The organism is Amnibacterium setariae (genome assembly GCF_003581425.1).
Taxonomy (GTDB): Bacteria; Actinomycetota; Actinomycetes; order Actinomycetales; family Microbacteriaceae; genus Amnibacterium; species Amnibacterium setariae.
Map to the genome: position 1 here is coordinate 1 of NZ_QXTG01000002.1, position 55095 is coordinate 55095.

A 55095-nucleotide genomic window follows, 5' to 3' on the forward strand; every position below is an offset into this window, starting at 1 on the left:
GCCGTCTTCAAGATGAGACTTCCATGCCCCTTGAGGGTGAGAGGCTCCCAGTAGACGACTGGGTTGATAGGCCGGATGTGGAAGCAGGGACGAGAGACCTGTGCAGCTGACCGGTACTAATAAGCCGACGACTTGACAACACCCCAACCCCCAGGGTTGGAGCATGAGTGCTGTTGCTCGCGTCCACTATGTGGTTCCCGATGGACGGTCGGGACCCCGCCACCGAGCACTCGGTGGCCAGGGGATCGACGGAACATCCATAGTGTTTCGGCGGCCATAGCGAGAGGGAAACGCCCGGTCACATTCCGAACCCGGAAGCTAAGACTCTCAGCGCCGATGGTACTGCGAGGGGGACCTCGTGGGAGAGTAGGACACCGCCGGACTTCTTCAACCGAAGAGGGGGAGGCCAGCCCGCAAGCGATTGCGGGCAGGCCTCCCCCTCTTCGCATTTGTACGAGCATCCGCACGAGCAGGAGCGACGTGAGCGACCAGGACGGCCCGACGGACGACCGACCGAGCCGGCCCGCTCGGAACGATCGCGGCGACTCCGGCGAGCGGCGCCCCCGGCGCGGCGACGCGGGGGACCAGCGGCCGCGGCGCGACGGCGGCGGCGACGAACGCCCGCGCCGCTTCGACTCGAACGACCGCGCTCCGCGCCGCGGGGGCGACGGCGAGGGCCGTCCGCGCTCGGGGGGCGGCGCGGACCGGCCCCGGCGGACCGGCGACGACGCCGGACGTCCCCGGCGGGACGAGGGTGCCCGCGACGGCCGCCCGCGCCGCGACGAGGGCGGGTTCCGGCCTCGACGGGACGGCGACGCGCCGTTCCGTCCGCGGCGCGAGGACGGCGGCGCTCGGCCCCGGCGTGATGACGGCGACTCCCGTCCGCGTCGTGACGACAGCGGCGGCTTCCGCCCCCGCCGCGACGAGGGCGGCTTCCGGCCCCAGCGGGACGACGCGGCCGGTTCCCGTCCCCGTCGTGACGACGCCGGCGGCTCCCGACCCGCGCGCGACGGCGGCGCCGGGTTCCGTCCGCGCCGCGACGACGGCGCGTTCAAGCCGCGTCGCGACGGCGACGGCGCGTTCCGTCCGCGTCGCGAGGGCGGCGACGGTGCGTTCCGCCCGCGGCGCGACGGCGACGGGGAGTTCCGTCCGCGCCGCGACAGCGGCGATTCCCGCCCCCGGCGCGAGGGCGACCGGCCCGCGCGGTCCGGCGATCAGCGCGGCGGGCGTCGGTCGACCGAGCGCGCCGGTCGCACCCCGTTCTCGGACCGACCCGCTCGGGACGCTGGCCGGCGCGACGCCCGCTCCTCCGACGCGGACGGCGGCCATCGCGGCGGACGGCACGTGGACGAGCCGGCGCTGCCGGACGACATCGCCGCCTCCGACCTCGACCGGGCCGCACGCTCCGAGCTGCGGACGCTGACGAAGGAGAACGCCGACGCGGTCGCGCGGCACCTCGTGGCCGCCTCCCGCGTGATCGAGGACGACCCGGCCGAGGCGCTGCGGCACGCCCTGGCCGCGGCCCGGCGCGCGGGTCGGGTCGCGGTCGTGCGCGAGAGCGTCGCCATCGCCGCCTACGCGACCGGGGACTTCGCACTGGCGCTGCGCGAGCTGCGCACCTTCCGTCGCATCTCGGGGTCCGACGACCAGATCGCCCTCATGGTCGACAGCGAGCGCGGCGTGGGCCGCCCCGATCGCGCCCTCGAGGTCGGTCGCGCCGTCGACCGGGCGTCCCTGCCGGTCGAGGCGCAGGTCGGGCTCGCGATCGCGATGTCCGGCGCGCGACTCGACCAGGGCGACGCGTCGGCGGCGCTCGACGAGCTCGAGCGCGCGCCGATCGACCTGCAGCGGATCCACCCGTGGTCGCCGTCGCTGTTCGACGCCTTCTCCACCGTGCACGAGGAGCTCGGGGACGAGCAGGAGGCCGCCCGCTGGCGGACCCGCGCCGCCAACGCGGAGCGCCTGCTCGACGAGGTCGATGCGGAGCAGGACGAGATGACGGTCAGCACCGAGGCGGTAGCCCTCGAGCCCGGCGTGCAGGCGACCGAGGCCGAGGCACCGGCGGCGCAGCAGGAGCCGGACGCGGCCCCGGACGCCGAGCGGTGAGCCGACCCGCGCCGCTCGCGGACGCCGACGTCCTCCTGCTCGACCTCGACGGCGTCGTCTACCGCGGCCGCGCCGCGGTGCCGCACGCGCAGGACGCGCTCGGCGCGGTCCGCGACCGCGGGGTGCGGGTCGGCTACATCACGAACAACGCCTCCCGGACCCCCGCCTCCGTCGCGGCGCACCTCACCGAGCTGGGGCTGGCGGCGACGGCGCACGAGGTCGTCACGTCTCCGCAGGCGGCGGTCCGGCTCCTCGCCGACCGCGTCGCCCCCGGGGCGCGCATCCTCGTGATCGGCGGCGACGGGCTCCACTCGGTCGTCGCGGAGGCCGGCTTCGTCGTGGTGACGAGCGCGGACGACGCGCCCGACGCCGTCGTGCAGGGTTTCGCGCCCGAGCTCGGCTGGAAGGACCTCGCGGAGGCCTCCTTCGCCCTGGCCGACCCCGATCTGCTCTGGGTCGCGACGAACACCGACTGGACCATCCCTGTCGACCGGGGGATCGCGCCGGGCAACGGCACGCTGGTCTCCGCCGTGCACGCCGCGGTCGGCCGCCTGCCGGTCGTGGCGGGCAAGCCGGAGACGCCGCTGTTCGAGACCGCGGTCGAGCGCTTCGGCGCGCAGCGCCCGTTCTTCGTCGGCGACCGGCTCGACACCGACGTCCGCGGCGCGAACGCCGCCGGCATGCCCTCCGCGCTCGTGCTGACCGGCATCGACGGCCCGAAGGAGCTGCTCGCCGCCCAGCCGCAGGACCGCCCGCAGTACGTCCTGGCGGACCTCCGCGGCCTGCTCGAGCCGTACCCGGAGGTGAAGCGCCGCCGCGACGGCGTGCAGGTCGGCAAGGCGGTCGCCCGCGTGCACGGCCAGGCGCTCGAGGTCGTGAAGCCCGGCGAGCCCATCGACCTCATCCGGGCCGTGGCGGAGGCCGTCTGGTCGTCCGGCGTCGGCGTCTACGCCCTCCGCATCCCGGAGGCCGTGCTCCGTCTGCGGGCGTCGTTACGCTGACCGCCGTGGACGACGACCCGGGGACGCCGGCCGAGGTGGAGGCGCTGCCGCTCGAGGAGCGCGCGACCCGCTACCTCGCGGCGCAGCGACGGCTCGAGGCGCGCCTCGAGCTGCCCGGCGCGTGACGGCCGAGCGGCTGGACGTCGCCCTCGTCGAGCGCGGGCTCGCGCGCTCCCGGTCCGCGGCGCAGACGGCGATCGCGTCCGCGCGCGTCCGGGTGGACGGGGTCGTCGCGACCCGGCCCGCGCAGCGCGTCGCGGCGGACGCCGTCGTCGAGGTGGACGCCGGCACCGGGTGGGTGGGGCGCGGCGCCGGCAAGCTCGACGCGGCCCTCGACGCCTTCGGGATCGACGCCTCCGGGCGCCTCGCGCTGGACCTCGGCGCCTCGACGGGCGGGTTCACCCAGGTGCTCCTGGAGCGAGGCGCGGCGCGGGTCGTCGCCCTCGACGTGGGGCACGACCAGCTCGTGCCGGAGCTCCGCGCCGATCCGCGGGTCGTGGTGGTGGAGGGGGAGAACGCGCGGCTCCTGACGCCCGGACGGCTCGCGGAGCTCACCGGCTCGGCCGCGGCGCCCGGCCTGGTCGTCGCCGACCTCTCGTTCATCTCCCTCACACTCGTGCTGCCGGCGATCGCGGCCGTCGCGGCGCCCGACGCGGACCTCGTGCTGCTCGTGAAGCCGCAGTTCGAGGTCGGCCGCTCCCGCGTGCGCGGCGGCATCGTGCACGACGCCGCCGACCGCGCGACCGCGGTCCGCGCGGTGCTCGACACGGCGTCCGCGGCGGGCCTCCGCACCGCCGGGATCGTCGCCTCCCCGGTGCCGGGCACCCACGGGAACCGGGAGGCCCTCGTGCACCTCCACCGTCTGCGCGGGAGCGATCCGTCAGAATGGTCGGCGTCGATCGAGCGCGCCGTGCGCTCCGGGGGCGGGGAGGTCGGATGACTGAGCGACGCGTGCTCATCCTCGCCCACACCGGGCGGGACGTGACGGTCGACGCGGCCGCCTCCGCGCTGGCGCTGCTGCGCGACGGCGGCGTCGTGCCGGTGCTGACCTCGCAGGAGCGGGCCGACCTCGCGGCCCGCTGCGACGTCGACGGGGTGGCCGTGCTCGGCGAGGGCGTCGAGGTCGACGACCTCGAGCTCGTCGTCGTCCTCGGCGGCGACGGCACGATCCTGCGCGCCGCCGAGCTCGTGCGGGACTCCGACGTGCCGCTGCTCGGCGTGAACATGGGCCACGTCGGCTTCCTGGCCGAGGCGGAGGCCGACGACCTCACCGCGGTGATCGGCCGCGTGGTCGCGCGGCAGTGGGACGTGGAGGAGCGGCGCGCGATCGCCGTCCGCGTCTACCAGGACGACCGGCTCGTCCACGAGGACTGGGCCCTCAACGAGGCGACGGTCGAGAAGGCCGCGCGCGAGCGGATGCTCGAGGTCGTGCTCGAGGTCGACGAGCGGCCCCTGTCGTCCTTCGGCTGCGACGGCATCGTCGTCTCGACGCCGACCGGCTCCACCGCCTACGCGTTCTCCGCCGGCGGTCCCGTCGTCTGGCCGACCCTCGACGCGATGCTCGTCGTGCCGCTCTCGGCGCACGCGCTGTTCGCCCGGCCGCTCGTCGTGCCGCCGGCGTCCACGGTCGCGATCGAGGTGCTGCGGCGCACGCCCGCGACCGGCGTGCTCTGGTGCGACGGCCGGCGCATGTTCGAGCTCGCGGTCGGCGCCCGGATCGAGATCGCCGCCTCACCGCAGCCCGTGCGCCTCGCGCGCGTCCACGCGGACCGCGACCTCTTCACGGACCGGCTGGTCCGCAAGTTCGACCTCCCGGTCGGCGGATGGCGGGGCCGGACGTCGTGACCGGACCGCGCCCCGGCATCGAGGAGATCACGATCCGCGGCATCGGCGTCATCGAGGACGCGGTCCTGCCGCTCGGACCGGGCTTCACCGCGCTCACGGGTGAGACGGGCGCGGGCAAGACGATGGTGGTGACCGCGCTCGGGCTGCTGCTCGGCGGCCGCGCGGACTCCGGCGTCCTCCGTGCCGGCGCGGACCGCGCGGTCGCCGAGGCGCGCTGGGTCGTGCCGGACCACGGCGCGGTCGCCGAGCGGGTCGAGGAGACCGGCGGCGAGCTCGAGCCGGTCGGCGAGGGCACGGCGGAGCTACTCGTCACGCGCACCGTCTCCGCCGAGGGCCGGAGCCGCGTGGCGGTCGCCGGCCGGTCCGTGCCCGTCGGCGTGCTCCAGGAGCTCGGCGAGGCGCTCGTCGCCGTGCACGGGCAGTCCGAGCAGCTGCGGCTGAAGTCGCCGGTCGCGCAGCGGGAGCTGCTCGACCGGTTCGCCGGAACCGGGCTGACGGCGGTGCTCGACGAGTACGCCGGCGTGCACCGCCGCTTCCTCGGCGGCCGCGCCGAGCTCGAGCGGCTCACCGCGGAGCAGGACGCGCGGACGGCCGAGGCGGCGGAGCTGCGGTCCGCGCTGGCCGAGATCGAGGGCGTGGCGCCGCAGCCGGGGGAGGACGCCGAGCTGGCGGCCCTCGCGGAGCGGCTCGGCGCGCAGGACGAGCTGCGGATCGCCGCCGCGACCGCGCACGAGGCGCTCTCGTCGGAGGACGTCGGCGCCCTCGACGCGCTCTCGCTGCTCGTCGAGGCCCGCAGGGCCCTCGAGCGCGCGGCGCCCCTCGACCCCGAGCTCGCGTCGCTGGCCGAGACGGTCGCGTCCCTGGCCTCCCTCGCGGCGGACGCCTCCGGCGACCTCGCCAGCTACCTCGCCGCGCTCGACCCGGACGCGCCCGGCCGCCTCGAGGTGACGCAGCAGCGCATCAACGAGCTCGGGGTGCTCATGCGCCGGTACGGGCCGACCCTCGACGACGTGCTCGCCTTCGCGGAGACCGGCGGACGGCGCCTGCTCGAGCTCGACGCCGACCCCGACCGGATCGAGTCGCTCGCGGCGCAGGTCGCCCTCGACGAGCGCCTCGCCGGCGAGCTCGCCGACCGCCTGTCGGCGCTGCGTCGGGACGCCGCCCTGCGACTCGGTGCCGAGGTCACCGCCGAGCTCGGCGACCTCGCGATGGGCAGCGCCGCCGTGCTCGTCGAGGTCACGAGCCGCGACGAGCTCGCCGCCTCCGGCCGGGACGTCGTGCAGCTGCTGCTGCAGGCCTACCCCGGCGCCGAGCCGCGGCCGATCGCCCGCGGCGCCTCCGGCGGGGAGCTGTCGCGCGTGATGCTCGCGCTCGAGGTGGTGCTGGCCGGCACCGATCCTGTGCCGACGTTCGTCTTCGACGAGGTCGACGCCGGCATCGGCGGCGGCGCCGCGATCGAGGTCGGGAAGCGGCTCGCGCGCCTCGCCGCGACCTCGCAGGTGATCGCGGTGACCCACCTCGCGCAGGTCGCGGCCTTCGCGAACAACCACCTGAAGGTGCTGAAGGGCTCCGACGGCGGCGTGACCACGTCGACCGTGCAGCGGCTCGCCGGGGACGACCGGGTCGCCGAGATGGCGCGCCTCCTCTCCGGCCTCACGACGAGCGAGTCGGCCCTCGCGCACGCGCAGGAGCTGCTCGACCTCGCCGGCACCGCCTGACGCCGCGCGCGGGTGGGGACGACGTCCGCGACTCCCATAGGATGGAATCCCGTGGTGGACTCGGGCGCATCGACGCCGGACGGAACGGAACTGCGGCGCACGACGAAGCACGTCTTCGTCACGGGGGGTGTCGTCTCCTCGCTCGGCAAGGGCTTGACGGCGGCCAGCCTCGGCAACCTGCTGACCTCGCGCGGGCTGCGCGTCGTCATGCAGAAGCTCGACCCGTATCTCAACGTGGACCCGGGGACGATGAACCCGTTCCAGCACGGCGAGGTCTTCGTCACCGACGACGGCGCCGAGACGGACCTCGACATCGGCCACTACGAGCGGTTCCTCGACATCAACCTGAGCCAGTCGGCGAACGTCACGACCGGCCAGATCTACTCGTCGGTGATCGCGCGCGAGCGCCGCGGCGAGTACCTCGGCGACACCGTGCAGGTCATCCCGCACATCACCGACGAGATCAAGCGGCGCATGCGCCTCCAGGCCGCCGACGACCCGCAGCCCGACGTGATCATCACGGAGATCGGCGGCACGGTCGGCGACATCGAGAGCCAGCCGTTCCTCGAGTCCGCGCGGCAGGTGCGGCACGAGCTCGGCCGCCGCAACGTCTTCTTCGTGCACGTCTCGCTCGTGCCCTACCTCCCGACGTCGGGCGAGCAGAAGTCGAAGCCGACCCAGCACTCCGTCGCGGCGCTCCGCTCGATCGGCATCCAGCCCGACGCGCTCGTGCTCCGCTCCGACCGCCCGGTCACCGAGTCGAACCGCAAGAAGATCGCGCTGATGTGCGACGTCGACGAGGACGCCGTGGTGAACGCCGTCGACGCGCCCTCCATCTACGACATCCCCGCGATGCTGCACGACCAGGGCCTCGACGACACGATCGTCGAGGCGCTCGGGCTCGAGGCGGGCGACGTCGACCTGACGCGCTGGAACACGGTGCTGCAGGCCGTGCACCAGCCGCGGCAGGAGGTGACGATCGGCCTCGTCGGCAAGTACATCGACCTGCCCGACGCGTACCTCTCGGTGACGGAGGCCCTGCGGGCCGGCGGCTTCGCGCAGCAGACGAAGGTCAACCTGCGGTGGGTGCCGAGCGACGAGTGCGAGACGCCGGAGGGCGCCGCGCAGCACCTCGGCGACCTCGACGGCATCTGCATCCCGGGCGGCTTCGGCGTCCGCGGCATCGAGGGCAAGGTGGGCGCGCTCCGCTTCGCCCGCGAGAACGCGCTGCCGGCGCTCGGGCTGTGCCTCGGCCTGCAGTGCATGGTGATCGAGTACGCCCGCCACGAGGCGGACCTGCCCGACGCCTCCTCCACCGAGTTCGACCCCGACACCCCGTTCCCCGTCATCGCGACGATGGCGGAGCAGGTCGCGATCATCGCGGGCGGCGACCTCGGCGGCACCATGCGCCTCGGGCTCTACCGCGCCGACCTCGACGAGGGCACGCTCGCCCGCGACCTGTACGAGCGGGCCGAGGTGAGCGAGCGGCACCGGCACCGGTACGAGGTGAACAACCACTACCGCGAGCGCCTGCAGACCGCCGGCCTCGTCTTCTCCGGCACCTCGCCCGACCACAAGCTCGTCGAGTTCGTCGAGCTGCCGCGCGACGTGCACCCGTTCTACATCGGTACCCAGGCGCACCCGGAGCTGCGGTCCCGGCCGACGCGCTCGCACCCGCTGTTCAAGGGGCTCGTCGCGGCGGCGCTCGACCGCCAGCGCGCCTCCCGCCTGTTCGAGGCCGCCGAGGAGCAGGAGGAGGTGGCCGCCGGTGCCTGAGCCGATCGAGGACGTCCCCGAGCTGCACGAGGTCACGGACGAGCAGCTGATCCACCACGGCAAGGTCTTCGACGTCGCGCGCGAGACGTTCGACTACGACGGCAAGCCGATCACCCGCGAGATCGTCCGGCACCCGGGCGCGGTCGCGATCCTGGCGCTCGACGACGAGGGGCGCGTGCTGCTCATCCGGCAGTACCGGCACCCGATCCGGACGCGGGCGTGGGAGATCCCCGCGGGGCTGCTCGACAAGGCGGGGGAGCCCCCGCTGACCGGCGCGCAGCGCGAGCTCGCGGAGGAGGCGGACCTCGCCGCCGCGCGCTGGGACGTGCTCGCCGACTTCCAGAACTCGCCCGGCGGCAGCGACGAGACCATCCGCGTCTTCCTCGCGCGCGACGTCTCCACCGTGCCCGCCTTCGAGCGGAGCGACGAGGAGGCGGACATCGAGGTGCGCTGGGTGCCCCTCGACGACGTCGTCGACGCCGTGCTCGCGCGCCGCGTGCAGAGCCCGTCGCTCGTGATCGGCGCCCTCGCCGCGCAGGCGTCCCGCGCCCGCGACTGGGCGACGCTCGCGCCGGGCGACGAGCCGTGGCTTCGGCACCCGGTCCTCGGCGGCGCCCCCTGGCACACCCGCTGACCTTCGCGGATCCGCACTTCCTCCGCGGATCCGCAGTTCCCGGCCGACACGCCGCCTCCCGCACCCGGGAACGCGGCGTGTCGCCGTGTTCTTGCGGATCCGCGAACGGCCGGGTGCTGGACTCGGGGGCGTGAGGGTCGAGCAGGCGGTCGGGCGCTTCCTCCGCCACGTCGCCGTCGAGCGCGGGCTCGCCGACAACACGCTCGCCGCCTACCGCCGGGACCTCGGGCGCTACGCCGAGCACCTCGCGGAGGCGGGGCGCACCGACGTCGGCGACGTGACGACCGCCGACGTCACCGCGTTCCTGAACCGCATCCGCGGCGAGGACGGTGCGGCCGCGTCCTCCGCCGCCCGGATGCTCTCCTCCGTCCGCGGGCTGCACCGCTTCCTCGCGGAGGACGGCGTCGTGCCCGACGACGTCGCCCACGAGGTCAGCCCGCCGAAGCTGCCGATGCGGCTGCCGAAGGCGATCGGCATCGACGAGATGGCGCGGCTGATCGGGGCGACCGAGGGGGAGGAGCCGGTGCTCGTGCGCGACCGCGCGCTGCTCGAGCTGCTCTACGCCACCGGGACGCGGGTGAGCGAGGCGGTCGGGCTCGACGTCGACGACCTCGCGACCGGCGAGCTGGTGCGGGTGCTCGGCAAGGGCGGCAAGCAGCGGCTCGTCCCGGTCGGCTCCTACGCCCGCGCGGCGATCGAGGCGTACCTGACCCGCGTCCGGCCGGCCTGGGCGGCGAAGGGCGGCGCGACGCCCGCGCTGTTCCTCGGCCCGCGCGGCGGCCGGCTCTCGCGGCAGGGGGCGTGGCTCGTGATCCAGGCGGCGGCCGAGCGCGCCGGGCTCTCCGCGCACGTGTCGCCGCACACGTTCCGCCACAGCTTCGCCACGCACCTCCTGCAGGGCGGCGCCGACGTCCGCGTCGTGCAGGAGCTGCTCGGCCACAGCTCGGTCGCGACGACGCAGCTCTACACGCTCGTGACGGCGGACGCCCTCCGCGACGTCTACACGACCGCGCACCCCCGCGCCCGCTAGCGGGGCCCTCCGCCGCAGATCCGCCCGAGCGCTCGCGCGGATCAGCAGCGGAGCGCCCCGCTATGCCGCCCGGCGGACCAGGACCTGCAGCCGGTCGTCGACCTCGCCGTGCGACCGCTCGATCGAGAGGACGTCGAAGGCGGCGCCCTGCAGCACGGTTCGGAGCGGCGCGGGGCGCCAGTAGGTGAACCGCCGGGGGAGGCCGAGCTTGCGTGAGTGGACCTCCTCGCCGTCGCCCTCCTTCACCGTGCAGGCGAGCACGCCGGTCGGGCGGAGGGCGTCGTGCACGCGGGCGAGCACCGCGGCGAGCTCGTCGCGGTCGAGGTGGAGCAGCACCGCGTTCGCTTATCTCCCGCATTCTTCGCGGATCCGGAGATCCTGTGCGACACGCCGCCTCCGCGAGCCTGCGCGCGGGGTGTCGCGCGAGAACTCCGGATCCGCAGAGGACATCCGGATCCGCGAGCAGCGCCGACACGCCGGGGGCTCGGCGCGCGTCCAGGCCGCGGCGGCGCGTCGCCCCAGAACGGGGGACAGCCCCGCCTAGCGTGGGAAGCACGTTCGACGAGCCGCACCGAGGACCCCACCCATGACGCAGACGACCGTGCTGGACACCCGACCCGACGAGCAGGAGCTGGGCCCGACCGGGCGTCCGAGGTCGGAGTTCCCCGTGCCGGCGCCGCTCGCGCAGCACGGCCCGGCCCGCATCGTCGCGCTCTGCAACCAGAAGGGCGGGGTCGGCAAGACCACGACCACGGTGAACCTCGGCGCCGCGCTCGCCTCCTACGGTCGCCGCGTGCTGCTGATCGACTTCGACCCGCAGGGCGCCCTGTCCGCGAACGTGAAGGTGCAGACGGAGGACGTCCCGACGATCTACGAGCTGCTCCTCGGCTCCTCGTCGGTCGACCCGCGGATCGCGATCCAGCACACGCAGATCGACGGCCTGGACATCATCCCGGCGAACATCGACCTGTCCGCCGCCGAGGTGCACCTCGTCAACGAGGTCGCCCGCGAGCAGAGCCTCGCCCGGGTGCTGCGCCGCGTCACGGCGGACTACGACGTCGTGCTCATCGACTGCCAGCCCTCCCTCGGCCTGCTCACCGTCAACGCGCTCACCGCGGCGCACGGCGTCGTGATCCCGCTCGCCTGCGAGTACTTCGCGCTGCGCGGCGTCGCCCTGCTCGTCGAGACGATCGAGAAGGTCCGCGACCGCCTCAACCCCGCGATCGCGCTCGACGGCATCGTCGGCACGATGTACGACCCGCGCACCCTGCACAGCCGCGAGGTGCTCGACCGGGTCGTGGAGGCGTTCGACGCCGACGTGCTCGAGACGGTGATCAGCCGCACGGTGAAGTTCCCGGACGCCTCCGTGGCGCGGGAGCCGATCCTCGAGTACGCCCCCGAGCACCGCGCGGCGGAGGCGTACCTGCAGCTCGCGCGGGAGCTGGTGGTCCGGGGTGCCTTCGCCTGACCCCGACGCGTCGGCCTTCCGCGTCCGGGTCGGCGGGTTCGACGGCCCGTTCGACCTGCTGCTCGACCTGATCGGGCGGCGCGAGCTCGACGTGACCGAGCTCGCGCTCGCGGTCGTCACGGACGAGTTCCTGGCGCACCTCGAGCGGCTCGGCGACGACGCCGACCTGGATCAGACCAGCGGCTTCCTCGTCGTCGGCGCGACGCTGCTCGACGCGAAGATCGCCGGGCTGCTGCCCGCCGGCGAGGTCGTCGACGCGGAGGCGGTGGCGATGCTCGAGGCGCGCGACCTGCTGTTCGCCCGCCTGCTGCAGTACCGCGCCTTCAAGGAGGCGACGACCTGGTTCGCGGACGCGCTCGCGATCGAGGAGGCGCGGCACGCCCATCGCGGCGCCGTGCACGAGGCGCAGCTGCCGCCGCTCCCGCCGCCGGAGCTGCCGGTCGACGTCGCCGCCTTCGCGCTGCTCGCCGCGGCCGCGCTCGCGCCGCGGCCCGAGCCGAGCGTGCGGGTCGACCACCTCCACGGCTCGGCGGTGGGGCTGCGCGAGCAGGCGGCCGCGGTCGTCAGCCTGCTCCGTCGGGGGTCGGCGATGTCGTTCCTCGACCTCGCCGGGCCGGAGGCGGAGCGGCCGATCGTGGTCGCCCGCTTCCTCGCCGTGCTCGAGCTGCACCGCCTCGGCGCGATCGCCTTCGAGCAGCTCGACCCGCTCGGAGCGCTCGTCGTGCGCTGGACCGCGCCAGACTGGGACGACTCGATGCTCGCGCGCCTGGGAGGGGGATTCGATGAGTGACCGGCCCGCGCCCGTGCGGCGCACCCCGCAGGAACCCGTCGCGCTGCTGCTCTCGGGGCTCCTCGGCGCCCCGGTCGACGAGGCGGAGCTCGCGGAGGCCTTCTCCGCCCGCGACACGGCCGCCGAGCCCGCCCCGACCGGCCTCGACGCGCCGTCCGCCGACTCGCGGGACGAGCCCGTCCGGGCGGCGCGCACGCCCTCCTCGCTCGACGCGCTCGACGAGGCGGTCGAGGCCCTGCTCGTCGTCGCCGACCGTCCGCTCGACCTGCTGACGATCGCCTCCGCGCTCGACCGGCCCGTCGCCGTGGTGCGGCAGGCGGTCGAGCGGATCCGGGACGACTACGACGGCCGGTCCGGCGGTCGCCGCCGCGGCTTCGAGCTGCGCGAGCTGCCGGGCGGCTTCCGGCTCTACGCCCGCTCGGCCCACGACGCGCAGGTGCGGCACCTGCTCGAGATCGAGACCGCGGGCCGCCTCAGCCAGGCGGCGCTCGAGACCCTCGCCGTCGTCGCGTACCGCCAGCCCGTGACCCGCGGCCAGATCGCGGCGATCCGCGCGGTGTCGGTCGACTCGGTGCTGAAGACCCTCGTCGCCCGCGGCCTCGTCACCGAGGTCGGCCGGTCGGAGGAGACGGGCGCCGTGCTCTACGGCACCACGGACGACCTGCTCGTCGCGCTCGGCATCCGGTCGCTCGGCGAGCTGCCCCCGCTCGCGCCGCTGCTCGAGGGCGTGGAGGCCGCGCATGCCGACGCCCGCTGAGCCGCGCTCGGACCCTTCGACGGGCTCAGGACAGCGCGGCGAGCGGCTGCAGAAGGTGCTCGCCGCCGCCGGCGTCGCCTCCCGCCGCGTCTCCGAGGACCTGATGGCCGCCGGCCGCGTCGCCGTGAACGGGCGCGTCGTCACCGAGCCGGGCACGCGCGTCGACCCGACGGTCGACGAGGTCGCGGTCGACGGCGTCCCGGTGCAGGTCGACCCGGCCCGCCGCACGGTCGTGCTCCACAAGCCGACCGGGATCGTCTCGACGATGCACGACGACCGCGGCCGCCCGGACCTCACCCGGTTCACCGACCGGTACGAGGAGCGGCTGTTCAACGTCGGCCGCCTCGACACCGACACCTCCGGCCTCCTGCTGCTGACGAACGACGGCGACCTCGCGCAGGTGCTGGCGCACCCCTCCTTCGGCGTCACGAAGACGTACATCGCCCTCGTCGACGGCGCGGTGAAGCCGCAGACGCTCGCGCGGCTGAAGCGGGGGATCGAGCTCGACGACGGCCCGATCGCCGCGGACCGGGTGCGGATCGTGCCGAACGGCGCCCGCCCCGGCGCGACGCTCGTCGAGCTGACGCTGCACTCCGGACGCAACCGCATCGTGCGTCGCATGCTCGACGCCGTCGGCCATCCGGTGCGGGAGCTGGTCCGGCGCGAGTTCGGCCCGATCAAGCTCGGCGACCTGCCGGTCGGGCGCTCCCGCGACCTCACCGCGGCCGAGTTCGGGGCGCTGACGACCCTCGCGGGGCGGGAACGGCGGGCCCGGTAGTCTGTTCCCCCGTGTCCGCCCGCACCACGGGGCAGGTCCGGGTCGTCGGCACCGGGCTGCTCGGCACGAGCATCGGGCTCGGCCTGACGTCCCTCGACGTCGACGTCGTCCTCGACGACGTCTCCCCGTCGACCCTGGCGCTCGCCGTCGACTACGGCGCGGGGCGCCGGGCCGCGGAGGGGGACGCGCCCGCGATCGTCGTCGTGGCGGTGCCGCCGGACGTCGTCGCCCGGGTGGTCGCGGAGGAGCTCGCGCGCTTCCCCGAGGCGCTCGTGACCGACGTCGCGAGCGTGAAGGCGGGCCCGCTCGCCGCGCTGCAGGCCGCCGGCGCGCCCGTCGCGCGCTACCTCGGCTCGCACCCGATGGCGGGCCGCGAGCGGAGCGGGCCCATCGCGGCCCGGGCCGACCTCTTCCTCGGCCGGCCGTGGGTGATCGCGCCGCACGAGGCCTCGACGGCCGAGCAGGCCGTGCTGCTCGAGTCCCTCGCCTTCGAACTCGGCGCCATCCCGGTGCGCCTGCCCGCCGAGCGCCACGACGACGCCGTCGCGGTCGTGTCCCACGCGCCGCAGCTCGTCTCGAGCCTCCTCGCCGCCCGGCTCGTCGATGCGCCGGACCACGCGACGGACCTCGCGGGGCAGGGCCTGCGCGACACGACGCGGATCGCCGCGAGCGACCCGGCGCTGTGGGTGCAGATCCTCAGCGCGAACGCGGCGCGGGTGCTGCCCGTGCTCTCCGACCTCCGCGACGACCTCGACGCGCTGCTCGGCGCGCTCGCCGACCCGGCCGCGCCGGGCGCGCAGCGCGCCCTCGCCGACGTGCTCGCGGCGGGCAACGACGGCGTCGCCCGCATCCCCGGCAAGCACGGCGTCGACCTGCGGACGACGACGCTGACGGTGCTGATCGACGACCGGCCCGGGCAGCTCGCCCGCCTCCTGACCGAGATCGGCGAGCTCGGCGTGAACCTCGAGGACATGCGCCTCGAGCACTCGCCGGGGGCGCCGATCGGCATCGTCGAGGTGTCGGTGCTGCCGGAGGCGGCCGGCGGGCTGGAAGCGGACCTGGAGCGGCGCGGATGGCGCGTCGCATGATGCGAGGAGCAGCGGTGGGCGTGATCGTGGCGGTCGACGGACCGGCCGGCAGCGGGAAGTCGAGCGTCTCGCGCGCGGCGGCCGCCGCGCTCGGCTACGACTTCCTGGACACGGGTGCGGCCTACCGCGCGCTCGCGTGGCGGGTGCTCGAGCAGGGGGCCGACCCGGAGGACGCGACCGCGGTCGAGCGCGCGCTCGACGGCTTCGCGTTCGAGTCCGCGGGCGACCCGGCGGAGCGCTGGGTGCGCGTCGACGGCGTCGACGTGACGGACGCGATCCGCACGCCGAGCGTGACCGCGGCGGTCAGCGGCATCGCCCGCGTGCCCGCCGTGCGGACGCGGCTGAACGACGGCTTCCGCGCGCGCCTCGCCGCGGCCGAGCCCGGCGTCGTCGCCGAGGGCCGCGACATCACCACCGTGGTGGCGCCCCATGCGGACGTCCGCGTGCTGCTCACCGCGAGCCCCGAGGTGCGGGCGGCGCGGCGGGCGAAGGAGCTGCCGGACGAGGACCGCTCCGCGGTGGCGCGGTCGATGGCCGAGCGCGACGCGAAGGACTCGCGGGTGGTGGACTTCCTGGAGGCGGCGGAGGGCGTGACGACGCTCGACTCGACCGACCTCGACTTCGACGGCACGGTGGACGCCCTGGTGGCGCTCGTGCGGCAGACGGCAGACGTGGAGCAGGTGCGATGAGCGACCCGGACGACGAGTACGACGGCCCCGACGACCTCGCGGAGCGCCTCGGCGACCTCGACGAGGCCGCGGCGGAGCGCCGGGCGGAGGCCCTGCGGGCCGGCCTCGAGGACTACGCGCTGGAGGACGAGGACCGCCTCCTCCTCGAGGGCGGGGAGATCGAGGACGCGGAGGCCGGCGCCGGTGCGGCGCTGCCCGTGCTCGCGATCGTGGGCCGGCCGAACGTCGGCAAGTCCGCGCTCGTCAACCGCATCCTCGGCCGCCGCGCCGCGGTCGTCGAGGACACCCCGGGCGTCACGCGCGACCGCGTCACGTACCGGGGCGAGTGGGAGGGCCGGGCCTTCACGCTCGTCGACACCGGCGGCTGGGAGCCCGACGCCGCCGGCCTCGACGCCGCCGTCGCCGCGCAGGCCGAGGTCGCGATCGACCTCGCGGACGCGGTGCTGTTCGTCGTGGACGCGGTCGTCGGCGCGACGAGCACCGACGAGCAGGTCGTCCGGATGCTCCGCGGCACGAAGAAGCCGGTCCGGCTGGTCGCGAACAAGGTCGACGGCGACCGGCAGGAGGCGTACACGGGCGAGCTGTGGGGCCTCGGCCTCGGCGAGCCGTGGCCGGTCTCCGCCCTGCACGGGCGCGGCGTCGCCGACCTCCTCGACGAGGTCATGCGGATGCTGCCGCGCGAGTCGCAGGTCGCGAAGCCCGAGGTCGGGGGCCCGCGCCGCGTGGCGCTCGTCGGCCGCCCGAACGTCGGCAAGTCGAGCCTGCTGAACAAGTCCGCGCGCGAGGACCGAGTGGTCGTCTCGGAGACCGCAGGCACGACCCGCGACCCGGTGGACGAGCAGATCGAGCTCGCCGGGAAGGTGTGGCGGTTCGTCGACACGGCCGGCATCCGCCGCCGGACGCACCTGTCGCAGGGCGCCGACTTCTACGCCTCCCTCCGCACGCAGGCGGCGCTCGAGCGGGCCGAGGTCGCGGTCGTGCTGTTCGACGTCACCGCGCCGATCAGCGAGGCGGACATCCGCATCGTCGACATGGTCCTCGAGTCCGGCCGCGCGCTCGTGCTCGCGTTCAACAAGTGGGACCTGCTCGACGACGACCGCCGCCGGTACCTCGAGCGGGAGATCGAGCAGGAGCTCGCGCACGTCGCGTGGGCGCCGCGCGTGAACATCTCCGCCCGCACGGGCCGGCACCTCGAGAAGCTCGTGCCCGCGCTCGAGGCGGCGCTCGAGGGCTGGGACACCCGCATCCCGACGGGCAAGTTCAACGCGTTCATCGCGGAGCTCACCGCCGCGCACCCGCACCCGGTCCGCGGCGGCAAGCAGCCGCGCATCCTGTTCGGGACGCAGGCCGGCAGCCGTCCGCCCACCTTCGTGCTGTTCACGACGGGCTTCCTCGACCCGGGCTACCGCCGGTTCGTGCAGCGGCGCCTCCGCGAGGTGTACGGCTTCGTGGGGACCCCGATCGTCGTGAACATGCGGGTCCGGGAACGCCGACAGCGGAGCTGAGCGCCGTGCCCGCGTTCCCGGACGGCCCGGAGGTGCCGCTCGCCGGCGGCGACGTCACGGAGGGGCTCGTCCGGGTCGGCGGCACGGTCCGCCGGCCGCACGGCGCCGCGTCGGCGGCCGTCGAGCGGGTGCTGCGGCATCTGGAGGCGCAGGGGTTCGACGGCGCGCCCCGCTGGTTCGGCCGCGACGAACGCGGCCGCGACGTGGTCTCGTTCGTCGACGGCGAGGTCGCGGGGCGCCCCTGGCCCGCGTGGGTGGCGGACGAGGCGCGGCTCGTCTCCCTCGCGCGGCTGCTCCGCCGGTTCCACGACGCGGTCGCGCCGCTCGGGCTGCCGGCGGAGGTGCTGGCCGTCCCGCAGCCGGCGCCGCCGGTCCTGCCGGAGCGGATCGCGGGGGAGCCGGAGCTCGTCGGGCACCGCGACGTCACGCCGGAGAACGTCGTGTTCCGGGACGGCGTCGCCGCGGCGCTGATCGACTTCGACCTGCTCGGCCCGGCGACGCGCGTCGAGGAGCTCGCCAACCTGCTGCTCTGGTGGGGCGCCTGGATGCCGGAGGAGGATCGCGAGGCCGCCCTCAGTGACGCCGACCCGGCCCGGCGTGCGCGGATCGCGCTCGACGCCTACGGCTGGTCGGGGGAGCGCGCCGCGCTGGTCCCGGTCTCGCTGAACCTCGCCGACCGCTCCTGGCACCTCATGCGCTGGCGCGCCGAGCACGTCGGCGGCGGCTGGGCGCGCATGTGGCACGAGGGCGTCGGGGACCGCATCCTCCGCCGCCGCGCCTGGCTCGCCGACCGGGCCCCGGCCCTCGCCGCGGCCCTCGAACCCTGACCTCGCTCACGCTTCCGTACGCCGCATCGCCGCCACGGCATCCGGAAGCGTGAGCAGAGTCCCGGTCTAGGGGCGGGGGAGGCGGATCTCGACGAGCTCGCCGTTGATGCGGGTCTCGAAGCGGATCGCGGGCGCCGTCGCGGGGCCGTGGACGACCTCGCCGGTGGCGATCTCGAACACGCTGCCCCGGGTCGTCGTGATCGTCGCCCGGCCGTGGCCCGGGTCGGTCAGGACCCCGTCGGAGAGCGGCTCGCCGAGGTGCGTCGACACGTCCGCGAGCACGTCGACGCGGCCGCCGCGGCGCAGCACGAACAGCGGCGTGCCGCCGACCTCGCCGCGCACCGGCTCCTCCTCCGGCAGGTCGTCGAGCTCGCCGATGGCGTGCCAGCCCTCGGGGAAGGTGTGCACGACCGCGTCCGCGTGGTTCGCGCCGACCGCCTGCCGGTAGCCGAGGTGGCCGCCGAGGTAGCCGCCGAACCCGACCAGGCCGAAGCCGGCGAAGCCGAGCGCCTTGCCGAGCCCGTCGCGGCCGCGCTTCCGCGCGAGCCAGGACGCGGCGTAGAGCACCCAGGCCGTCTCGTTCAGCGCCGCGTGCACGATGCCGACCCGCTGCTGCTGCCGGTCGGACCGCGCCCAGTCCGCCCAGCCCGCCGCGATCGCGGGGGCGGCACCGAGCACCCCGGTGCCGACGAGCACGCGGGCGCCGCGCTCCGCGCCCGGCACGAGGTCGAGCACCGCGGCGCCGATCCAGCTGCCCGCGGGCAGCAGGATCATCGCCGGGTGGAGGGGGTGGCCGGCGGGCACCCCGTGCAGCACGTCCTCCAGCTCCCGCGGCTTCAGCACGGCGTCGACCACGCCGTGCACGCGCGCGATCACGCCGTCCAGCACGGCGGCGTCCTCGAGCTTCGTGATCGGCTTCAGGATGCGCAGCTCACGCATGTCCGCTCCCTCCCCGCCGACGTCGGCGTGTCCAGCGACCAGCCGACCGGTCGGGGCCGTGCCGCTGCAAGCCGACCGCCGCCCTCGCAGGCGTTCCGCGGCAGACGCGCAGAGCGCGCTCAGGCCGCGCGATGCGAGCGGTACGCGCCGCGGATGTGCTCGGCGAGGTGGCGCCCGAGGCTGTCGGCCTCGAGCAGCTGCAGCGCCGCCTCGGGCGGCACGTCCTCGTAGTCGTAGACCCCGCCGCTCGCGAACTCCACCTCGAGCGTGCTCGTCTCGAAGTCGTAGCCGACCGCGCGCAGCGCGGAGCTGCGCACCGGGTACCGACGCATGGCGCCCCCTTGCCGCACCCGATCGGCAGGCGGACGGGGCTCCCGACCCCGGGCCGTCGACCGGGCCCTTCCGGTTCCCGCCGGGCCCCCCGCGGGCCCCGCGGTCGGCGGACGCGCTCAGCCTGCGCGGCCGAGCGCGCCGCGTCAACCGGGAGGACGCTCAGCGCAGCAGGTCCGCCAGGGCGGCGTCGATCTCGTGGGTGGCCCTCAGGGGCCCCGGCAGGGGCGTGCCGTAGAAGCCGTGGATCAGGCCCTCGAAGGTGCGGTGCCACACCGGCACGCCCGCCGCGACGAGCGCCGCGGCGTACGCGTTCCCCTCGTCGCGCAGCGGGTCGTACTCCGCCGTGGCGATCACGGCCGGGGCGACGCCGGCCAGGTCCGGCGTGCGCAGCGGCGCGATCCGCGGGTCCTCGACCAGGGTGCGCGCCTCCGCCGAGTCGGGCAGCACGCCCGTGTACTGCTCGAAGAACCAGTCCATGTCGCGGGCGGTGAGGAAGTAGCCCTCGGCGTTCTCCCCGCGGGAGGCGTAGTCGCCGCCGGGGTCGACCGCGGGATAGGCGAGCAGCTGCGCCGCGAGCGGGATGCCGGCGTCGCGGGCGTGGACCGCGGTGACCGCCGCGAGGTTCGCGCCGGCGCTGTCGCCGGCGACCACGAGCCGGGCGGGGTCGCCGCCGAACTCCTCGATCCGCCCCGCGACGGTGGCGAAGACCGTCCACGCGTCCTCCACGCCGCCCGGGAAGGGGCGCTCGGGCGCGAGGCCGTAGTCGACGCTGACGACGACCGCGCCGACGTCCGTCGCGAGCAGCCGCACCGTCAGGTCGTGCGTGTCCAGGTCGCCGAGCACGAAGCCGCCGCCGTGCAGGTAGACGACCGTCGGCGCGGGCGTCGACACCTGCGGCCGGTAGACGCGGCACCGCACGCCGCCGATGGTCTCGTCCCGGATCTCGCCGATGCGCGGCAGGGTCGCCGGGTCGCGGCGGTCGACGCCGGAGAAGCCGCGCAGCACGGCGCGCGCGGTGGGCACGTCCGAGTCGGCGGGGCCGGGGAGGCCGCGCCGCTGCAGCTCCTGCAGCATCAGCGCGGTGTCGGGGTCGAGCGGCATGGTCGTTCCTCCGGTGGTGGCGGGCGGGATCAGTAGCGGTAGAAGCCCTCGCCGGACTCGACGCCCAGCTTCCCCTGGTCGAGGTAGTGCTCCTTGAGGTGCGCCGCCCAGACGGCGGACCGCGGGTCGGCGGACGCGACGGCGTACGCGGTGCGGAGCCCCACGACGTCGTAGATCTGGAACGGGCCCGCCGGGGCGCCGGTCGCCTTCCGCCAGGTCAGGTCGATCGTCGCGGGGTCGGCGACGCCCTTCACGAGGAGCTCGGCCGCGGCGCCGAGGAAGGGGATCAGGAGGGAGTTCAGCACGTAGCCCGGCTGCTCCTTGTGCAGCCGGATGGCGATCATGCCGATCGCCTCGGCGAACGCCTGCACCCGGTCGGCGACGGCGGGGTCGGTCTGCGGCGTGCCCATCACCTCGGCGGTGTTGTTGACCCAGACGTGGTTCGCGAAGTGGAGGGCGAGGAAGCGGTCGGGCCGTCCCGTCGCGTCGGCGATGGCGCTCGGCAGCAGGCTCGAGGAGTTCGTCGCGAACACGGTCGCCTCCGGGGCGGCGGCCCCGACCCGGGCCCACACGTCGCGCTTCAGCTCGAGGCGCTCCGGCACGGCCTCGATCACGAGGTCCGCCTCCCGCACGGCCTCGGCGAGGTCGCTGACGAGCCGGATCCGCTCCGGAGCGCCGCGGTAGGCCTCGGCGTCGGGCATCTCGCCCGCGGCCTCGGCGGCGAAGGTGTCGAGCCGGCCGCGTCCCGTGGCGAGGGCGGCGTCGTCGACGTCGTACGCCGTCACGTCGACGCCGTGCGCGGCGGTCTGCAGCGCGATCTGCGCGCCGAGCACGCCGAGGCCGAGCACGGTGACGCGGGGGAAGGGGCTGGAGGAGGGCATGGTGCCTTTCGGGTCAGGTCCGCCGGGCGGCGGGTTCGAAGCGGAGCGCGCGGCGGCGCGGGTCGAGCCGGAACAGGACGAGTTCGCGGAGGTAGTTCTGGTGCACCCTCCACGGCGAGCGGCTGCCCTGGCGCGGCAGCTGCGCGAGCCCGCGCCGGATGTAGCCCGCGGCCAGGTCGATCACCGGGGCGGTCGGCCCCGGGTCCGTCGGCGCCTGCGGCGTCACGACCGGGGTGCCGCGGCGGCGCATGCGCTGCAGCAGGTCGACCACGGCGCTCGCGACGAGGTCGGCGCGCAGGGTCCAGGAGGAGTTCGTGTAGCCGATCGTGTACGCGAGGTTCGGGACCCCGGCGAGCATGAAGCCCTTCCACGCCATCGTCCGGCCCGGGTCCACGGGCCGCCCGTCGACGTCGAGGCGGATGCCGCCCAGCACGAGCACGTTCAGCCCGGTCGCGGTGACGAGCACGTCCGCGTCCAGGCGGCCGCCCGAGGCGAGGCGGACGCCGTGCTCGTCGACCCGCTCGATGCGGTCCGTCACGACGTCGGCGTCGCCCGCCGTGATCGCGCGGAAGAGGTCGCCGCCCGGCACCGCGCACAGGCGCTGGTCCCACGGGTCGTACGTCGGCGCGAAGTGCGTGTCGACGTCGAAGGAGGCGGGCAGCTTCGCCTTCGCCGCGTTCCGCAGCACCGCCTTCATCGCCGCGGGCCGGCGGCGGGCGTACTGGTACAGGACGATCGAGCCGAGGATGTGCTTCGCCCGGACGACCCGGTACGCGAGCGGCGCCGGCAGGCGCCCCTTCAGTCGCAGCGCGAGCCGGTCGCGCGACGGGACGGCGGCGACGTACGTAGGGGAGCGCTGCAGCATGACGGCGTGCGCGCCCCGCTTCGCGAGGGCCGGCACGAGCGTGACGGCCGTGGCCCCGCTGCCGATGATGACGAACCGCTTGCCCGCCGGGTCGAGGTCGGCGGGCCAGTGCTGCGGGTGCACCACCCTCCCGGCGAAGTCGCCGAGGCCGGGGATCTCGGGGGAGTAGCCCTCGTCGTAGCGGTAGTAGCCGGTGCAGCCGAAGAGGAAGGCGCAGGTGATCGTGCTCGTCGCGCCGGCCTCGCCCTCGCGCCACTCGCCTGTCGCCGCCGGGTCGCGGTGCAGCAGGGTGAGCTCCCAGTGCCCGCGCTCGGACCGCCAGGACGCGGCGACCACGCGCGTCCGGAACCGGATGCGGTCCCGCACGCCCGTCTCCTCCGCGGCGCGGCGCACGTACTCGCGGATGTCGTCGCCGTCGGCGATCGCCTTCTCTCCGGGCCAGGGGCGCGCGGCGTAGCCGAGCGTGTACATGTCGGAGTCGGAGCGGACGCCGGGGTACCGGAACAGGTCCCAGGTGCCGCCGATCACGTCCCGCGACTCGAGGACCGCGAGGGACGCGCCCGGCATGCGCCGGGCGATCGTCGCCGCTGCTCCGATCCCGGACAGCCCCGCGCCCACGACCACCACGTCCAGGTGCTCCGTCATCATCGACCTCCCCGCTGCACCCCACGCTATCGACACGGTGTCGAGAAAGTCGACACCGTGTCGAATCTCTCCGCCTAGGCTCAGGTCGTGAGCGCGGCGACCCGGGGCAGGCGAGAAGGCCGGCCTTCCGGCGACGAGCGGCAGCGCTCGATCGTCGAGGTGTTCGAGGGCCTGCTGCGGATGCGGCCCCTCGCGGAGATCACCGTGGACGAGATCGCGGCCGGCGCCGCGATCTCCCGCAGCGCGTTCTACTTCTACTTCGCCTCCAAGCAGGCGGTGCTGCTCGAGCTGCTCGACCGGATGGTGGCTGAGGTGGACGAGCGGCTCGCCGGGATCGGTGTCCCGGGAGACGACCCGGCGGCCTGGTGGCGGTCGTCGATCGGCGTCTTCGTCGACGTGTTCGGGGACCACCGCGCCGTGTCGGTCACGCTCGCGGAGGCCCGGGCGACGGTGCCGGAGATCCGCGAGGAGTGGGCGCGGCGGTCGGGCCGCTGGGTGGACCTGACCGCCTCCACGATCGTCGCCGAGCGGCGGAAGGGCCGGGCGCGCGAGATCGTCGACCCGCGCGCCACGAGCGTCGCGCTGAACGCGATGAACGAGCGCGTGCTCGTCGCCTCCTTCGCGGGTGAGCAGCCGGCGCTCGGCCAGGACGAGCTCCTCGACGTGCTCGCCGACGTCTGGTGCACGACCATCTACGGCACCCCCCCGCCCCTGACCGGCGGAGGCCGTCGAGCGGCCCCGCCCCGCCACGGTGGTTGAGCCGGGCGCTCCGCGCCCGTGCCGAAACCACGTGGAGCCCGGGGTGGTCTCGAGGCTCGCTGCGCTCGCACCTCGACCAGCGCGGCATCCGCGGACGGAGCCCGCGCGTCAGACGCCGGCGGGCTGCTGCTCCTCCGAGTAGACCCGGGTCAGCTCGCGCTTCAGCACCTTGCCGGAGGGGCCGAGCGGCAGCTCGTCGACGACCCGTACGGTGCGCGGGAACTTGTAGGCGGCGATCTTCGCCTTCACGAAGTCGCGCAGCTCCTCCGGCGTCGCGCTCGCGCCGTCCTTCAGCACGACGGCCGCCTCGATCTCCTGCCCGTGCTTCGGGTGCGGCGTGCCGAAGACCGCGGCCGCCTGCACCGCGGGGTGCCGCATGATCACGCCCTCGACCTCGGTCGGGTACACGTTGTAGCCGTTCCGCAGGATCATGTCCTTCTTGCGGTCGACGATCGTCAGGTAGTCGTCCTCGCCCATGGTCGCGAGGTCGCCGGTGCGGAACCAGCCGTCGACGACCGCCTCCGCGTTCGCCTCCGGCCGCCCGAGGTAGCCCTTGAACAGGTTGTGGCCCCGGACCACGAGCTCGCCGAGCTCGCCGCGGGGCAGCTCCACGATCCGGTCGTCGACGTCCGGGTCCGCGATCAGCACGTCGGAGCCCCAGATCGGCACCCCGATCGTGCCGGGCCGGATCTCCCGGCCGATCGGGTTGAACGACACGACGGGAGAGGTCTCGGTCAGGCCGTAGCCCTCGTAGACGGTGGCCCCGAAGGTCTCCGAGAACTCCTCGAGCACGGCGAGCGGCAGCGGGGCCCCGCCCGAGATCGCGTACCGCAGCTGCGGCTTCGGCGCGCCCGCCCGGGCGCCGGCGAGCAGACCGACGTACATGGTCGGCACCGCCGTGAACACGGTCGCGCCGTGCTCCGCCATCGCGGTGAGCGCCGCGGTCGGCTCGAACTTCGGCAGCATCACGATCGTCGCGCCCTTGCGGAACGCGGTGTTCAGCACGCAGGTCTGCCCGAACGTGTGGAACAGGGGCAGCCCGCCGAAGACGACGTCCTCGTGGCGCATGTCGAACAGGTCGATGAGCGACACGTTGACCTGCTCGACGAGCGAGAAGTGCGCGCCGACGGCGCCCTTCGGCGTCCCGGTCGTGCCGCTCGTGTAGAGCAGCGTCGCGGGCTCGAGCGGCCCCATCGCCTCCTGCCGCACGATCGGCTCCGCCTCGGCGGCGAGCGCCTCGAGGCGCGGGATCGGCGCGAGGTCCTTCGCGGCCTCCGGCAGCAGGATCGAGACGGCGTCGACGCCGACCTCCATCGCAGCGGGCAGCGCCTCCCCGAGGCTCGGTGCCCCGATGACCACGAGCTTCGCGCCGCTGTCGCGCAGCACGTGGGCGATCTCGTCGCGCTTGAACAGGAGGTGGATCGGCACCGCGACCGCGCCGATCGCGAGCACGGCGTAGTAGACCTTCGGGAAGTCGGGCACGTTCGGCACGAGCATCGCGACGCGGTCGCCGCGGCCGACGCCGCGGGCCTTCAGCGCGCCGGCGATCGCCTTCGCGTCCCGCCACAGCTCCCCGTACGTGGCGCGGGACTGCGGCCCGGTCTGGCCGGCCCAGATCACGGCCGTCTTGTCCGGGTACCGGTGCGCCGACTCGGCGAGGATCGTCGCGACGGAGATCGTCGCGTTGCCGGGGCCGTCGAGAACGTCGTCGTTCATTCGTGCTTCTCCTTCGAAGTGACCTGACCGAGCATGCCGCGGTGCGCTAAGCGCCCGCTTCGAGTTCGCGGCCGATGCGCTCGCGGATGGCCGCGGGCACCGGGATCGGCCGTAGGTCGTCGCGGCCGACGAACACGTGCACGAAGCTGCCCATCGCGAGCAGCTCCCCGTCCGCCTCGCGGAAGATGCCGAGCCCCCACGAGATGCTCGTCGTCCCGACGCGGTCCGCGCGCAGGCCGACGACGAGCGTGTCCGGGAACGCGGCGGAGGCGAAGTAGCGGCAGGACGACGCGACGACGAAGGCGGGATCCGTCTCCGCCGCCGGGACGGGCCGGCCGTGCAGCGCCGCGACGCCGTCGAGCAACCAGCTCGTCACGGTCGTGTCCATCGCGGCGTAGTAGATCGTGTTGTTCAGATGGCCGAACACGTCGTTGTCGTGCCACCGGGTGGGGAACGTCCGCCGCCAGCCGTAGTCCGCGAGGGCCGGCCGCTCGTCGGTCACGGGCGGGGCCTCGTCGCCGCGAGCACCAGCGCGAAGGCGGCGGCAGCGCGGTCCGCGTCCGGGCGCTCGCCGGCGATCAGGTCGGCGTAGGCGTAGGACTCGGCGACCCGGACGAGCACGGTGGCGAGGTCGTGCAGGGGAAGCGGCGTCGTCATGCGCCCGGCGGCGATCTCCTCCTCCAGCAGCCGTTCGACGATCGCGACGAACCGGCGGTGCACGGGCGTCGCGTCGCCCGTGAGGATCCGGAGGGCGCGCGAGGGCTCCCGCACGATCCAGCCCCGGAAGTAGTCCGCGGTGATGAGGTCGTGCACGAAGCGGGTCAGGGCCCCCTCCACGCGGTCGGCGCCGGGTGCGTCCGTCGCGGCGTCCGCGGCGTCGAACGTCGGGACCGCCAGGCTCCAGAGGATCTCGCCGAGCAGCGCGTCGCGGTTGCCGACCCAGCGGAACAGGGAGGTGCGGTCGACGCCGAGCTCCGCGGCGAGCGCGGACATGTCGATGCGCTCGCCGGCGATGAAGCGGTGCCGGGCCGCGCGGAAGGCGCGCTGCGCGTCGTCGTGCACGAGCAGCCGCTCGCCGAGCGGGCTCGGCACGAGCCGCGCGCCGAGGCTGCCCAGCCCGGTCGTGCGCCGGGGCGCGTCCACCGCCGTCATGTCCCGGATGCTAGCGCTGCAACGTTCTGAGAAGTGATGCGTACACTCGCCTCGGCGACGCAGCCGAGGGAGGACGACCGATGACGATCACCGCGAACGCTTCGACGGGCTCGGAGGAGCCGACGCTCGACCACCTGGTCAGCGACTTCTACGGCTACCAGGACTTCCTCACGGCGGACGAGCAGCGTCACGCGGCCGAGTTCCGCGCCGTGTTCGAGGAGCGCGTGCGGCCGATCGCCGACGAGTACTGGGCCCGGGCGGAGTTCCCGAAGCAGGTCATCCCGTGGCTCGCGGACCTCGGCGCCCTCGGGCCCTTCGTGCCGGAGGTGCGCAGGTTCGAGAACACCGCCGTCTTCCGCGGCTGGATGGCGCTCGAGATGGGCCGCGTCGACGCCTCCGTCGCGACGTTCGTCGGGGTGCAGTCCGGCCTCGCGATGGGCTCGATCCACGTCGGCGGATCGCCCGAGCAGCAGGCCGACCTGCTGCCGCGGATGGCGACCGGCGAGCTGCTCGGCGCGTTCGGCCTGACCGAGCCGTACTCGGGCTCCGACTCCGCGCGCGGCCTGCGCACCACTGCCCGGCGCGAGGGCGACGACTGGGTGCTGAACGGCGCGAAGCGCTGGATCGGCAACGCGACCTTCAGCGACTTCGTCGTGATCTACGCGAAGGACGAGGCGGACGGCCAGGTGAAGGGCTTCCTCGTCGACACCGACCTGCCCGGGTTCCGCGCGGACAGGATCGAGGACAAGATCGCGCTCCGCAGCGTGCAGAACGCCGACATCACGATGGTCGACGTGCGCGTGCCGGAGGCGAAGCGGCTGCCCGGCATCCGCTCCTTCCGCGACGTCGCGACCGTGCTGCGCCTCACCCGGTGCGAGGTCGCCTGGCAGGCGGTCGGCGTGGCCGTCGGCGCATGGGAGGCGGCGCTCGCCTACGCGAAGGACCGGCAGCAGTTCGGGCAGCCGATCGCGAGCCACCAGCTCATCCAGGACCTGCTCGTGAAGGGCCTCGGCAACATCACCGCCTCGATCGGCATGTGCCTGCGCGCCTCGCAGATGCAGGACGCCGGGGTCCAGAAGGACGAGCACTCGGCGCTCGCCAAGGCGTTCGCGACGGCCCGCATGCGCGAGACCGTGGCGTACGCCCGCGAGATCCTCGGCGGCAACGGCATCGTGCTCGACAAGGGCGTCGCCCGCTTCTTCGCCGACGCGGAGGCGCTCTACTCCTACGAGGGCACCCGCGAGATGAACACGCTCATCGTCGGCCGCTCGATCACGGGCTTCAACGCCTTCGTCTGATTCCATTTTGAAGGAGTTCTCGCTCGTTCCTCGCGAGAACTCCTTCAAAACGGAAATCGCCACACCCCCGAGCGAAGGAGCTCAGCAATGCCCGAAGCGGTCATCGTCGCGGCGAAGCGCTCGCCGATCGGGCGCGCGAACAAGGGGTCGCTCATCGGGTTCCGGCCCGACGACCTGGCGGCGCTGCTCGTGCAGGAGGCGCTCGACGCGGTGCCCGAGCTGGCGCCGGAGCGCATCGACGACCTGATCATGGGCTGCGGCATGCCCGGCGGCGAGCAGGGGATGAACATCGCCCGCATCGTCGCCGTGCGGCTGGGGTACGACTTCATGCCGGGCACCACGGTGAACCGGTACTGCTCGTCGAGCCTGCAGACGACCCGCATGGCGTTCCACGCGATCAAGGCGGGGGAGGGCGACGCGTTCGTCTCCGCGGGCGTGGAGTCCGTGACGCACTTCGCGAACGGCAGCGCCGACTTCATCCCCGGCCGAGACCCGCGCGAGATCCTCAACCCGGTCTTCGCCGAGGCGGGTAAGCGCACGAGGGCGCGGGCGGAGGAGGGCGGCGCCTGGCACGACCCGCGCGAGGACGGCCTGCTGCCCGACGCCTACATCGCGATGGGGCAGACGGCGGAGAACGTCGCGGGACTGAAGCGCGTGAGCCGGCAGCGGCAGGACGAGTACGCGGCCCTCAGCCAGAACCGCGCCGAGGCGGCGATCGCGGTCGGGGTCTTCGAGCGGGAGATCACCCCCGTGACGACGCCGGACGGCCGCGTCGTCCGCACCGATGACGGACCGCGCGCCGGCGTCACGGTCGAGACGCTCGCGGGTCTCCAGCCCGTGTTCCGGAAGGACGGCACCGTGACGGCGGGCAACGCGTGCCCGCTGAACGACGGCGCCGCGGCCCTCGTGGTCGTGTCGGACGCGCTCGCGAAGGACCTCGGGCTGACCCCGCTGGCCCGCATCGTCTCGACCGGCGTCACCGCGCTGTCGCCGGAGATCATGGGCCTCGGCCCCGTGGAGGCGAGCCGGAAGGCGCTCGCGAACGCGGGCATGACCATCGACGACGTCGACCTCGTGGAGATCAACGAGGCGTTCGCCGCGCAGGTGATCCCGTCCGCCGACGACCTCGGCGTGGAGTGGGACCGGCTGAACGTGCACGGCGGCGCGATCGCGCTCGGCCACCCGTTCGGCATGACGGGGGCGCGGATCACGACGACCCTGCTCAACGCGCTCCGGACGAGGGACGCGACGATCGGCCTCGAGACGATGTGCGTCGGCGGCGGCCAGGGCATGGCGATGGTGGTCGAGCGCCTCGGCTGATCGCGGTCAGCGGGCGCCGAGGCGCCGCCCCGGGTCCTCGGATCGGGGCCGCGCAGGCTGATCCCCCCGAACGAGGAGGAGGACGCGATGGCACGGACGAAGGTGCTCGCGGTCGCGGCGCTGAAGGGCGCGGTGAGCGGGCTCGTCGGCGTCGCCGCGATGACGGCCGCCGGGCAGCTCGAGATCCCGCTGCAGGGGCGCCGGCGCTCGTACGTCCCGGCGCGGACGCTGCGCGGGCTGCTGGGGCTCCGGACCTCGGACGCGGACCGGCCGGTGGTGTGGAACCACCTCATGCACTGGGGGACCGGCGCGGTCGTCGGCGCGCTGCGCGGGGTGTGGGCCGTCACCGGCATCCGGGGTCCGGTGGCGAACGTGCACCACACCGCGGTCCGGCTCGCGGTCGATCAGACGCTCGAGAACGGCACGGGCGTCGGCGCGCCGCCGACGACCTGGCCGAAGCGGGAGCTCGCGGTCGACCTCGCGGGGAAGACGCTCTACTCGGTCGTCACGGGGATCGTCGCCGATCGCTGGATCGCGCCCGTCCTCGAGTCCCACCGCGGCCGCACCAGCCACTGACCGCTCTCGCGGATCCGCAGATCCTCCGCGGATCCGCAGGAACGGGGCGACACGCCGTGCGGCGGTGTCCGGAAGCGGCGTGTCGCGGAGGAAATGCGGATCCGCGGAAGTCGCTAGGCGGGCACGAACACCGTGAGCGTCTCGGCGACGAGCGCGGGCTTCTCGCCGCCCTCGACCTCGAGCGTCACCGCGGTGCGCGCCCGCACGCCGGTCGGGATGCGCTCTGCGCCGACGAGCGTCCCGCGCGCCCGCACGCGGGACCCGGCGCGCACCGGCGAGACGAAGCGGACACGGTCCGAGCCGGCGTTCACGACGAGCGCGCAGGCCTCGACGTGCAGCAGGTCGAACATGAGCGGCGCGAGCAGGGACAGCGAGAGGTAGCCGTGCGCGATCGTGGCGCCGAACGGCCCCGCCGCGGCGCGCTCGGGGTCGACGTGGATCCACTGGTGGTCGTCGGTCGCGTCGGCGAACCGGTCGATGCGCTCCTGGTCGACCAGCAGCCACGCGCTCGCGCCGAGGTCCGTGCCGGCCGCCTCGAGCAGCGCGGCGGGGGAGGGGAACGTCGTGGTCACGCCTTCGGCCCTCCCGCCACGTAGAGCACCTGGCCGGAGACGAAGGAGGCGGCGTCGGAGGTGAAGAACGCGGCCGCCTCGGCGACGTCCGCCGGCTGCCCGACCCGGGCGACCGGGATCTCCTTCGCGGCCCCGGCGAGGAAGTCCTCGTACGAGACCTTCATCCGCGCGGCCGTCTGCCGGAGCATGTCGGTCGCGATGAACCCCGGCGCGATCGCGTTCGCGGTCACGCCGTACCGGCCCAGCTCGATCGCGAGGGTCTTCGTGAACCCCTGCAGCCCCGCCTTGACCGCCGCGTAGTTCGCCTGGCCGCGGTTGCCGAGCGCGCTCGTCGACGACAGCGAGACGATGCGGCCCCACCCCGCCTCCACCTGGTGCCGCTGCACCGCGCGGCTCATCAGGAACGCGCCCCGGAGGTGCACGGCGACGACGGCGTCCCAGTCGTCGTCGGTCATCTTGAAGAGCAGGTTGTCGCGGAGGATGCCGGCGTTGTTCACGAGGATGGTGGGCGCGCCCAGCTCGGCCGCGACGCGCTCCACGGCGGCCTCGACCGCCTCGGTCCGCGACACGTCCGCGCCGATCCCGACCGCTCGGACGCCCGCGGCCCGCACCGCGGCGACGGTGTCCTCGGTCGCCGCCTCGTCGAGGTCGACCACGGCGACGTCCCGGTCCTGCGCCGCCAGGCGCGTGGCGATCGCCGCGCCGATGCCGCGCGCGCCTCCCGTGACGATCGCGATCCGTCGTCCGCTCATGCCTGCTCCTCCTCCTCGTCGACCTCGTCGACGTCGTCGAACGTGATCAGCTGCCGCAGCGCGGTGCCGGCCGCGAGGGCGTCCATGGCCCCGTTGATCCCCGCGAGCGGCACCCGGCCGGACACGAGCCGCTCGACGGGCAGCCGGCCGTCGAGCCACAGGTCGGCGTACGTCGGCACGTCGCGCTCGGGCACGGAGGAGCCGAGGTAGCTGCCGACCACCGTCCTCGCCTCGGCGGTCAGCGTCAGCGGCGGGATGCCCGAGCGCGCGTCCGCGCGGGGGAGCCCGACGGTCACGGTCGTGCCGCCCGGGGCGGTGAGCGCGAAGGCCGTCTCGAACGCGGCCGGGTGCCCCGCGGCCTCGATCACGACCGGTGCGCGGACGCCCGCCTCCTGGGCCTCGTCGGGCGTCCAGGTCTCGTCCGCGCCGCACGCGCGGGCGTGGTCGAGCTTCGCCGGCAGGGCGTCGACCGCGATCACCGGGTGCCCGGTCGCCTTCGCGACGAGCAGCGCGGCGGTGCCCACCCCGCCGAGCCCGACGACCGCGATCGGGTCGCCGTCCCGCACGCCGGAGGCGTTCAGCACCGCGCCGCCGCCTGTCAGCACCGCGCAGCCGAGCAGGGCGGCGACCTCCGCCGGCACCGCGGCGGCCACGGGCACGACCGACCGGCGGTCGACGACGGCGTGGTCGGCGAAGGCGGAGGCGCCGAGGTGGTGCGCGACCGGCTCCCCGCCGCGGGACAGGCGCGTGCCGCCGCCGAGCAGCTCGCCGGCGGCGTTCGCGGCGCTGCCGCGCTCGCAGGGGAGGCGGCCGTCGGTCGCGCAGGCGGCGCACTCGCCGCAGCGGGGCAGGAACGTGAGCACGACGCGGTCGCCCTCGGCGACGTCGCGCACCTCGCGCCCCACCGCCGTGACGATCCCCGCGGCCTCGTGCCCGAGCAGCATCGGCGTCGGGCGCGGCCGGTTGCCGTCGACGACGGAGAGGTCCGAGTGGCAGATGCCGGCCGCCTCGATGCGCACGAGCAGCTCGGTCGGTCCCGGCGCCGCGAGGTCGAGCGCGCCGACGCTCAGGGGCCGCGTCTCGGCGAACGGTCCGGGTCGACCGGACTCCTCGAGCACCGCACCACGGATCCGCACGCGTCGACCTCCTCGTCGCGGGAGAGCCTACGCAACACTTCCCGAGACGTTGCAGGAGGGGTCAGAGCGCGGAGAGCTCCGGCAGCACCTCGTCGCACAGCCGCTGGACGAAGGCCGGCGGGTCCTGCGGCGGCACGCTGACCGAGACCTGCACGACGCCGAGGGCGGCGTAGGCCCGCATCCGCTCGAGGAACTCGGCGGGCTCGAAGCCGGCCGGCAGCTGCGTCGTGAGCGTGATGTCGACCTCCGCCGGGTCGCGGCCGACGTCGGCGCAGTGGCCGCGCAGGACGTCGATCTTGTGCGCGACCTCGTCGGTCCCCGCGTCGAAGAGGTTGCAGGCGTCGCCGTACTGCGCGACGAGGCGGAGCGTCTTCTTCTCGCCCGATCCGCCGATGAGGATCGGCGGGCGCGGCGCCTGGAGCGGCCGCGGCGAGCAGAGGGTCTCGGCGAGCCGGTAGTGGCGGCCCTCGTACGGCCCGTCGTCGTCGCTCCACATCTGCCGGCAGATCTGGAGCGTCTCCTCGAGGCGCTCGAACCGCTCCTTCAACGGCGGGTACGGCACGCCGAGCGCGAGGTGCTCCCGCTCGTACCAGGCGGCGCCGATGCCGAGGAAGGCCCGGCCGCCGGACAGCACGTCGACGGTGCTCACGATCTTCGCCAGCAGGCCGGGGTGCCGGTAGGTGACGCCGGTCACGAGCAGACCGAGCCGCAGGCGCTCCGTGACGCCGGCCAGGTAGCCGAGCCCCGTGTAGCCCTCGAGCATCGGCTCCTCGGCCCGGCCCTGCGCCTCCATCTGGAACCAGTGGTCCATCAGCGTCATCGCGCTGATCCCGCCGGCGTCGGCGATCTGCGCCGTGCGGCGCAGCGTCGAGGCGATCTCCGCCGTCCCCCCGGGCGTCGAGAAGTTCCAGTAGTGCACCGCGAGCCGCATGGGCCCAGTGTCGACCTCCCCGCCCGGATCCGCGAGAGGCGCCCGGGTCGGCGGAGCCCCCGGGGGTGCGCGGGCGCGTAGGTTGGCCCCTCGTGACCGACGACGTTCACCCGACCACCCGCACGGAGATCGACAGCCTCGGCGCCGTCGAGATCCCCTTCGACGCCTACTGGGGCGCGCACACCGCCCGCGCGCTCGAGAACTTCCCGATCTCGGGCACCCCGATCTCCCGCCACCCGCGGATGGTCGACGCGCTCGCGATCGTGAAGCAGGCGGCGGCGCGCGCGAACCGCGACCTCGAGGCGCTGCCGCCGGAGAAGGCCGCGATGATCGAGCGGGCCTGCGTCGCGATCCGCGAGGGCCGGTTCCACGACCAGTTCGTCGTCGACGTGATCCAGGGCGGTGCGGGCACCTCCACGAACATGAACGCGAACGAGGTCGTCGCGAACGTGGCGCTCGAGCTCGCGGGCCACCCGCTCGGCGACTACGCGGCGCTCAACCCGATCGACGACGTCAACCGCAGCCAGAGCACGAACGACGTCTACCCGACCGCCGGGAAGATCGCGATCGCCCTCGCGCTCGAGGACCTGCTCGTCGAGCACGTCGCGCTGAAGCGCGCGTTCGCGGACAAGGGCCACGAGTTCCACGACGTGCTGAAGGTCGGCAGGACGCAGCTGCAGGACGCCGTGCCGATGACGCTCGGGCAGGAGTTCCACGGCTTCGCGACGACGCTCGGCGAGGACGAGGACCGCATCCGCGAGGTGCTGCCGCTGCTCCGCGAGATCAACCTCGGCGCGACGGCCATCGGCACGGGCATCACCGCCGACCCGCGCTACGCGGCGACGGTCCGGGGGCACCTGACCGACCTGCTGGGGGAGCAGTACGTCACGGCCGGCGACCTGATCGAGGCCACCAGCGACACCGGCGTCTTCATGCAGATGTCGGGCGTGCTGAAGCGCGCGGCGGTGAAGCTGTCGAAGATCTGCAACGACCTCCGGCTGCTCTCCTCCGGGCCGCAGGCGGGACTCGGCGAGATCGTGCTGCCGCCGCGGCAGGCGGGGTCGTCGATCATGCCCGGCAAGGTCAACCCGGTGATCCCCGAGGTCGTGAACCAGATCGCCTTCGCGGTCGTCGGGCACGACGTCTCGGTGACGATGGCCGCGGAGGCCGGCCAGCTGCAGCTGAACGCGTTCGAGCCCCTGATCCTCCACTCGATCCTCACGAACGTCGCCTGGCTCGCGGCGGGCTGCCGCACCCTGCGGCTGCACTGCGTGGAGGGCATCCAGGCGAACGTCGACCGGCTCGACACGATGGTGCGCACCTCCGTCGGCGTCGTCACGGCGCTCACGCCGTGGATCGGCTACGCGGCCGCGTCGGCGCTCGCGAAGACCGCGCTGCTGACCGGGCACGACGTGGCCGACCTCGTCGTGGAGGCCGGCCTGATGGATCGCGCGCGCGTGCTCGAGCTCACGTCGCCGGAGCGCCTCACCAACTCGACGCCGCTCACCGGCTCCGTCGCGGTGGTCGGCCCGGAGACGGCGACGATCGCGATCGCGAGCCCGACGGAGGCCGACTCGGTCTGAGCACCGGCGGCCCTCCGCGGATCACGCCCCGACGGAGCGCTGCGCCGTGCCGGAGGAGCGGAGCCCGGCCGCGTAGCCGGGCGCTCGTCCGTACCCGGAGAACGAGCGCCGGTCGGTCACCCGCCGCACGGCGACGTTGTCCTGCACCCAGGCGTCCATGGCCTCGCTCCGGGCGGCCACGACGAGCGCGGTGCCCGCGCCGGTCTCCGCGAGCGCCCGCTCGCGGCCCGCCTCGAGCCGGGCGGCGGCGCCGGCCCCGAACGCCTGCACGAACGCGCAGCGCGCGAGGTGCGCGTCCCACTTCGGGATCAGCCGGTGACGGGGATCGGCGCGCCACCAGGCGCGGACGGCGAGCGCCGCCTGCACCGCGAGCGACTCGAGCAGCGGCACCGCGAGGGCCAGGTCCGAGACGAAGCCCGTGACGACGAGCTCGACGTGCGGCTTCGTGCCCGGCTCGTCCCAGGCGGAGGCGGTGCGCCGGTCGCGGTAGTGGGCGACGAGCCCGAGCGCCTTCGCGGCCGCGCTGAGGCCGAGGACGACGTCGAGCGCGGTCGTTCCGCGGCCGCCCGCGATGACGACGGTGCGGCGCTCGATCGCCTCCCGCTCGGCACGGCGCGCGCCGTCGACGTCGAGCGTGAGCCGGTCGATCGCGTGCTTCGCGAGCAGCCGCTCCGCCTCCTGGCCGGCGGTGTCCCGCTCGGCCTGCGTCGCGGCGGGATCCTGCGAGACCCGCAGGAAGTGCTCGATGCGCGCCTCGACGCCCATCTTGTCGGCCATGGTTCCTCCTGGCTGCCGGGCACGGGCGCTCGAGCACCCCATCAGGCCCCTCCGACAGCGCCCAGCGCCGGCGGAGGATCCGGGTGCGCGGCACCGCGATACTGACCGGCATGCCCATCCTCGATGCCGACTCCGCGCAGGCCTACGGCCGCGGGCTCCTCGTCGGCGACCTGGTCCGCCTCCGCCCGCTCGAGGAGCGGGACCTGATCCACCTCGAGCGCTGGTGGGGCGACCCGGAGTGGCAGGTGTTCCAGCAGCAGACCGTGCGCCCGCAGCCGGACGGGCCGGCGCAGGACCTCTTCCGCCGGTGGAGCGGGAACGACTCGAGCGCCGCCGTCGGCTTCAGCGTGGAGACGGTGTCGTCCGGCGAGTTCGTCGGCCACGTCACGCTGTGGGGCGCCGCGCTGCCCGCCCGCGCCGCGACGCTCGGCATCATCATCGGCCCGAACCACGTCGGCCGCGGGTACGGCACCGACGCCGTCCGCGTCGTCAGCCGCTACGGCTTCCGCGCGATGGGGCTGCACCGGATCGGGCTCTCGGTCTTCGCGTTCAACGCGCGCGGCCGGGCCGCCTACGAGAAGGCCGGCTTCCAGCTCGAGGGCGTGCGCCGCGAGGCGGTCTTCACCGACGGCGGCTTCACGGACGAGGTCCTGATGGGGCTGCTCCGCGCGGACTGGGAGGCCCTGGAGGAGGCGCGGTCCGTCGCGGAGGCGTCCGCGTGACGGTCCGCCCGGCGCTGCCGAGCGACGCCGTGGCGCTCGCGGAGGTCGCGGGCGCCACGTTCGCCCTCGCCTGCCCGCCGAGCACGCCGCAGGCCGCCATCGACGCCTTCGTCGAGACCGCGCTCTCCGAGCAGGCGTTCGGCGGCTACCTCGCCGACCCGGACCGCGTGCTGCTCGTCGCGGAGCCCACGCCCGGCGCCCCGCTCGACGGGTACGCGATGCTCGTGCTCGGCGAGCCCGCCGACCCCGACGTCGCGGGCGCGCTGCGGATCCGCCCGACCGTCGAGCTCTCGAAGATCTACGTCCGCGAGGGCGGTCACGGCCGCGGCACCGCCGCGGAGCTGCTGACCCGCGCGCTCGAGGCGGGGCGCGAGCGCGGCGCGGCCGGCATGTGGCTCGGCACGAACCAGGAGAACGAGCGGGCGCAGCGCTTCTACGCGAAGCACGCCTTCGAGCGCGTCGGCGTGAAGCGGTTCCGGCTCGGCGACCGCGACGAGGACGACTTCGTCTTCGAGCGCCCCCTCTGACCCGCGACCCTGCATCTCGAAGGTGATCCGGTCCGCCGGATCACCTTCGAGATGCACGTCAGCGGAGGCGGAGGACGCGGGCCGACTCGCCCGCGCCCGTCAGGTCGAGGGTGAGCTCGCCCGCCTCCGCGTCCCAGGAGGTCGACCACGCGGGCAGCGCCGTCGGGAAGACCGTCTCCGCCTCGACCGCCCGCCCGCGGAGCGCCGGGAAGGCGAGCACGAGCGACGTCGCGCCCTCCTCCCGGTTCCACACGAACGCCAGCGTCTGCTCGCTGGTCGCGGTCGCGAGCGCGACCTGCGGCGCGTCCCACGCGGGCAGGCCGAGCGGCCACGACGGCAGGGCGAGGGCGTGGTGCCGGATCAGCTCCGGGTACGCAGCGGTCGCCTCGCGCACGAGGTCGAGCTGCCGCTCGTCGAGCCGGTCGAGGTTCCCGGAGAGGTAGAGCCGGCCGGAGAGGCCGGTGACCAGGGTGAACGCGATCCGCTCGTCGCTCCACTCGGACTGCGGGTACGCCCAGTTGCCGGCGATCTCGGGCGCCATCGCCACGGGCGCGCCGGCCGCGATCGTCGGGTAGCGCCGGGCGTCCTGCTGGTCCGTCGTCGACTGCAGGTCGAAGCGGGCGAGCGTCGCCGCGTCCATCCGCTGCGCCCCGGAGGAGCACGCCTCGAGCACGACGCCCGGGTACCGGGCGCGGAGGCCCTCCACCCACTCGAGCAGCGCGCGGGCGTGGCCGAGCAGGCCGTCGCCCGGGCTCGCGGCATCGGCGTCCGGGCCGGAGCCCGGCGTCACGTTGTAGTCCCACTTGAAGTAGCGGGCGCCGTACTCGCCGATGAGGCGGTCGAACACCGCGTCGAGGTGGGCCAGGGCGGCCGGGCTGCGCAGGTCGAGGAAGTACCGGTCGTGCTCGACGATCCGCACGCCGGCGCGGTGCATGAACGCGTCCTCGGGCAGGCTCTGCGCGACGGGGGACCGGACGCCGACGACCTCCGGCTCCACCCACAGCCCCGGCGTCATGCCGCGGTCCCGGATCACCTGCAGCAGCCCGGGCAGGCCGAGGTCGCCGAACCGGACCGTGGAGGGCTCCCAGGCGCCGACGCTCGGCCACCAGTCGCCGCCGTCGTCGTACCAGCCGGCGTCGATGCAGAAGACCTCGGCGCCGACCGATGCCGCGGCGTCGATCAGCGGCAGCAGCTTCTCGGTGGTCGGGTCGCCCATGAGCGCGTTCATGTAGTCGTTGAACACGAGCGACCGCGCGGTGTCCGCGTGCACGTCGAGGTGCGAGCGGCGCCGGTGCTCGGTCAGCTGCCCGATGGCGCCGGCGAAGCCGCCGTCGGCGAGGGCGATCGACGCGGGCACCGTCGCGAACGCGGCTCCCGGCTCGAGGCGGTGCAGCCACGCGTGGTCGACGTCGGTCGGGCCGAGCAGCGCGAGCGCGAGCGCCTCGGCCGGATCGAAGAGCGTGTCGAGCTCCCACCGCCACGGGCCGTTGTGCTCGACCTCCCACGCGAGCGCCCGGCCGGTGCCGCGGTGCTCGAGCACCGCGACGGGCACCCGCTCGCCGGACGGCCAGGTGGAGTGCCCGGTCAGCGCGATCGAGCCGCGCGCGAAATGCCCGTGCAGCGCGGCGTCGATGTCGGCGAGCCCCGCGGTGCCGCTCAGCGCGGTCGACGACCAGCGGTTCTCCGCGCACCACTCGCTCCGCGCGGTCCACAGGTCGAGGTCCTCCGGGTCGCCGAGGTGCCCGGTCAGCCCGATGAAGGTGCCCGAGGTGACCTGCTGCAGGAGCAGCGGCGCGGAGCCCCGGTTCTCGAGCGTCGACGCGACCCGGTAGGCGGCGACGCCGTCGAACCGCTCGACGCGCGTCGTGACGACGACCCCGGTCCGCTCGTCCCGCTGCACGAGGGTCAGCACGCGCCGCCCGCCCGCCGCCGACTCCCGGTGCTCGACGTGCCGGAGCCGGTCGCCGATCGCGGTGCGGATCGCCCGCATGCTGCCGAGCCCGCGCCCCTCGCCGACGGCGAGCACCTCGACGAGCGCCGGCCGCGCCCGCTGCTCCGGCCGCCGCGGCTCGACCGCGTCGACCCCCGTCGTGATCGACGCGAGCACCGGCCCGTCGTCGGCGGCGGTGAAGCGGAGGGGGAAGGCGTCGTCGCCCCAGGTGAAGTCGAGCACGACTCGATCCTCCCGGGTCGGCCGGGCCAGGATGGACGGGTGTCCGATCCCGCGTGGTTCACCTCCGCCGTCGTCTACCAGATCTACCCGCGCAGCTTCGCGGACTCGAACGGCGACGGCATCGGCGACCTCGGCGGGATCCTGCAGCACGTCGACCACCTGGCCGACCTCGGCGTCGACGTCGTCTGGCTCTCGCCGATCTACCGGTCGCCGCAGGCGGACAACGGGTACGACATCAGCGACTACCAGGACATCGACCCGCTGTTCGGCACGCTGGAGCAGCTCGACGAGCTGATCGCGGCGCTGCACGACCGCGGGATCAAGCTGGTCATGGACCTGGTCGTGAACCACACCTCCGACGAGCACCCCTGGTTCGTCGAGTCCGCCGCTGGGCCGGACAGCCCGAAGCGCGACTGGTACATCTGGCGCGACGGCCGGGATGCGCAGGAGCCGAACAACTGGGGCTCGTTCTTCTCCGGCTCCGCCTGGCAGCTCGACGAGGCGTCCGGCCAGTACTACCTGCACCTGTTCGACCGGAAGCAGCCGGACCTGAACTGGGAGAACGAGGACGTCCGCGAGGCCGTCTACGCGATGATGCGCTGGTGGCTCGACCGCGGGGTCGACGGCTTCCGGATGGACGTCATCAACTTCATCTCGAAGGAGCAGTCCTTCGCCGACGCGCCGCCGGTGCCGGGGGAGCGGTACGTGAACGCGTTCCAGCTGTTCGCGAACGGCCCGCGCATCCACGAGTTCCTCGCGGAGATGCACGAGCGCGTGTTCGAGGGCCGGGAGGGGAAGCACCTCACCGTCGGTGAGATGCCGGGCGTGACGACGGAGGAGGCGATCCTCTACACCGACCCGGCGCGCGGGGAGGTCGACATGGTCTTCCAGTTCGAGCACGTCTCGATCGACCAGGGCCCGACGTCGAAGTGGGACTGGATCGGCCTCGACCGGCTCGCGCTGAAGCAGTCGCTGCACCGCTGGCAGACCGCGCTCGCGCAGCAGGGCTGGAACAGCCTCTACTGGGACAACCACGACCAGCCGCGCGCGGTCTCCCGGTTCGGCGACGACGACCCGGCCTACTGGGAGCAGTCCGCGAAGGCGCTCGCGACGATCCTCCACGGCATGCGCGGGACGCCGTACGTCTACCAGGGCGAGGAGCTCGGGATGACGAACTACCCGTTCCGCTCGGCCGACGAGCACCGGGACGTGGAGGCGGTGAACCACTGGAAGCGCGTCCTCGCGGAGGGCCTCGACCAGCAGGCCGCGCTGACGGGCATGGCGAAGGTCGGGCGCGACAACGCCCGCACGCCCGTGCAGTGGGACGCGTCGGAGCAGGCCGGCTTCACGACCGGGGAGCCGTGGCTGCCGGTGAACCCGAACCGGTCCTGGCTGAACGCGGTGTCGCAGGTCGGCAAGGACGGCAGCGTCTTCGAGCACTACCGCGCGCTGATCCGCCTCCGGCACGAGCACCCGGTCTTCGCGACGGGCGATTTCACCGGCCTGATGGACAACGACCCGGAGATCTGGGCCTACGTCCGAACCCTCGACCGGCAGCGGCTGCTCGTCGTCGCGAACTGCAGCCGCGCCCCGCGCGAGCTCGAGCTCGGCGACGGCTGGGCCGGCGCCCGCCTGCTGCTCGGCAGCGTCGACGGCCGCGCCGACGTGCTGCGGCCCGGCTCGATCACGCTCGCGGGCTGGGAGTCCCGCGTCTACCTGCTCGACTGACGCTCAGCGGAGGGTCGCGGGCAGCGCCGGGGTGCGCATGATCGCGCGGGCGGCGATGCCGATCACCGCGCTGTAGGTGGGGTACGCGAACCGGACGTCGGCCAGCGCGGCCACGTCGATCCCGGCCGCCATCGCGGTGGCCACCGCCTGGATCACCTCGACCGCGCTCTCGCCGACGGCGTGCGCGCCGAGCAGCAGGCCGCGACGTCGATCGGCGATCAGCTTGAGGAAGCCGCGCTCGCGCTCGTCGATCACCGCGCGGTCGAGGTCCGCGTACGGGACGGTGACGACGACGCACTCCGGGTCGCGCTCGCGGGCCTCCGCCTCCGTCAGGCCGACGTCCGCGTAGTCGGGGTCGGTGAAGCCCCCGGCCGGCAGCAGGTGGTGCGGGGTGCGCCGGTCCGCGCCGAGCACCGCGTTCTCCGCGGCGGCCTCGCCCTCGAACTGCGCGGCCTGCACGAGCATGTCGCGGCCGTTCGCGTCCCCGACGGCGAAGACGTGCGGGACGACGCTGCGGAAGTACCGGTCGACCGGGACCGCCGAGCGCACGACCTCGATCCCCGCGTGCTCGAGCCCGAGATCGCCGACGTCCGCCGGCCAGCCAGTCGCCATCACGACGGCGTCGAACACGGCGGACGACGGCGAGCCGCCCTCGCGCCACGACAGGCCGATCGCGTCGCCCTCCGCCGGGTCCAGCCGATCGATCCCGTCGATGCCCGTCCGCACGTCGACGCCCTGCTCGACGAAGGCCGCCGCCACCGCGGCGGAGACGTCGGCGTCGGACGCGGTGAGGATGCGGGGCGCGACGTCGAGCAGCGTCACGGCCGAGCCGAACGCGCCGAGGACCGTGACGAGCTGCGCGCCGGTGTTCCCGCCGCCGATCACGGCGACCCGTCGCGGGAGCTCCGGGAGGTCGAGCACGTGCTCGGGCACGGTCGCGAGCTCCGCGCCCGGCACGGGCAGGCGCCTCGAGTGGCCGCCGACCGCGACGACGACGGCGTCCGCGGTGATCCGGCGGCCGGACGCCGTGACGACCGTCCGGTCGTCCTCGAACCGCGCCCGACCCTCCAGCACCAGGTCGACCCCGGCCTCGGCGAAGCGCACGGCCTCGCGCTTCATCGTCCGCACCGCGTCCACCCGGTCGTGCACCCGCCGCACGACCGCGCCCCAGTCGACGACGGGGTTGCCGACGCCGATCCCGGCCGCCGCGGCGTCCCGCACCTCGCGGACCAGGCGCGCGGTCTTCGCGAGCACCCGGGTCGGGACGCAGCCCGTGTTCACGCACGTCCCGCCGACGCGCGACGCCTCGAGCACGACGGTCCGGGCGCCGAGCTCCGCGGCGCGGAGCGCGGCCGCGGTGCCGGCGGGACCCGCGCCGATGACGGCCAGGTCGTAGTGGTCGGATCCGTCGGTCATGGTGGCCTCCCGCACGGCGGGCGCCTCCCGGCCGCGCCTCTGCACGCTACGGTCGCGGCCGGGGAGGACGCCCGGACCGCTCAGGCGAGCGCGATCGCCGCGCGGAGCGACGCCACGAACGCCTCCGGGCGCTCCCACGCCGCGAAGTGGCCGCCCGCCGGCTGCTCGTCCCACACCCGGACGTCGAACGTGCGCTCCGCGAGCTCGCGCGGCGCGTGCAGCAGGTCCTCCGGGAACAGCGACACCGCCGTCGGCGCGACGACGCGCTCCCGCACCGGCGCCAGGCGCTCCGCGTACGGCGCGAAGGAGGTGCCGATCGCGCCGGTCACCCAGTAGAGCGTGATCCAGGTCAGCAGGTCGTCGCGCGGGAACGCGGCCTCCACGTCGCCGTCGCAGTCGCTCCAGGACCGGAGCTTCTCGACGATCCACGCGGCGAGCCCGGCGGGCGAGTCGCCCAGCCCGACCGCGAGCGTCGCGGGCTTCGTCGCCTGCTCGTGCAGGTAGGCGCCCTCCGCCTCGGTCCAGGCCCGCACCTCCTGCGCGAACGCGCGCTCCCCGGCGGAGCGCTCCGCCTCGGGGATCAGACCGAGCACGCGCGACGGCACGTCGGTGAGGTGCAGCGCCGTGACGCGATCGGGGACGAGCCGGGCGAGCGCCTCGGCGACGCTCGTGCCGATGTCGCCGCCCGAGACGACGTACCGGTCGTGCCCGAGCTCCTGCAGCGCCGCGGCGACCGGCTCGGCCATCAGCGCGCCGGCCGTGCCGGGGGAGTCGGAGAGCGGGTAGCCCGGCAGCGCCGGCACCACGACGTGCAGGTCCTGCAGCAGGGGCAGCACCCGCTGGAAGCGGAGCACGGAGTCGGGCCAGCCGTGCAGCAGCACGACGACCGGTGCGTCCTCCGCCGTGGCGCGCCGGTGGACGAGCCGCAGCCCCGCCGCGCGGGTCCAGGGCAGCGCCCGGATCCGCTCCTCGGCCGCGCGCCAGTCGTACTCCTCCGCCCAGTACGACAGCAGGTCGTCCAGGTACGCGGCGTCGACGCCGCGCGACCACCCGCCGCCCACGACGGGGACGCGCCGGCGGTCCCGGAGGCGTCGTCGCAGGTCGTCGAGCACCTCGTCGGGGACACGGTCGGGCACGTCGCTCACGCACGCATCCTCGTCCCTGCGCTCGGTCACCACGCAGCTGCGAGCAGGATGCGGGTCAGGCGGAGGCGGCGTTGCGCGCGCGGAACGCGCGCACGTTCATCCGGTTGCCGCAGTTGCCGACGTCGCAGAACCGCTTCGAGCGGTTGCGGGAGAAGTCGACGAGCACCGCCTCGCAGTCGTCGGCGGCGCAGCGCTTCATGCGGGCGCGCTCGTCCTGCCGCAGCACGTCGACCCACGCCATCGCGATCTCGACCATGACCCGGTCCGCGAGCGGAGCGTCCGGGGAGTTCGCGTGGATGTGCCAGCCGAGCCCGTCGTGGTCGACGAGCCGGGGGAGCGCCCCGCCCTCCGCGAGCATCGCGTTCACGAGCGCGGCGGCGTCCCGGTCGGTCTCCATCGCCCAGAGGGCGCGCAGCCGGAGCCGCAGCGCGCGGAGGGCCTCGAGCTCCTCCGGCGTTCCCAGCCGGTCGCCGGTGAAGCCCTCGCCCTCGAACCAGGCGCTCAGCTGCTCGATCGTCGTCAGCTCGTCCTCGCCGCTGTGGGAGGCGTCCGGCAGCGTGTTCACGAGGGTCGTGGCGGCCTGCAGGCTGAGCTCCACGTCATTGGTGAACACGTTTTGACTCCTGACCGGGGATCGCTAGGCTTCGACTCGACGTCATGAGTGTACGCGATTTGACTCATGACAGGAGGAGGCGGTCGTGCAGGCTCGGAACACGGCCCTCGGGCTGCCGCTCGCGGTGCTCGCGGCCTTCGCGTTCGGCGTCGGCGGCCCCTTCGTCCGCCCGCTCCTCGAGAGCGGCTGGAGCTCGACCGCCGCGGTGCTGTGCCGCTGCCTCGGCACCGTCCTCGTGCTCGCGATCCCCGCCCTGGTGCTGCTCCGCGGCCGCTGGTCCGTGCTCCGCCGGAACGCGTGGACGATCGTCGCGTACGGCGCCTTCGCCGTCGCGGGCGTGCAGCTGCTCTTCTACTCGGCCATCACGCGGATGTCCGTCGGCGGCGCCCTGCTCATCGAGTACCTGGCGCCGGTGCTGCTCGTGCTCTGGACGTGGCTGCGCACCCGCCGCCGCCCCGGCGCGCGGGTGATCGCGGGCTGCGTGCTCGCCATCGCCGGGCTGCTCCTCGTCGTGGACCTGACCGGCAGCGGCCGGGCGGATCCGATCGGCCCGATGCTCGCGCTCATCGCCGCGGTCGGCGTCGCCGTCTACTACGTCATCAACGCGCGCGTCGATCCGGAGCTGCACCCGATCGTGCTGCTCGCCGCCTCGATGCTCGTCGGCAGCGTGCTGCTGCTCGGGGTCGCCGCCGTCGGGATCGTCCCGCTGCACTTCGCGTTCGGCGACGTGCTCCTCGCCGGCGCGAGCATGCCGTGGTGGGTCTCGGCGGGCGTCATGGTGCTCGTCTCCACGACCGCCGCGTACCTGCTCGGCATCGCCGGCGGCGCGCGGCTCGGCAGCCGCGTCGCGTCCTTCGTCGGCCTGCTCGAGGTGCTGTTCGCGGTGCTCGCCGCGTGGGTGCTGCTCGGCGACCTGCCTGCGCCGATCCAGCTGCTCGGCGGCGTGCTCATCCTCGCCGGCGTCGTGCTCGTGAAGCTGCAGCGCGAGCGGCCGGAGGCGGTCGACGTCCCCGCCGCGCCCCACGTGCCCCCGCGGGCTTCACGGCGGCTGTCCAGGGCCCGCGCAGCGCGCACGGCGGAAACGTCCCGCTCCGCTCCGTAGCGTCGGGTGACGTGACCGATCAGGCGAACCTCGACCAGTACTCCCTCCAGGACCCGACGACCCAGTACCCGAAGCCCGACGACAGCTGGAAGCAGTACCAGAAGGGCGCCGGCACCGAGCAGGAGCAGCACCCCAAGCCCGACGCCGGCGAGACCACGTACCGCGGCACCGGGCGCCTCACCGGCCGCAAGGCCGTCGTGACCGGCGCGGACAGCGGCATCGGCCGCGCCGCCGTCATCGCGTTCGCGCGCGAGGGCGCCGACGTCGTCCTCTCCTACCTCCCCGAGGAGGAGGAGGACGCGAAGGAGGTCGTGCAGCTCGTCGAGCAGGCGGGCCGGAAGGCCGTCGCTTTCCCCGGCGACCTGAAGGACGAGTCGTACTGCGAGGCGCTGATCCAGAAGGCGGTCGACGAGCTCGGCGGGATCGACATCCTCGCCAACGTCGCCGGCAAGCAGCAGACGCAGGAGTCCATCGAGGACATCACGACCGAGCAGTTCGACGAGACGTTCAAGACGAACGTCTACTCGCTGTTCTGGCTCTGCAAGGCCGCGGTGAAGCAGATGCAGCCGGGCAGCACGATCATCAACACGTCGTCGATCCAGGCCTACGAGCCGAGCCCGACGCTCGTCGACTACGCGAGCACGAAGGCGCAGATCAACGCGTTCAGCAAGGGGCTGGCCGGACAGGTCGCGCCGAAGGGCATCCGCGTGAACGTGGTCGCGCCGGGCCCGATCTGGACCCCGCTGCAGCAGGCCGGCGGGCAGCCGACCGAGGCGCTCTCGGAGTTCGGCGTGCAGACGCCGCTCGGCCGCCCCGGCCAGCCGGCGGAGCTCGCGCCCGCCTACGTGTTCCTCGCCAGCGCGGAGTCGAGCTACGTGACGGGCGAGACGCTCAACGTCAACGGCGGCATGCCCACCCCGTGACCCCGCTTCCGTTTTGAAGGAGTTCTCGCGCGATCAGCGCGAGAACTCCTTCAAAACGGATCAGGCGGGTCGGAGGCGCTCGACGGCCTCGAGGATCGTCGGCACCTCGGTGCGCGTCGTGTAGTCGACGTGCACGTCCGCGAACCGCACGACGCGGTCGCCGTCCACGACGAGGACCGTCGGGAACGGGATGTCGCCCGTCGCATCCGCGTTGCTGTCGGCGACGTCGAAGCCGAGCTGCGTGTGCGCCTGCCGCGCCTCGCCGCTCGGCTCCGTGAGGATGCCGAGCCCGCGCACGAGGGCGTTCGACGGGTCGGACAGCACGGTGAACTCCAGCCCGCCGTTCGCGACCGCCTGCTCGGAGCCCTCCGGCGTCTGCGGGCTGATCGCGACGAGCTCGACGCCGCGGTCCGCGAGGGCCGGGAGGAGGTCGCGCTGATAGGTCTGCAGCGCGATGTTGCAGTAGGGGCACCAGGCGCCGCGGTAGAAGACGAGGACCGCCGGGCGGCCGCCGAGCACGTCGGCCAGCGCGACCGCGGAGCCGTCGGTGCGCACGAGCGCGGCGTCGGGCACCGTGTCGCCCTCCCGCACCGCGCCGTCGGGCACGCCGGCGGCGGTCAGCGCGGCCTGCTCCTGCGCGAAGACGTCGGCCAGCACCGGCCCGATCTGCTCGTTGAATCCGCCGTTGAAGGTGTCGACCTGCTCGGCGATGCTCTGTCCGCTCATGCCGCCGACGGTAGGGAGCGGCTCGACGGCCCGCTCGGGCGGGCGTAACGCGGCGACGCGCACCGCGCATCCGGGCCTTCGAGCCGACGCCCGCCGCCGATCAGCGGGTTCCCCGTCACGCCTCCCCACGGTCCGGCAGGAGGTCTCCTCGGACGGGTCGCCCCTGCCCCCTGCTGCTACGGCAGGGGGACGAGCGCCAGCGCGCTGCGAAGCCCGGCGACGAAGGACTCCGGCTGCTCCCACGCCGCGAAGTGGCCGCCGCGGTCCCGCTCCTCCCATACCCGCACGTCGAAGAAGCGCTCCGCGAACGACCGCGGCGCGTGCAGCATCTCCTCCGGGGACCACGTGAAGGCCGTCGGCACCGGGATCGGCTCCTCGACCGTCTCCCGCTCCTCGACGTAGGGCGTGAACGAGGTGCCGATCGTGCCGGTGAACCAGTAGGCGGAGACCCAGGTCAGCAGGTCGTCGCGCGGGAACGCCGCCTCCACGTCGCCGTCGCAGTCGCTCCAGGCGCGGAGCTTCTCGACGATCCATGCGAGGAGCCCTGCGGGGGAGTCGCCGAGCCCGACGGCGAGGGTGTGGGGCTTCGAGCCCTGCTCGTGGCTGTAGCCGGCTTCCGCGGCCATCCATGCCTGCGCGGCGTCCATCGCCGCCTGCTCGTCCCCGTCGAGGCCGGACGGCGGAGCCGAGTAGTGGGCGGTCGGCACGTTGGTGAGGTGCAGCGCCGCGACGAGACCCGGGTGCTGCGCGGCGAGCGACTCCGCGACGGAGCTGCCGACGTCGCCGGCCGAGACGACGACGCGGGTGACGCCGATCTCCTCGAGCAGCGCGGCGACCAGGTCGGCCGTGCCGCCGGTGGTGAGCCCCGCCTCGCGGACGGGCAGGCCCCACGGGTAGCCCGGCAGCGCCGGGATGACGACGCGCACGTCTTCGAGCAGCGGCAGGACCCGCTCGAAGCGGAGCACGGAGTCCGGCCAGCCGTGCAGCAGCACGACGACCGGTGCTTCGTCCGACGGACCCGGCCGGTCCACGAACCGCATGCCGAGCGCGGTCGTCCGCCAGGGCAGTGCGCGGATCCGCTCCTCGTGGACGCGCCAGTCGTACTCCTCGGCCCAGTACCGCACGAGGTCGTCGAGCACTGCGGCGTCCGTGCCGCGCGCCCACCCGGTGCCCCGGATGAGCGGGACCGCGCGGAAGCGGCGGAGGCGGTCCCGCAGGTCGGCGACCGCCTCCTCCGGCACGGCGTCGGGCGCCGCGGGCGTCGGGTCGGTCACGGGAGGGACGCGATGGCGTCCGAGATCGTCCGGTCGCCCTCGGTCAGCTCGAACTGGGAGCCGATCGTGGAGTCGTCCTCGAGGACCGCGACGATCACCGCGGCGACGTCGGTGCGGGAGATCTCGCCGGGCGGCAGCCGCGGCGCCATCCGCACCGAGTCGGTCGCGGGCCCGTCGGTCAGCCGGCCGGGCCGCACGATCGTCCAGTCGAGCCCGCTCTCGCGCAGGGCGGCGTCGGCGTCGCGCTTCGCCTCGACGTAGGCGCGCCAGGCGGGTGCGGCGTCGTCCGCGACCGGCTCGTCGACGCCCATCGCGGAGACCTGCACGAAGCGGGTGATGCCGACGATCTTCGCCGCCTCGATCGACTTGAGGGATCCCTCGAGGTCGACGGTGCGCTTCCGCTCGACGTTCCCGTCCCCGCCGCCGCCCGCGCTGAAGACGACCGCGTGGGCGCTGCCGAAGACCTCCGCGAAGTCCTCCGCGTCGCTGCCCTCGATGTCGAGCAGGTACGGCTCGGCACCCGCGTCCTCCACGTCGGCGCCGTGCGCCTCGTTCCGGATGGTGCTGCGGACGGTGTGGCCCTGGCCGGTCAGCGCCTCCGCGAGGCGGAGGGCGACCTTTCCGTGGCCGCCGACGATCACGACGGTGCTCATGACGGGGCACGGTAGCGACCGGGAATGCACGTCCGCCGAACCGGGTTGGACCGAGCATGGCGACCAAGACCCTGACCCTCGACAACCACAACGACACCGTTGCGGAGGGCACCGTGCTCATCGACTTCTGGGCCGACTGGTGCGGCCCGTGCAAGCAGTTCGCGCCGGTCTTCGAGCGCTCGAGCGAGCAGCACACCGACATCACGTACGCGAAGGTCGACACCGAGGACCAGCAGCAGCTGGCCGCGATGTACGGCATCACCTCCATCCCGACCCTCGTGGTCTACCGCGACGGCATCCCCGTGTTCGGGCAGCCGGGCGCGCTGCCGGGCCAGGCGCTGGAGTCGCTGATCGAGCAGGTCCAGGCCCTCGACATGGACGACGTCCGCAAGCAGTGGGCCGAGCAGCAGCAGAAGCAGGAGGGCGTGCAGGCCTGAGCCGCGCGTTCCCAGGAAGGGCCCCGTCCGGTCTCGGACGGGGCCCTTCCGTGCATCAGCAGGATCGCGGCCTGCACTCAGATTCGGCGACGAGCATCGACTCCCGTGACTGACACGACCACCAACCCCGCCACCTTCACCATCGGCGGCGACCTCACGGTCCACCGCCTCGGCTTCGGCAGCATGCAGCTCACCGGTCCCGGCGTCTGGGGGCCGCCGAAGGACCACGACGAGGCGATCCGCGTGCTCCGCCGTTCCGTCGAGCTCGGCGTCGACTTCATCGACACCGCCGACTCCTACGGCCCGTACGTCGCCGAGGACCTGATCGCGGAGGCGCTGCACCCCTACACGGACGGCCTCGTCATCGCGACGAAGGCCGGCCTGACGCGCACCGGCCCGAACAAGTGGCCGCCGGTCGGCCGCCCGGAGTACCTCCGCCAGGAGGCGCTGATGAGCCTCCGCCGCCTGAAGCTCGAGCGGATCGACCTGTTCCAGCTGCACCGGATCGACGAGAAGGTGCCGCTCGAGGACCAGGTCGGCGAGCTGAAGAAGCTGCAGGACGAGGGCGTCATCCGTCACATCGGCCTCTCCGAGGTGACCGTCGAGCAGCTGCAGGAGGCGCAGAAGATCGCCGAGATCGTCTCCGTGCAGAACCTCTACAACCTCGCGAAGCGCGACGCGGAGCCGCTGCTCGAGCACTCGGAGGCCAACGGCATCGCCTTCATCCCGTGGTTCCCGCTCGCGACGGGCGGCCTCGCGAAGGAGGGCGGCAAGCTCGACCAGCTCGCCAAGAAGCACTCCGCGACGCCGTCGCAGCTGGCGCTCGCCTGGCTGCTGCACCGCTCGCCGGTGATGCTGCCGATCCCGGGCACCTCCTCGGTCGCGCACCTGGAGGACAACATGAAGGCCGCCGAGATCGAGCTGTCGGCGGACGAGGTCCAGGAGCTCGAGCAGGCCGTCTGACCCGCTGCTGCCGACGATCCCGGTCCCTCCGCCGTCGCGGAGCGACCGGGATCGTCGTGTCAGCCCGCGACGCGCTCCGGGCGGACCCCGTAGACGAAGACGCGGGGGAGCACCCGCGCGATCGGGCCGCGGAGCAGGGCCAGCGCCGGGGCGGGCGGCAGCAGGCTGCGTCCCTCCGGCGTCTCGGTGAAGGCGATCACCCGGTCCTGCCCGATGACCTGGATGCGCTGGGTCAGCATCGTCGGCCACTGCCGGCGGCGCTGCACCCGGTCGAGGATCGCCGGGTTCAGCACCTTCTCGAAGCGGTCCGGATCCTCCTGCGCGCGCAGCAGGTCGGGCGCGAGCAGGTTCGCGGCCGCGACCGCGTCGCTGATCGCGAGGTTCACGCCGACGCCGCCCATCGGCGACATGGTGTGCGCAGCGTCGCCGATCGCGACGAGCCCGGGCACGGCCCACTGCCGCAGCCGCTCGACCGTCACCGACAACAGCTTCACGTCGTCCCAGCTCGCGAGCTGGTCGAGCCGGTCGGCCGTCCAGGAGGCGACGGAGGCGACGCGCTCCCGGAACGCGGCCAGCCCGGCTTCCTTGATCTCCGCGTCCGTGCCCTTCCGGACGAGGAACGCGACCTGCCAGTAGTCGCCGCGGTTGATGGCGACGAGCCCGCCGCCCCGGCCGATCGTGCCGCGCAGCTCGGTGGGCTCGTCCTCGCGCCGGTCGAGCCGGAACCAGAGCACGTCGATGGGGGAGCCGAGCTCCCGCACGCCGGTGCCGATCTCCTCCCGCAGGCCCGAGTGCCGGCCGTCCGCCGCGACGCTCACCACCGCGCGCAGCCGGTGCTCCTCCCCGCCCTGCCGGTACCGCAGCCCGCGGACGCGGCCGAGCCGGTCGCGCAGCACCCCGGTCGTCTCCGCCTCCATCTCGAGCCGGAAGGAGGGGTACTCGCGCGCCTTCCGGGACAGCAGGTCGAGCAGGTCCCACTGCGGCGCGAGCGCGATCTCCGCGTACTTCGCGCCCTTCGGCGCGACCGCGTCGAGGTCCTGGTGCACGAGCGTGCCGTCGGTGGTCGAGAAGTCGACGGCGCGCATCCGGCCGCGCACGAGCCGGTCGAAGTCGGGCATCAGGCCGAGCTCGTCGAGGATGTCGAGCGTCATCGGGTGCACGGTGTCGCCGCGGAAGTCGCGGAGGAAGTCGGCGTGCTTCTCGAGCACCGTCACCTCGACGCCGCGCTTCGCGAGCAGCAGCCCCAGCATGATCCCGGCGGGGCCGCCGCCGGAGATCGCGACCGTCGTCCGCTGCTCGTCCACCCGGCTGTTCTACCCGCGCTTCCCGGGAACGGCGGAGGGCGCCGCCGGGAACCCGGCGAGGCCCTCCGCGGCTGCTCGGCGGCTAGCGCCGGTGGCCGCGCGTGGTGGTCCCGGCGACCGTCCTGCCGGAGACGACGACCGCGCGCCACTCCGACCTCCCGGCCGTGACCTTCGCCTTCGCGACGCCCTTTGCGTCGGTGCGGACCGTCTTCACGGTGACCCACTTCCCGTCGACCTTCTTCTGGAAGCGGACCCGCACCTTCTTCCACGCCGAGTCGTCGCCGGACCTCGTTTCGTGGTCGACCGCGACGGCCAGGGAGACGTGCTCGCCGCGCCGCTTCGTCGTGAGCGCGACGTCGGAGTCGTACTTGACCTCGATCCGCTGGGTGAGGTCGAGCTGCGTGTCGAGGCCGCGGAGGCCGATGACGAAGCTCGCACCGAGCTGCGTCATGAAGGCGAGGTCCTTGCGCGGGTGGATCGTGAGGGTGATGGCGCCCTTGCCGTTCGCCTTCCTCACCTCGCCGATCTCGCCGCCGAACCGGCCGCCGGAGAAGTACGGCTGGTAGTGCGCCTTGCGGGTGAGGCCCGAGTAGACGACCTTGATGCCCTTGGTGCGGATCTCCTTCGGCAGGAGCACGGTCCGGCGGAAGGCCTGCGAGGGGGAGCCCTGCTCGGCCGGGAGCGCGACCGGTGCGGAGGACCCGTCGGCGTCGTCGCCCCCCTGGTCGTCCGACGCGTCGTCGCCCGAGTCGTCGGACTCGTCGGAATCGCCGGACTCGTCGGTCGCATCGGTGCCGTCGTCGTCGCCGACCTCGGTGCCGTCGCCGTGGTCGTCGCCGACCTCCGTGCCGCTGCCGTGATCGTCACCGACGTCGGTGCCGCTCGATGCGTCGTCGGACGAGGAGGAGGACGAGGTCTCGGTCTGCGACGAGCTCGGCTCGGACCCCGAGTGGCTGCCGTGCGAGACGGTCGCCGCCTGCGCGGGCAGCGCGACGAAGGAGAGTGCCACGGCGCACGTGCCGGCGACGGCCGCGGTGCGCAGAGCGGTGAGGTGCATGGTGCTCCAGGTGGATCGGTGCTCCGCGTGCGGCGGAGGTGGGCTGATCCAAGGGCACGGGCGGGTCGGCGCTCGACTCCCAGTAGGAGGGGGTGAGGGCCGGCGCCGCGGGCTCGGTGGTCCGCGCCGTGACCAAGCGGCCCGCTACACTGTCGGAGGCTCGCAGGGACTCCACTCCCTGCGGGTCGCCACGGGCTGTGGCGCAGCTTGGTAGCGCACTTGACTGGGGGTCAAGGGGTCGCAGGTTCAAATCCTGTCAGCCCGACCAGCGAAGGGCCTGATCGGGGCGGAGTTCTGCTTCCGCCGATCGGGCCCTTCCGTCCGTTCGGGCGACGACCGCGGCCGCGTCCGCCCGCAGCCCGGCACCCCGCGCAGCCTGACGCGTGCACCCGCGTCAGCCGTGGCTTCGCTGGATCCCCGTCGCGGGGCCCGGCCGGGCGGGCTATCGTCCGCGGATGCACTCCGAGTCGGGCGGAGGGAGCGCGAGCGGCTCGCGCGCGTACCGCGCCTGTACCCGGCTCGCCACCGGGTGGCTGCGGTTCTACACGCGCGGCCTCGAGCCCCGCGCCGCCTTCGAGCGGAGGGTCGACGTCGAGCTCGAGCTGTGGGAGCACGGCATGGCCGCGGACCGGCGCCCCACCGCGACCGGAGCGTGCGTCTCGCTGGTGCTCCGCACGCTGGCCGGGGTGCCGCAGGACCTGCGCTGGCGCCGCGACGTCCGCGCGGAGCCGCTCGTGCGCGGCGCGCAGCCCGTGCACCAGCTGGTCCGCCGGCACCGGCAACGGCTCTGGGTGCCGCTGCTCGGCGGGCACGTGTTCGACCAGACGAACGGGATGGCCCGCCCCGAGCAGTACTAGCGACGCTCCGTGGCACCGTCCTCCAGCAGCGCTTCGAGCTGCGGGAGGCGGCGCCGGTCGAGCACCCCGCTCACGGCCTGGCCGAGGAACGCGCCGGTGAGCAGCACCCAGGCGACGGTGTGGAGGACCGAGCGGGACGTCGCGAGCTGCACCACGCCGACGAAGAGCCAGATGCCGCCGATGACGAAGGGCGGCAGCCGGTTCATCAGGACCCGGCGGCGCCGTTGTCGCAGGACGCGCGTTCGTGACCGGTACCGATCGTTCGCCGGGGGGCTCGGCGGTCGGTCGGAGCCGCACCAGGGCAGGTAGACGGATCGGCCGGGCGCGGCTCAGGTGGAGTTCAAGTCCGGAGGGGCCGTTCCTGCACGTGCACAGAGCACAGGTCTGGCCCGACTCGACCGGGCTGGTCAAGGTCTGGTGAATTGGTTCGCCGAGCGCTAGCGTCCGCGCACATCGATGAACGAGGAGGTTCACATGAGGCGACTGATTCTCGGGTTGGCTGGTGCGCTCGCCCTAGCCGTCACGCCGGTCCTTGCTGCCCAGGCCAGCACCCCCGGAGGTGACGCGGGCGGCACCTGCAAGCCCTCCGTGCGGTCCTACGGCACAGAGCTCGACTACAACCACAACGGCGCGCGGATCTTCACCCGTACGGTGAAGGTGTTCAACCCCTGCGCTGACACCACCTGGACCATGGACATCCGCCCCTTGGTGGCGGATCGGGCGATCACCGTCAGTACTGGTGACACCAACACTTACGCGCTCTCCTCGGGCTACGGGTCGCCGTACGTCGCGGGGTTCCTGGCTCGCTGAGCCTCTTCCGTCGTGAGGCGGGTGCGCCGTTCGAGTCCAGCTTGGGATGACGCACTCGCCTCGCCTCCGATCCTCCGCGCTCCGCCCGGCGTCGCACGCGATTGGTTCGAGGAGCCATCTGGATCCCACGGCGAGTACGTCGGTCGGAGCGCTCAGCCGGATCCGACTGCGTCCGTTCCGCGTCGACCGTGCCATCGGTGGAGCCCGATCAGTCTGGGCGGGAAGCCAGCGCCAGGAGCTCGCCGAGTCCGGATGGCACGGTGCGGATCGGCCGGGTGAATTCCCCCGCAGGACCGCAAGCGGCTGCACCCACCTCCCGACACGTGCCCACATCGATGCACCGCCCGCAGGACCCGATGTCGCGGACGACCAGCCCCGAGCCCGCGCGGCGTGCCTCGGCTTCACCGGTCTCGAGGGCCGGCGACCTCCTCGGTCCGGAGGGTCAGACGCGGGGCTCCAGCGCGCCTTCCTCCAGCAGCGCGTCGAGCTGCGGGAGGCGGCGCCGGTCGAGCAGCCCGCTCACGGCCTGGCCGAGGAACGCGCCGCTGAGCAGCACCCAGGCGACCGTGTGGAGGACCGAGTCGGAGGTCGCGAGCTGCACCACCCCGACGAACAGCCAGAGACCGCCGATGAGGACGGGAGACAGCCCCGTCGACAGGACCCGCCGGCGCCGTTCGAGGTCGCGGAGCGCGAGCGTCCGGTCGGGTTCGACCGACGGCAGCCGCTCCTCCCTCCACGCATGACGCCCGAGCCGCTGCGCCGGCCGTCCGGGACCCCGGCGCCACGTCCAGAGGGTGAGCAGCATGAGCGCGAGCGCGATCCCGGCGCCGATCGCGACGGCGACGAGGACGGTCCGAGCGGTGTACCCGCGCTCGTCGCCGATCGACCGCATCAGGTCGATCAGCAGCAGCGCGAAGGGCGCGGTGACGAGCGGGAAGCCGACCGCGAGCTCCAGCCACCCGCGCCGGTCGATCCAGGGCGGGCGCTCGGCACGGGGCGGGAGGTCGGGCATCGGGTCCTGTCGACGGGGAAGGGACGAGCGGTCGGCCGGCCGCGGGCGCGACGCGAGCCGAGGGGGCGCCTGGGCGGCGACGAGGGTCGCGCCCGCCCGCCGCTCGCGCGCTACAGCTGCACGAGCGCCCCGAGCAGCGGCGGGACGACCAGGTTCGCGAGCGAGGTGATGACGCCCACGGCGCCGATGCCGGTCGCCGCTCCGGCGGCCGCGCGGTGGCCGCGGCGCACCTGCAGGCCCACCAGCCCGAGCGCCGCGGCGACGGCGGAGAGGATCAGCAGCAGCACGCCGATCACCGCGAAGAC

At 74.3% G+C, this 55095-nt stretch carries 56 protein-coding genes, 1 tRNA gene and 2 rRNA genes (1 of these 59 only partly in view); 33 read left to right on the forward strand and 26 right to left on the reverse strand.

Features of this window, described 5'->3' with window-relative positions:
* From D1781_RS07920 to xerD, 10 genes are all read left to right on the forward strand, one after another.
* A 23S ribosomal RNA gene (locus tag D1781_RS07920) occupies positions 1–140 on the forward strand; the annotation flags it as partial.
* 126 nt (positions 141–266) lie between these two features.
* Positions 267–383: ribosomal RNA gene (rrf, locus tag D1781_RS07925) — 5S ribosomal RNA — on the forward strand.
* 97 nt (positions 384–480) lie between these two features.
* A complete protein-coding gene (locus tag D1781_RS07930; RefSeq protein ID WP_119481814.1) occupies positions 481–2106 on the forward strand; it encodes a primosomal protein in 1626 nt (541 codons plus the stop codon).
* Entirely contained in the window at positions 2103–3107 is a 1005-nt protein-coding gene (locus D1781_RS07935; RefSeq protein WP_119481815.1) for an HAD-IIA family hydrolase, read from the forward strand. The genes D1781_RS07930 and D1781_RS07935 overlap by 4 nt, the downstream gene beginning before the upstream one ends.
* 121 nt (positions 3108–3228) lie before the next feature.
* A complete protein-coding gene (locus D1781_RS07940) occupies positions 3229–4047 on the forward strand; it encodes a TlyA family RNA methyltransferase (protein WP_119481816.1) in 819 nt (272 codons plus the stop codon).
* A complete protein-coding gene (locus tag D1781_RS07945; protein WP_119481817.1) occupies positions 4044–4952 on the forward strand; it encodes an NAD kinase in 909 nt (302 codons plus the stop codon). The genes D1781_RS07940 and D1781_RS07945 overlap by 4 nt, the downstream gene beginning before the upstream one ends.
* Complete coding sequence (gene recN, locus D1781_RS07950) at positions 4931–6670, forward strand: DNA repair protein RecN (protein ID WP_119481818.1); 1740 nt, start codon at positions 4931–4933, stop codon at positions 6668–6670. The genes D1781_RS07945 and recN overlap by 22 nt, the downstream gene beginning before the upstream one ends.
* Before the next feature lie 51 nt (positions 6671–6721).
* Positions 6722–8446, forward strand: coding sequence for a CTP synthase (locus D1781_RS07955; RefSeq protein ID WP_119481819.1), 1725 nt, complete (start codon positions 6722–6724; stop codon positions 8444–8446).
* On the forward strand, positions 8439–9080 hold the full coding sequence (locus D1781_RS07960) for an NUDIX domain-containing protein (RefSeq protein WP_119481820.1): 642 nt from the start codon (positions 8439–8441) through the stop codon (positions 9078–9080). Before D1781_RS07955 ends, D1781_RS07960 begins: the two co-directional genes overlap by 8 nt.
* Before the next feature lie 130 nt (positions 9081–9210).
* Positions 9211–10110: a site-specific tyrosine recombinase XerD gene (xerD, locus tag D1781_RS07965; RefSeq protein ID WP_119481821.1), complete on the forward strand. Its 900-nt coding sequence runs from the start codon at positions 9211–9213 to the stop codon at positions 10108–10110.
* A 60-nt stretch (positions 10111–10170) separates the two neighbouring features.
* On the opposite strand, the gene D1781_RS07970 is transcribed toward xerD, so the two are convergent.
* Positions 10171–10446 carry a class I SAM-dependent methyltransferase gene (locus D1781_RS07970; protein ID WP_119481822.1) on the reverse strand — a complete coding sequence of 92 codons (276 nt, stop codon included), beginning with the start codon at positions 10444–10446 and terminating at the stop codon, positions 10171–10173.
* A gap of 250 nt (positions 10447–10696) precedes the next feature.
* On the opposite strand from D1781_RS07970, the gene D1781_RS07975 reads away from it, so the two are divergent.
* From D1781_RS07975 to D1781_RS08010, 8 genes are read left to right on the forward strand one after another with little or no spacing between them, the layout of a single operon-like run.
* Positions 10697–11578 (forward strand): ParA family protein, encoded by an 882-nt coding sequence (locus D1781_RS07975; RefSeq protein WP_119481823.1) that lies wholly within the window; start codon positions 10697–10699, stop codon positions 11576–11578.
* Positions 11565–12368, forward strand: a complete 804-nt coding sequence (locus D1781_RS07980; RefSeq protein ID WP_119481824.1) for a segregation and condensation protein A — start codon at positions 11565–11567, stop codon at positions 12366–12368. The genes D1781_RS07975 and D1781_RS07980 overlap by 14 nt, the downstream gene beginning before the upstream one ends.
* Positions 12361–13125: an SMC-Scp complex subunit ScpB gene (scpB, locus tag D1781_RS07985; protein ID WP_119481825.1), complete on the forward strand. Its 765-nt coding sequence runs from the start codon at positions 12361–12363 to the stop codon at positions 13123–13125. Before D1781_RS07980 ends, scpB begins: the two co-directional genes overlap by 8 nt.
* Positions 13109–13903 carry a pseudouridine synthase gene (locus tag D1781_RS07990; protein WP_119481826.1) on the forward strand — a complete coding sequence of 265 codons (795 nt, stop codon included), beginning with the start codon at positions 13109–13111 and terminating at the stop codon, positions 13901–13903. The genes scpB and D1781_RS07990 overlap by 17 nt, the downstream gene beginning before the upstream one ends.
* Before the next feature lie 11 nt (positions 13904–13914).
* Positions 13915–14991: a prephenate dehydrogenase gene (locus D1781_RS07995; RefSeq protein WP_119481827.1), complete on the forward strand. Its 1077-nt coding sequence runs from the start codon at positions 13915–13917 to the stop codon at positions 14989–14991.
* A gap of 14 nt (positions 14992–15005) precedes the next feature.
* Entirely contained in the window at positions 15006–15680 is a 675-nt protein-coding gene (gene cmk / locus D1781_RS08000; RefSeq protein WP_233551182.1) for a (d)CMP kinase, read from the forward strand.
* Positions 15677–17185 carry a ribosome biogenesis GTPase Der gene (gene der, locus D1781_RS08005; protein ID WP_119481828.1) on the forward strand — a complete coding sequence of 503 codons (1509 nt, stop codon included), beginning with the start codon at positions 15677–15679 and terminating at the stop codon, positions 17183–17185. The genes cmk and der overlap by 4 nt, the downstream gene beginning before the upstream one ends.
* 5 nt (positions 17186–17190) lie before the next feature.
* Positions 17191–18012 (forward strand): phosphotransferase, encoded by an 822-nt coding sequence (locus D1781_RS08010; RefSeq protein WP_119481829.1) that lies wholly within the window; start codon positions 17191–17193, stop codon positions 18010–18012.
* Between the two features lie 66 nt (positions 18013–18078).
* Here the strand turns inward: D1781_RS08010 and D1781_RS08015 are convergent, their stop codons facing one another.
* The 5 genes from D1781_RS08015 to D1781_RS08035 all read right to left on the reverse strand — a co-directional run bounded on the left by D1781_RS08015 (position 18079) and on the right by D1781_RS08035 (position 22776).
* Entirely contained in the window at positions 18079–18951 is an 873-nt protein-coding gene (locus tag D1781_RS08015) for a DUF2231 domain-containing protein (RefSeq protein ID WP_119481830.1), read from the reverse strand.
* A gap of 119 nt (positions 18952–19070) precedes the next feature.
* A complete protein-coding gene (locus tag D1781_RS08020; RefSeq protein WP_119481831.1) occupies positions 19071–19283 on the reverse strand; it encodes a KTSC domain-containing protein in 213 nt (70 codons plus the stop codon).
* 160 nt (positions 19284–19443) lie between these two features.
* Positions 19444–20385, reverse strand: a complete 942-nt coding sequence (locus D1781_RS08025; protein WP_119481832.1) for an alpha/beta hydrolase — start codon at positions 20383–20385, stop codon at positions 19444–19446.
* Positions 20386–20414: 29 nt separating this feature from the next.
* Positions 20415–21266: a 3-hydroxyacyl-CoA dehydrogenase gene (locus tag D1781_RS08030; RefSeq protein ID WP_119481833.1), complete on the reverse strand. Its 852-nt coding sequence runs from the start codon at positions 21264–21266 to the stop codon at positions 20415–20417.
* A gap of 13 nt (positions 21267–21279) precedes the next feature.
* Complete coding sequence (locus D1781_RS08035; RefSeq protein ID WP_233551184.1) at positions 21280–22776, reverse strand: flavin-containing monooxygenase; 1497 nt, start codon at positions 22774–22776, stop codon at positions 21280–21282.
* 87 nt (positions 22777–22863) lie between these two features.
* On the opposite strand from D1781_RS08035, the gene D1781_RS08040 reads away from it, so the two are divergent.
* A complete protein-coding gene (locus tag D1781_RS08040) occupies positions 22864–23535 on the forward strand; it encodes a TetR/AcrR family transcriptional regulator (RefSeq protein ID WP_199706507.1) in 672 nt (223 codons plus the stop codon).
* 108 nt (positions 23536–23643) lie between these two features.
* On the opposite strand, the gene D1781_RS08045 is transcribed toward D1781_RS08040, so the two are convergent.
* From D1781_RS08045 to D1781_RS08055, 3 genes are read right to left on the reverse strand one after another with little or no spacing between them, the layout of a single operon-like run.
* Positions 23644–25251 carry a long-chain-fatty-acid--CoA ligase gene (locus tag D1781_RS08045; RefSeq protein ID WP_119481835.1) on the reverse strand — a complete coding sequence of 536 codons (1608 nt, stop codon included), beginning with the start codon at positions 25249–25251 and terminating at the stop codon, positions 23644–23646.
* Between the two features lie 46 nt (positions 25252–25297).
* Positions 25298–25753, reverse strand: a complete 456-nt coding sequence (locus tag D1781_RS08050) for an acyl-CoA thioesterase (RefSeq protein WP_119481836.1) — start codon at positions 25751–25753, stop codon at positions 25298–25300.
* Complete coding sequence (locus D1781_RS08055; protein ID WP_158590035.1) at positions 25750–26403, reverse strand: QsdR family transcriptional regulator; 654 nt, start codon at positions 26401–26403, stop codon at positions 25750–25752. The genes D1781_RS08050 and D1781_RS08055 overlap by 4 nt, the downstream gene beginning before the upstream one ends.
* 80 nt (positions 26404–26483) lie before the next feature.
* On the opposite strand from D1781_RS08055, the gene D1781_RS08060 reads away from it, so the two are divergent.
* From D1781_RS08060 to D1781_RS08070, 3 genes are all read left to right on the forward strand, one after another.
* Positions 26484–27701 (forward strand): acyl-CoA dehydrogenase family protein, encoded by a 1218-nt coding sequence (locus tag D1781_RS08060; RefSeq protein WP_119481837.1) that lies wholly within the window; start codon positions 26484–26486, stop codon positions 27699–27701.
* Between the two features lie 87 nt (positions 27702–27788).
* On the forward strand, positions 27789–29021 hold the full coding sequence (locus D1781_RS08065) for an acetyl-CoA C-acetyltransferase (RefSeq protein WP_119481838.1): 1233 nt from the start codon (positions 27789–27791) through the stop codon (positions 29019–29021).
* 87 nt (positions 29022–29108) lie between these two features.
* A complete protein-coding gene (locus tag D1781_RS08070; RefSeq protein ID WP_199706509.1) occupies positions 29109–29597 on the forward strand; it encodes a hypothetical protein in 489 nt (162 codons plus the stop codon).
* A 113-nt stretch (positions 29598–29710) separates the two neighbouring features.
* Here D1781_RS08070 and D1781_RS08075 read toward each other — a convergent pair whose 3' ends face one another.
* The 4 genes from D1781_RS08075 to D1781_RS08090 form a co-directional block, all read right to left on the reverse strand.
* Entirely contained in the window at positions 29711–30169 is a 459-nt protein-coding gene (locus D1781_RS08075) for a MaoC family dehydratase (RefSeq protein ID WP_119481839.1), read from the reverse strand.
* Positions 30166–30921: an SDR family oxidoreductase gene (locus tag D1781_RS08080; protein WP_119481840.1), complete on the reverse strand. Its 756-nt coding sequence runs from the start codon at positions 30919–30921 to the stop codon at positions 30166–30168. The genes D1781_RS08075 and D1781_RS08080 overlap by 4 nt, the downstream gene beginning before the upstream one ends.
* Positions 30918–32057 (reverse strand): alcohol dehydrogenase catalytic domain-containing protein, encoded by a 1140-nt coding sequence (locus D1781_RS08085; RefSeq protein ID WP_119481841.1) that lies wholly within the window; start codon positions 32055–32057, stop codon positions 30918–30920. Before D1781_RS08085 ends, D1781_RS08080 begins: the two co-directional genes overlap by 4 nt.
* Positions 32058–32118: 61 nt before the next feature.
* Positions 32119–32988, reverse strand: coding sequence for an LLM class F420-dependent oxidoreductase (locus D1781_RS08090; RefSeq protein ID WP_119481842.1), 870 nt, complete (start codon positions 32986–32988; stop codon positions 32119–32121).
* A gap of 92 nt (positions 32989–33080) precedes the next feature.
* On the opposite strand from D1781_RS08090, the gene D1781_RS08095 reads away from it, so the two are divergent.
* The gene (locus D1781_RS08095; protein WP_199706511.1) at positions 33081–34571 is read left to right on the forward strand and encodes an aspartate ammonia-lyase; all 1491 of its coding nucleotides are present in this window, start codon (positions 33081–33083) and stop codon (positions 34569–34571) included.
* Between the two features lie 21 nt (positions 34572–34592).
* Here D1781_RS08095 and D1781_RS08100 read toward each other — a convergent pair whose 3' ends face one another.
* Positions 34593–35348: a hypothetical protein gene (locus D1781_RS08100; protein WP_119481844.1), complete on the reverse strand. Its 756-nt coding sequence runs from the start codon at positions 35346–35348 to the stop codon at positions 34593–34595.
* A gap of 110 nt (positions 35349–35458) precedes the next feature.
* Here D1781_RS08100 and D1781_RS17735 point away from each other — a divergent pair, with 110 nt between their 5' ends.
* Positions 35459–36070 carry a GNAT family N-acetyltransferase gene (locus tag D1781_RS17735; RefSeq protein ID WP_119483123.1) on the forward strand — a complete coding sequence of 204 codons (612 nt, stop codon included), beginning with the start codon at positions 35459–35461 and terminating at the stop codon, positions 36068–36070.
* Complete coding sequence (locus tag D1781_RS17740; protein ID WP_119481845.1) at positions 36067–36597, forward strand: GNAT family N-acetyltransferase; 531 nt, start codon at positions 36067–36069, stop codon at positions 36595–36597. Before D1781_RS17735 ends, D1781_RS17740 begins: the two co-directional genes overlap by 4 nt.
* A gap of 58 nt (positions 36598–36655) precedes the next feature.
* Here the strand turns inward: D1781_RS17740 and D1781_RS08115 are convergent, their stop codons facing one another.
* Complete coding sequence (locus D1781_RS08115; protein WP_119481846.1) at positions 36656–38770, reverse strand: glycoside hydrolase family 36 protein; 2115 nt, start codon at positions 38768–38770, stop codon at positions 36656–36658.
* A 39-nt stretch (positions 38771–38809) separates the two neighbouring features.
* Here D1781_RS08115 and D1781_RS08120 point away from each other — a divergent pair, with 39 nt between their 5' ends.
* The gene (locus D1781_RS08120) at positions 38810–40498 is read left to right on the forward strand and encodes an alpha-glucosidase (protein ID WP_119481847.1); all 1689 of its coding nucleotides are present in this window, start codon (positions 38810–38812) and stop codon (positions 40496–40498) included.
* A 3-nt stretch (positions 40499–40501) separates the two neighbouring features.
* Here D1781_RS08120 and D1781_RS08125 read toward each other — a convergent pair whose 3' ends face one another.
* The 3 genes from D1781_RS08125 to D1781_RS08135 form a co-directional block, all read right to left on the reverse strand.
* Positions 40502–41914, reverse strand: a complete 1413-nt coding sequence (locus D1781_RS08125; RefSeq protein WP_119481848.1) for a dihydrolipoyl dehydrogenase family protein — start codon at positions 41912–41914, stop codon at positions 40502–40504.
* 80 nt (positions 41915–41994) lie between these two features.
* Entirely contained in the window at positions 41995–43059 is a 1065-nt protein-coding gene (locus tag D1781_RS08130; protein WP_199706516.1) for an epoxide hydrolase family protein, read from the reverse strand.
* A 55-nt stretch (positions 43060–43114) separates the two neighbouring features.
* Complete coding sequence (locus tag D1781_RS08135) at positions 43115–43672, reverse strand: CGNR zinc finger domain-containing protein (RefSeq protein ID WP_119481849.1); 558 nt, start codon at positions 43670–43672, stop codon at positions 43115–43117.
* Positions 43673–43757: 85 nt separating this feature from the next.
* Between D1781_RS08135 and D1781_RS08140 the strand changes: the two genes are divergently transcribed.
* Together D1781_RS08140 and D1781_RS08145 are read left to right on the forward strand one after the other, a co-directional pair.
* Positions 43758–44774: an EamA family transporter gene (locus D1781_RS08140; RefSeq protein WP_119481850.1), complete on the forward strand. Its 1017-nt coding sequence runs from the start codon at positions 43758–43760 to the stop codon at positions 44772–44774.
* An 11-nt stretch (positions 44775–44785) separates the two neighbouring features.
* Positions 44786–45697 (forward strand): SDR family oxidoreductase, encoded by a 912-nt coding sequence (locus tag D1781_RS08145; RefSeq protein WP_119481851.1) that lies wholly within the window; start codon positions 44786–44788, stop codon positions 45695–45697.
* Positions 45698–45757: 60 nt separating this feature from the next.
* Here D1781_RS08145 and D1781_RS08150 read toward each other — a convergent pair whose 3' ends face one another.
* From D1781_RS08150 to D1781_RS08160, 3 genes are all read right to left on the reverse strand, one after another.
* Positions 45758–46423 (reverse strand): peroxiredoxin-like family protein, encoded by a 666-nt coding sequence (locus tag D1781_RS08150; RefSeq protein ID WP_119483125.1) that lies wholly within the window; start codon positions 46421–46423, stop codon positions 45758–45760.
* 176 nt (positions 46424–46599) lie between these two features.
* Complete coding sequence (locus D1781_RS08155; RefSeq protein ID WP_119481852.1) at positions 46600–47697, reverse strand: epoxide hydrolase family protein; 1098 nt, start codon at positions 47695–47697, stop codon at positions 46600–46602.
* Complete coding sequence (locus D1781_RS08160; protein WP_119481853.1) at positions 47694–48350, reverse strand: SDR family oxidoreductase; 657 nt, start codon at positions 48348–48350, stop codon at positions 47694–47696. Before D1781_RS08160 ends, D1781_RS08155 begins: the two co-directional genes overlap by 4 nt.
* 56 nt (positions 48351–48406) lie before the next feature.
* Here D1781_RS08160 and trxA point away from each other — a divergent pair, with 56 nt between their 5' ends.
* Both trxA and D1781_RS08170 read left to right on the forward strand, forming a co-directional pair.
* Positions 48407–48787: a thioredoxin gene (gene trxA / locus D1781_RS08165; protein ID WP_119481854.1), complete on the forward strand. Its 381-nt coding sequence runs from the start codon at positions 48407–48409 to the stop codon at positions 48785–48787.
* A 105-nt stretch (positions 48788–48892) separates the two neighbouring features.
* Positions 48893–49750: an aldo/keto reductase gene (locus D1781_RS08170; protein ID WP_119481855.1), complete on the forward strand. Its 858-nt coding sequence runs from the start codon at positions 48893–48895 to the stop codon at positions 49748–49750.
* Positions 49751–49809: 59 nt separating this feature from the next.
* Here D1781_RS08170 and D1781_RS08175 read toward each other — a convergent pair whose 3' ends face one another.
* Both D1781_RS08175 and D1781_RS08180 read right to left on the reverse strand, forming a co-directional pair.
* Positions 49810–51054 (reverse strand): FAD-dependent oxidoreductase, encoded by a 1245-nt coding sequence (locus tag D1781_RS08175; RefSeq protein ID WP_233551186.1) that lies wholly within the window; start codon positions 51052–51054, stop codon positions 49810–49812.
* 82 nt (positions 51055–51136) lie between these two features.
* Positions 51137–52111 (reverse strand): hypothetical protein, encoded by a 975-nt coding sequence (locus tag D1781_RS08180; protein ID WP_119481856.1) that lies wholly within the window; start codon positions 52109–52111, stop codon positions 51137–51139.
* Between the two features lie 191 nt (positions 52112–52302).
* Here D1781_RS08180 and D1781_RS08185 point away from each other — a divergent pair.
* Together D1781_RS08185 and D1781_RS08190 are read left to right on the forward strand one after the other, a co-directional pair.
* Positions 52303–52379, forward strand: a tRNA-Pro gene (locus D1781_RS08185).
* 187 nt (positions 52380–52566) lie between these two features.
* The gene (locus D1781_RS08190) at positions 52567–52968 is read left to right on the forward strand and encodes a hypothetical protein (RefSeq protein WP_119481857.1); all 402 of its coding nucleotides are present in this window, start codon (positions 52567–52569) and stop codon (positions 52966–52968) included.
* Here D1781_RS08190 and D1781_RS08195 read toward each other — a convergent pair.
* Positions 52965–53174 (reverse strand): hypothetical protein, encoded by a 210-nt coding sequence (locus D1781_RS08195; RefSeq protein WP_119481858.1) that lies wholly within the window; start codon positions 53172–53174, stop codon positions 52965–52967. The two genes, D1781_RS08190 and D1781_RS08195, sit on opposite strands and share 4 nt — an antisense overlap.
* A gap of 268 nt (positions 53175–53442) precedes the next feature.
* Between D1781_RS08195 and D1781_RS08200 the strand changes: the two genes are divergently transcribed.
* Positions 53443–53778: a hypothetical protein gene (locus tag D1781_RS08200; RefSeq protein WP_119481859.1), complete on the forward strand. Its 336-nt coding sequence runs from the start codon at positions 53443–53445 to the stop codon at positions 53776–53778.
* 442 nt (positions 53779–54220) lie between these two features.
* Here the strand turns inward: D1781_RS08200 and D1781_RS08205 are convergent, their stop codons facing one another.
* Entirely contained in the window at positions 54221–54790 is a 570-nt protein-coding gene (locus tag D1781_RS08205; RefSeq protein ID WP_119481860.1) for a hypothetical protein, read from the reverse strand.
* 110 nt (positions 54791–54900) lie between these two features.
* Positions 54901–55095, reverse strand: partial view of a hypothetical protein gene (locus tag D1781_RS08210; RefSeq protein WP_119481861.1) — the 3' portion only. The gene runs 165 nt beyond the window's last position; only the last 195 of its 360 coding nucleotides appear in the window; its start codon lies beyond the right edge, outside the window — the gene reads right to left on this strand; it ends in the stop codon at positions 54901–54903.

Coding starts and splice junctions, on each gene's coding strand:
- D1781_RS07945 (WP_119481817.1), top strand. CDS start 4,044: ATGACTGAGCGACGCGTGCTCATCCTCGCCCACACCGGGCGGGACGTG.
- D1781_RS08150 (WP_119483125.1), bottom strand. CDS start 46,423: ATGAGCGGACAGAGCATCGCCGAGCAGGTCGACACCTTCAACGGCGGA.
- D1781_RS08045 (WP_119481835.1), bottom strand. CDS start 25,251: ATGAACGACGACGTTCTCGACGGCCCCGGCAACGCGACGATCTCCGTC.
- D1781_RS08030 (WP_119481833.1), bottom strand. CDS start 21,266: ATGCCCTCCTCCAGCCCCTTCCCCCGCGTCACCGTGCTCGGCCTCGGC.
- D1781_RS07975 (WP_119481823.1), top strand. CDS start 10,697: ATGACGCAGACGACCGTGCTGGACACCCGACCCGACGAGCAGGAGCTG.
- D1781_RS07990 (WP_119481826.1), top strand. CDS start 13,109: ATGCCGACGCCCGCTGAGCCGCGCTCGGACCCTTCGACGGGCTCAGGA.
- recN (WP_119481818.1), top strand. CDS start 4,931: ATGGCGGGGCCGGACGTCGTGACCGGACCGCGCCCCGGCATCGAGGAG.
- D1781_RS08055 (WP_158590035.1), bottom strand. CDS start 26,403: ATGACGGCGGTGGACGCGCCCCGGCGCACGACCGGGCTGGGCAGCCTC.
- D1781_RS08070 (WP_199706509.1), top strand. CDS start 29,109: ATGGCACGGACGAAGGTGCTCGCGGTCGCGGCGCTGAAGGGCGCGGTG.
- D1781_RS08160 (WP_119481853.1), bottom strand. CDS start 48,350: ATGAGCACCGTCGTGATCGTCGGCGGCCACGGAAAGGTCGCCCTCCGC.
- D1781_RS08015 (WP_119481830.1), bottom strand. CDS start 18,951: ATGCGTGAGCTGCGCATCCTGAAGCCGATCACGAAGCTCGAGGACGCC.
- D1781_RS08125 (WP_119481848.1), bottom strand. CDS start 41,914: ATGACCGACGGATCCGACCACTACGACCTGGCCGTCATCGGCGCGGGT.
- D1781_RS17735 (WP_119483123.1), top strand. CDS start 35,459: ATGCCCATCCTCGATGCCGACTCCGCGCAGGCCTACGGCCGCGGGCTC.
- D1781_RS08190 (WP_119481857.1), top strand. CDS start 52,567: ATGCACTCCGAGTCGGGCGGAGGGAGCGCGAGCGGCTCGCGCGCGTAC.
- D1781_RS08195 (WP_119481858.1), bottom strand. CDS start 53,174: ATGAACCGGCTGCCGCCCTTCGTCATCGGCGGCATCTGGCTCTTCGTC.
- D1781_RS08025 (WP_119481832.1), bottom strand. CDS start 20,385: ATGCCGCTCGACCCCGACACCGCGCTGATGCTGCAGGAGCTGCAGCGG.
- D1781_RS08020 (WP_119481831.1), bottom strand. CDS start 19,283: ATGCGTCGGTACCCGGTGCGCAGCTCCGCGCTGCGCGCGGTCGGCTAC.
- D1781_RS08200 (WP_119481859.1), top strand. CDS start 53,443: ATGAGGCGACTGATTCTCGGGTTGGCTGGTGCGCTCGCCCTAGCCGTC.
- D1781_RS08060 (WP_119481837.1), top strand. CDS start 26,484: ATGACGATCACCGCGAACGCTTCGACGGGCTCGGAGGAGCCGACGCTC.
- der (WP_119481828.1), top strand. CDS start 15,677: ATGAGCGACCCGGACGACGAGTACGACGGCCCCGACGACCTCGCGGAG.
- D1781_RS08065 (WP_119481838.1), top strand. CDS start 27,789: ATGCCCGAAGCGGTCATCGTCGCGGCGAAGCGCTCGCCGATCGGGCGC.
- D1781_RS08035 (WP_233551184.1), bottom strand. CDS start 22,776: ATGACGGAGCACCTGGACGTGGTGGTCGTGGGCGCGGGGCTGTCCGGG.
- D1781_RS08100 (WP_119481844.1), bottom strand. CDS start 35,348: ATGGCCGACAAGATGGGCGTCGAGGCGCGCATCGAGCACTTCCTGCGG.
- D1781_RS08205 (WP_119481860.1), bottom strand. CDS start 54,790: ATGCCCGACCTCCCGCCCCGTGCCGAGCGCCCGCCCTGGATCGACCGG.
- D1781_RS08180 (WP_119481856.1), bottom strand. CDS start 52,111: ATGCACCTCACCGCTCTGCGCACCGCGGCCGTCGCCGGCACGTGCGCC.
- D1781_RS08090 (WP_119481842.1), bottom strand. CDS start 32,988: ATGCGGCTCGCGGTGCACTACTGGAACTTCTCGACGCCCGGGGGGACG.
- trxA (WP_119481854.1), top strand. CDS start 48,407: ATGGCGACCAAGACCCTGACCCTCGACAACCACAACGACACCGTTGCG.
- scpB (WP_119481825.1), top strand. CDS start 12,361: ATGAGTGACCGGCCCGCGCCCGTGCGGCGCACCCCGCAGGAACCCGTC.
- D1781_RS08080 (WP_119481840.1), bottom strand. CDS start 30,921: ATGAGCGGACGACGGATCGCGATCGTCACGGGAGGCGCGCGCGGCATC.